Below are 48,516 nucleotides of genomic sequence, written 5' to 3' on the forward strand. Positions count from 1 at the left end.
AACGGCCGAGCCGTGTCAGCCGCACGATCTCCGCACCGGCCATCGCGCCGACCATCGCGTCGCAGTGCGCGCGCCGCGCCGTCAGGTCCTCGAGCACGGGCTCGATGTGGTTTTCCATGAAGAGCATGTTGGCGACGATGATGTCGCCGCGCGCGATGTCCGCCTTGCAGCGTGCCAGTGCGTCCGGATCGCGCGCCCAGTCGGTCGCGACGTGGAAGGAAATCGTCGTGCCCGGCAGGTCGCGGGAGAGCCGGGTCTCGGCTGCACGTGCGGCCTCGGCCATGTGGGCGTCGAGCGTGATCAGCACGACGCGCACGGGCTCACCCTCAGCGGCTGAAATGCGCTTTTGCGTCATACAGCGTCTCCACGGTGATTTCCGAACGGCCCTGTTCGGCGGCATAGGCCTCGGTGTTGCGTCGTGCCTTTCCGCGCACGAAGAACGGGATCTTCTTCAGTTCCGCCTCTGCATCCGGCACCCAGATCGGCCCGTCGGCGGGCGCCACCGTCGCCGCTTCGGCTTCCGCGCGATCCGTGCCGGCCGATTCCGCCGCGAGATGCGAGGGCTGCGCGGTGTCGTTGAACTCGAAATCCTTGCGGAACATGCCGAGCAGGTGCTCCTCGAGCCCCATTGTCAGCGGATGGACGAGCGTGTCGAAGAGGACGTTCGCACCCTCGAATCCCATCAGCGGCGAGTAGCGCGCGGGAAAATCCTGCACATGCACCGGCGCGGAAATGACCGCGCAGCCGATGCCGAGGCGTTTGGCAATGTGGCGTTCCATCTGCGTGCCTAGCACCATTTCCGGTTGCGCTTCGGCGATGGCCCGCTCGACTTCGAGGTAATCGTCGGTGATCAGCGGTTCGACGCCGATTTCCTTCGCCGCCGCACGCACGTCGCGGGCGAACTCGCGCGCATAGGTGCCGAGACCGACGACCTCGAACCCCATTTCCTCGCGCGCCACGCGGGCAGCGGCGAGCGCATGCGTCGCATCGGCGAAGATAAAGACGCGCTTGCCGGTGAGGTAGTTCGAATCGACCGAGCGCGAGTACCACGGAAGTCGCGACCCGGCGCGAGCGAGCACCGGTTCGGAATCGATGCCGGCGAGTTCCGCCACCTCACGAACGAAGTCGCTCGTCGCGCCGTGACCGATCGGCACCACCGTGGTCGAAGGCTGGTCGAAGGTGCGCTTCAGCCATTTGGCGGCCGTGCCCGCGGTCTCGGGATAGAGCACCACGTTGAAGTCCGCGGCACCCAGGCGCACGAGATCGGCCGGCGTTGCCCCCATCGGCGCGGTGACGTTGATGCGGATGCCGAGTTCACCGAGCAGCTTCGTGATCTCGGCGACGTCGTCGCGATGGCGAAAGCCGAGCGCCGTGGGCCCGAGGATGTTGCAGACCGACCCCTCGCCCGCCGGGCGATGGCGCTGTGGCTCTTCCGTGTCGGCGAGCCCGCGAACGAGCTGGTAGAACGTCTCTGCGGCGCCCCAGTTTTCCTTGCGCTGATAGGATGGCAGTTCCAGCGGCACGACGGGGATCGGCAGGTTCGCAGCCCGTGCGAGGCCGGCCGGATCGTCCTGAATCAGTTCGGCCGTGCACGACGAGCCGACGAGCATCGCTTGCGGGCGGTAGCGCTCGTAGGCCTCTTCCAGCGTGCCCTTGAAGAGGGCTGCGGTATCGGTGCCGAGGTCGCGCGCCTTGAAGGTGGTGTAGGTGACCGGCGGGCGCTTGTCGCGCCGCTCGATCATGGTGAAAAGCAGGTCCGCATAGGTGTCGCCCTGCGGCGAATGCAGCACGTAGTGCACGCCCTCCATGCCGGTCGCGACGCGCATCGCGCCGACATGCGGCGGTCCTTCGTAGGTCCACACGGTGAGCTGCATGGCGCTACACCTCCAGCCGCGTGCGCCGGTCGAAGGGACGCACGAAGAGGTCGGCGAGATCACCGGCCTGCTCGTAGCCCTGGATCGGCGTGAAGACGAGTTCGATCGACCATTTGGTCGTCATGCCGTCCGCCTCGAGCGGATTGGCGAGGCCGAGGCCGCAGACGACCATGTCCGGCCGGTCGGCACGGCAGCGTTCGAGCTGGCGGTCGACGTGCTGGCCTTCGCTGAGGCGAACGGTATCCGGCAGCAGCGCGAGATCGGGGTCGAGATGTTCGCGATGGAGATAGGGTGTGCCCACCTCGCCCGGCACCATGCCCATTTCGCGCGACAGGAACCGCGCAAGCGGCACTTCGAGCTGCGAATCGGGAAAGAAGAAGATCGACTTGCCTTCGAGCGCGCCGCGACGCTTCGCCGTCGCGGCCTTCGCGCGGGCTTCCGGCGCGGCCGTCGCAGCACGGAACCGCATGGGTTCGACGCCGAAGGCATCGGCGGCTGCCTTCAGCCAACCGGTCGTGCCCTCCGCTCCGAGCGGGAACGGTGCTGCGAGCCGGTTCGCGCCGCGATCGGAGAGCTTGCGCGCCGTCTCCGTCAGAAAGGGCTGGGCGAGCAGGAAACGGGTGTTCGGGCCGACCGAGGGTAATTCGCCGGATCGCCGAGGCGGCAGGAACGCGACGTTCTCGATCCCCATCTCGTCGAAAAGCCGCTGGAACTGGTCCTCCACGACATCGGCGAGCGTGCCGACGACGAGGAGGTCGGCTTCCGCTTCCGGCTCGGTCGCCGGCATGCAGTCGACGAGGCTCGCGAGGCACTGGTCCTCACCCTCGGTGAAGGTCGTCTCGATGCCGGAGCCCGTATAGTTCAGGATACGCACGTCCGGTGCGTAGTTCGCCGAGAGACGCTGCGCTGCCTTCTTCAGGTCGAGCTTGATGACTTCCGACGGGCAGGAGCCGACGAGGAAGAGCATCTTCACTTCCGGCCGGCGTTCGAGCACCTGGGCGACGACGCGGTCGAGTTCCTCGTTGGCGTCGGCGAGCCCGGCGAGATCGCGCTCTTCCATGACGGCGGTCGCAAATCGCGGTTCGGCGAAGATCATCACGCCTGCCGCGGACTGGATGAGGTGCGCGCAGGTGCGAGACCCGACGACGAGAAAGAAGGCGTCCTGGATCTTGCGATGCAGCCAGACGATTCCCGTCAGCCCGCAGAACACCTCGTGCTGTCCGCGTTCGCGCAGCACGTCGGCGTCACGGCAGCCGGCGACGGGTTCGGCGGGAGTGAGCGTGGTGGAGGCGTTCATCAGGCGAAGGCCTCCGGTCCCGCTGTCGTCGCCCGGCGCGCCGCTTCCTCCTGCTTGCGCGCGGCGCGCAGCTTGAAGACGAACTGACCGGCGTTGACGACGTAGGTCGCATAGGCGGCGAGCGCGACGATCAGCTGCAAGTGCACGCCGTCCGCATGGAAGACGAGAAGCGCCAGATAGGCCGTGTGCAGTGCGATCACGACCATGCTCACCGCGTCTTCCCAGAAGAATGCGGGCGCGAAGAGGTAGCGGCCGAAGACGACCTTCTCCCAGATCGAGCCGGTGACCATGATGGCGTAGAGGACGCACGTCTTCACCACCACCGAGGCGGTGGCGAGCGCATACCCCTCGCCGGTCGAAAGGGCGTGCAGCACCAGCGTCAGGCTGACGAGGAAGACGAGGAACTGCACCGGCGCGAGAACCCCCTGGACCATGGTCCAGCCGGTCGCGTCGCGGCGCTTGCGCTCTTCCGCCGTGTAAAGCCCTTCGCCGCTGAGCCGCCGACCCGATGAAGCGGCGTTCGGGATCATGTCCGTCGAACGGTGCGAAGTCATGGTCGCGAGAGTGATCTTCGCCTTGCCGAGTGTCAAGCTGAATTGACGCTGACGAAATGCGGTCGAGATGTCGCAGCCCGCATCTTTACTTACGGACGCGGACGGGCGTAGACTTTGATCGTGGGGATGTCCGGGGGGACAAGCCGGACGACCAGATCGGGAAAAAGATGAGGGAGCGATGCCCATGCCGCACATCGCGCATGAGTTGCAAGTCGAGCGGGCTGTGCGTGCACAGCCAGTGTATCCACCGTCGGAAGATGACTTTCGCAACGCGCTGAGGGGCGTCGTTCGCGACAAGGTTGCCGGTGAACTCCGCAAGCGGCACTCCGCCGTCGAACGCCAGGCTACGCAAAGCCGTGCGGACGAGGACTTTGGCACCTTCCTGCACCTGTTGCTCGAAGGACGGCGCGACGACCTCGCCAAGTTCGCCGCCGCGAGCGGCAGCGCCAAGCACGTATGTCAAGCATTCCTGACACCCGCCGCGCGGTGCATCGGCGATCTTTGGGTGGCGGATCGCCTGAGCTTCGTCGACGTCACGCACAAGACTGCAATGCTGCAACGGCTGATGCGCGAGCGCTTCATGGCGGAAGCCGACGATGCCTGCCTGCCGCTCGACTCGGCCGACCGGTCGATCCTGCTCGCCGCAGCGGACGACGAGCAGCATACCTTCGGTCTGGCGATGGTCGCCGAGCATTTCTGGGCCGCCGGATGGGAGGTGGAACTCGCGAACCGCGGCGACCTCAAGGAAGCGGGAAAGCTCGCGGCCTCACGTCCCTTCTCGCTGATCGGGCTTTCCGTCGGGCATCGCCGGCACCTCGACGAACTGTCGGACAAGGTCGCGTTCCTGCGCCGTTCCTCCTGCGACGAATCGAGCTGCCTGATGCTCGGAGGCCCCGCCTTCCAGGACGAATCACCGCGCAGGGTCGAGCGGTACGGCGCCGACATCGTGTGCCAGGATGCCGCCCACGCCGTGGCATCCGGCGAAAGCTTTATCTCGACAAAAAGTCTTGGTAGGTCCTCGACGTCATGAAACCCGCCATATCCTGACGGAACGAGACCCTTGCCTATGGAAGCCGAATCCGTGCCCGAGGTCGTGGCCTTCGCAGAACCGGAAGCGGCCTTTTCAGATCTCGAAGCCGAACTGGTCGGCCGCCTCCTCGTCGCAGCCGCGGACATCGCCATGGTCGTGGAGGCCGAAGGGCGTATCCGCGACGTCGCGTTCGGCGACGGCCATTACGACGGCGATGCCGGTCGCGACTGGGTCGGCCGCAAGTTTTCCGAGATCGTAACGTCGGAATGCCTGCCGAAGGTCGAGCGTATGCTCGCCATGGAAGGCCCGTCCGCCGAGCGACTCTGGCACGAGATCAACCATCCGAGCGATTCGGGAACGGACCGTCCGATACGATACAGGGTCGTTCCTCTCAGCCGGAAGGGCCACGCCATCTTTCTCGGCCGCGACCTCGGCTCGGTCTCCCAATTGCAGCAGCGCGCGATCGAAGCCGAACTTTCCATCGAGCGTGAATACGCCCATGCGCGAAACGTCGAGATGCAGGCCCGCGCGCTCCTCGAAACGGCGCCCGATGCCGTCATCATCGCTGATGCGGTGAGCCTGGCGATCGACGAGGCGAACGCTGCGGCGGCAGAGCTTCTCGATGTCGACCGCACGAGCCTGGACGGACAGTCGCTCGGCGAGCATCTGGACGGCCCTGAGGGCAAGACGCTGCGCGCCGCCCTCGACGCGGCGGTGCGCGAGCGAACGGCCCGCATCCGCCTGTTCGTGAAGAACGCCGATCGGGAAAGCGAGGTCAACGTCTCGTTCATGCGGCGCGAGGGACGGCGCCACATTGTCCTGAGGCTGTTGCCGCCCGAACGCGACTATTCCGCGGACCGGGCCAATCCGGCGCTCGACCGGTTCCTGTCGCAGTTTCCCGAGGCGCTCGTCGTCACCGACGCCAAACTCAACATCGTCGCGGCGAACGACGCGTTCCTCGACCTTTCCGGTGTTCCCGACCTTTCGCGCATCGTCGGGGCGCCGCTCGGAAACCTGCTCGGCGAACACGAACTGGACACTGCGCTGCTCGCGTCGAACCTCAAGACCAAACGCATGGTCAAGCAGTTCACGACGATCCTGAAAGGCTGGTGGCGCAGCGGCCGGCAGCCCGTGTCGGTCAGTGCCGGCCACACGAATTTCGGCGGACGCGAGACCTACGGCTTTCTCGTGAGGCCGGAAAACGCGGTTTCGCGGCCGACCGGCGAGCGGAACCACAAGATCCGGCCGGCAAACGAGATGATCGACCTCGTAGGCCGCATGCCGCTTCGCGACATCGTGCGCGAGACGACGGGAATCATCGAACAGATGTGCCTCGAGGCGGCCCTCGAAACGACGGGCCAGAACCGCGCTTCGGCCGCCGAACTCCTCGGTCTTAGCCGCCAGGGCCTCTATTCCAAGCTCAATCGCTACGGGCTTTCGGGTCCCTCGCCGGACGATGCCTGACCGCCGACTATCGCGGGTGACAGGAGTGTCAATTCAACTTGACGCATGTCGGGGCCGTCTCTAGCATTCCGGCATGATGCGTTCACTTTCGGCTTCCGTTTCCGGTCCGCCTTTTTCGCCTGCCACGGTCATCGAGCTCGCCAAGCCGGTTACGTGGTTCGCGCCGATGTGGGCGTTCATGTGCGGCAGCGTTTCGGCCGGCCTGAGCCGTGGCGACGCGCCGATGGCGTTTGCCGGGGTCGTGCTTGCGGGCCCGCTCCTCTGCGCGACGAGCCAGATCGTCAACGAATGGTACGACCGCGACGTCGACGCCATCAACCAGCCCGAACGTCCGATTCCCTCGGGGCGCATCCCGGGCCGGTGGGGGCTTGCACTGGCGGTCGTGGCAAGCGTCGTGTCGCTTGCGTTCGCCGCTCTCCTCGGGCCGGTCGTGCTTTGGGGTGCGCTCGCGGGGCTCGTTCTCGCCTGGGCCTACAGCGCGCCGCCGCTGCGCCTGAAGCGCAATGGCTGGTATGGCAACGCCGCCGTCGCGATCTCCTACGAGGGGCTTGCCTGGTTCACGGGTGCGGCCGTCATCGCCGGCGGCGTGCCGGACGGGCATATCCTGGTCCTCGCCGCCCTCTACAGTCTCGGTGCGCACGGCATCATGACGCTCAACGATTTCAAGTCGGTGGCCGGCGACCGCGCGAGCGGCATCCGCTCCCTGCCCGCCCGCTACGGCGTTCAGGGCGCGGCGCGGATCGCCTGCGCGCTGATGGCAGGGGCACAGGTCGCGGTCTGCATCGCACTCTTCGTCTGGGGCGCACCGATGCATGCGGCGATCGTCGCGGCGATGCTGGTCGTACAGGTCGGCCTGATGCGCCGCCTCATGAAGGACTGCGCCGGACGGGCCGCCTGGTACAACGCGACCGGAACGAGCCTCTACGTGCTTGGCATGCTGGTCAGCGCGCTGGCCGTATCCGCGGGATGATGCGACCGAGGGAAGACGCCAACGAAGCGAGTTCGAAAGGAACGACGATGAACGAGCAGGCGGCGCAGGATTCGCAGACCTATGACGTCGTCGTCGTCGGCGGCGGGCCGGCGGGCGCGACCGTCGCGCACGAACTCGCCGGCGAAGGCCGCATGGTGCTGCTCGTCGACCGGGAGGAGCGCATCAAGCCGTGCGGCGGTGCGATCCCCCCTGCCCTCATCCGTGATTTCGCGATCGACGAAAGCCTGCTCGTCGCCCGCATCCGATCCGCGCAGATGATCGCGCCGAGCGAACGGCGCGTCGACATGCCGATCGAGGACGGCTTCGTCGGCATGGTCGACCGCGAGGATTTCGACGCGTGGCTGCGCGAACGCGCGGTTGCGGCCGGCGCCGAACGACGGCGCGCCGTCTTCCGCACCTTCGAGCGCGACCCGGACGGTACGCCGCGCCTGACCTTCGCCGTCAAGGAAGCGGGCCGACGGGAGCCGGAGACCTTTTCGATCCGCGCGCGATGCGTCGTCGGCGCGGACGGGGCGCGTTCCGCCGTCGGTCGGCAGGCGGTGAAGGGTGCCGACAAGGTGCGGTGCGTCTTCGCCTATCACGAAATCGTGGACTCGCCGCGCGAGACGGCCGCCTTCGACCCGGAGCGTTGCGACGTCTACTATCAGGGCCGAATCTCGCCGGATTTCTACGGCTGGATCTTCCCTCACGGTCCGCGCACCAGCATCGGCACGGGGACGGCCCGCAAGGGATACGGCCTGCGCGACGCGGTGACCCGCCTTCGCGCCACCGTCGGCATGGAAGGATGCACGACGATCCGGCGCGAGGGCGCGCCGATCCCGATGAAGCCTTTGAAGCGCTGGGACAACGGCCGCGACGTCGTGCTGGCGGGGGACGCCGCCGGCGTCGTCGCACCGGCCTCCGGCGAAGGCATCTACTACGCCATGGTCAGCGCGCGGCGCGTCGGCGAAGCCGTCTTGGCCTTCCTCGAAAGCGGCGACGCCAAGGCTCTGGCGACGGCGCGCCGGCGTTTCATGCGCGAGCACGGGCGCGTCTTCCGCGTCCTCTCCATCCTGCAGGCCGTATGGTATCGCTCCGACCGCCAGCGCGAGCGCTTCGTCTCGATCTGCCGCGACCGCGACGTCCAGCGGCTCACCTGGGAGGCGTACATGAACAAGAAGCTGGTGCGCCATCAGCCGTTCGCCCATCTCCGCGTCTTCTTCAAGGACGTCGCGCACCTTCTCGGGCTCGCGGATGGACGAGGAAGAACACGGCAAAGATCGTCCGGCTAGACGCTTCGCGCGTTTGGTGAGCATCGCTCGCTCATGCCGCGAAGTGGCGCTCCGATGCTGATCGATTGGAGCCTGCGCAATCCGGCCATGCGGATGTCATCGAGCGCGTCCGGTTCATCGTAGACGTAAGGTTCGCCTGGAAGCACGATCTCGCCGACATTGGTTCGCTGAATGCACAAACCATTCCAAACCTCTGTGTCAACGCGGAAGTTTGCCTTCGGCACCGTTGGCATTGCGGTGATTTCGCTTTAGGATTAGCGCATGGATATCATGGCTCGCCTGATGCTGCGCATGGCGCGATGGGTCCGCCGCCCGCCTTCCCGCTCGCAGGTAATCGCGGCGGCCGTGGCCGTCGCCTTCGCGCTCATTGTCGGCGGACTGCAGACGCTCGGTTACTGGCCGGATGCCCTGACGACGCAGAGGCTCCCGCACCATATTCATATGCTCCGGTGATACGACCCCGCTCGTTCTGCGACGCCCCGAAGGCGGCAGGCGGCTTGCCCCTCACTCGCTGCCGGCGAGGTCTTCCAGTATGGGGCAGTCCGGCCGATCGTCGCCGTGGCAAGTCGTTGCGAGATGGGCGAGCGTCTCGCGCAGCGCATGCAACTCGGCGACCTTCCGATCGATCTCGGCGATCTTGGTCTCGGCGATCGCCTTGACGTCCGCGCTCGCGCGGGCACGGTCGGAATAAAGGGCCAGCAGCTGGCGGCATTCCTCGATGGTGAAACCGAGGTCGCGCGCGCGATGGAGGAAGCGTAGCCGGTGCACATCCGCCTCCTCGTAGGCGCGATAGCCGTTTTCGCTCCGTCCGGGTGTTACGAGCGCGATCTCCTCGTAGTAGCGGATCGTCTTGGGAGGCAGGCCGGAACGCTCGGCCGCGACGCCGATGTTCACTGGTCCTGTCCGGTGCCGTTCCCGTCGGGCTGGACCGAAGGGCTTTTCGTATAAACGACCACGGTCTTTTCACGGTCCCCGTCGACGCGTGCGCCGACGATCATCGAGGGCGAGATGGATTGCGCGTTCAGCGCCGCGTAGGTCAGCGCGTTCGCCTCGAGCGCGGTCTGAAGCTGGCCGACATCCTCCGCGTTGTTATCCGCCGCCTTGGTGATGCGCGTGCGGTCCGGCTTGTCGGCAACCTTGTCGATATAGACGATATGGACGTCCGCCAGCGAGGAAAGCTCGGTGATGGCGTTGGCGGCCGAACCGCTCGCCTTGACGGCCTTCAGGATCTCGCTCGTATCGACGCCGTCTTCCTTCTGCTTGACGACCATGGTCGAGCCGAACGGGGCGATCGTCTTTTCGTCGGGAGCGTTCTGCTGGGCATGCGCGATGCTCGTCGCGACCACCGCAAGGGCGAGCGCGGCCGCCGCCAGCAGCGACGATGCGCGCGGCGGCCTCGTCCGCCGAAGGTCTACCGCCGGTCCCGACGCCACTATTGGATTGGCCCATGCCGTTCGAATCATGATGCGCCCTTTTCGTCCTCGCCGGTCACCTGCCGGCGCTTCGCTTCGATATTCCTTTGCATGGCGCAGAACGCGCGGGAGGCGCAAGCGTTCGATGGAAACCCATGCCGGAATGCCCGTCCTGCCGGCGGACTTGTTCGTATCCTTCGTGGACCATATACGTTTGCAGCAAGGAGACCGATCCGCATGCCCGAAAGCCATGGCCACGACCACCATCACCACGGGGATCACGACCACGGTCATCACGACCACGGGGATCACGATCACGGGCACCATCACGGTCCGGGCGGACATGTCCATGCGCCGGCCACCTTCGGCAAGGCCTTCGCGATCGGCATCACACTCAACATCGTCTTCGTCGCGCTCGAGGCGATCTACGGCGTTCTCGGCAATTCCATGGCGCTGCTCGCCGATGCCGGGCACAACCTTTCTGACGTGCTGGGGCTCGTCGTCGCCTGGGTCGCGGTCCTCCTCGGGAACAGGCCACCGAGCGGCCGCTTCACCTACGGACTGCGCAGTTCGTCGATCCTGGCAGCGCTCTTCAACGCGATCATCCTGCTCGTGGCGGTCGGCGGCATCGCGACCGAGGCGATCCGGCGGCTGATCGAGCCCGGTCCGGTCGCCGGCGTCACGGTGATGGTCGTCGCAGGCATCGGTATCGTCATCAACGCCGTCACGGCCTGGCTCTTCGCTTCCGGCAGCAAGGGCGACCTCAACATTCGCGGCGCCTATCTGCATATGCTGGCCGATACGGGCGTTTCGATCGGCGTCGTCGTCGCAGGCCTTCTCATCATGTGGACGGGACTTGCATGGATCGATCCGGTCGTCAGCCTCGTCATCGCCGCCGTGATCCTTTGGAGCACCTGGGGCCTGCTTACCGAAAGCGCGTCGATGTCGCTCAACGCCGCGCCGTCGGAAATCGACACGCACGAAGTGCGCGCCGCCCTCGCCGAGTGTAAGGGCGTCACCGAGGTCCACGACCTGCATGTCTGGGCGATGAGCACCAGCGAAACGGCGCTGACCTGCCATCTCGTCATGCCCGAAGGCTACCCGGGCACGCATTTCCTGCAGGAGACGGCAAGCATGCTCGACGAACGCTTCGGCATCGGCCATCCGACGCTGCAGATCGAGACGGACGCCGAGGCGCGATGCCGCCTCGCACCGGCCGAAGTCGTCTAGAACTCCTTGTCCTGCGCATTGCTTGCGACGCCGGACTGGATCAATCTGGCCGGGAAATGCCCAGGTTTCGACCATGGCTAGCCGGCCCGTTAATGGTACGTTCACCATGTTTCTGCCCTTAATGGGGCGATGTGAAGCAATCGTTGCATTCACGCGTTTAACGCGAGTGTATCGAATCCGGACATGACGATGATCAGCCCCGCCGCGACTGCCTTCCTCTCCGCAACGACGCTTGCCCTGCTCTTGAGCACGGGTGCTGCGAGCGCACAGACGATCGTCGATTACGGGCCCGAAGGACCGATGGTGCTCGTGACGCCGGACGGGCGCGTTCTCGACGGCATCCCGGAACAGGGCAGCGTCGACGTCTACTGGGATCCCGACGGCCGGCGTGTGCTCGTCGGGCGGGACGGGCGCAAGGTCGCGACCGAGGTGCCGCTCGACCAGCTGGAAGGCAAGCGCGGATACGACCGTCTTCCAAGGTCCACCCGCCGCGGTGACGTCGAACGCCAGGATCTTCCGTCCAGGCGGGACCAAGGTGGCTATACGGGTCTCGACCGCAGCCGCATTCCGGTCATCGCCGCGCCGGATACGCAGCCGCAGGGCAACGCGAACAACCGGACAGACACCGGCAACGACGCCGAACGGCCCATTTCGCCGACGACGGGCAACGCCGAGCCTTCGGCCGCGGACAAGCTTCAAGTCGCCCGCCTGCAGGTAATGCTCGATCGCGCCGGTGCGTCTCCGGGTGTCATCGACGGACGCATGGGCGGCAACGTGAACAAGGCGCTCGACGCCTATGCGACGATGACCGGACAGCATCCCGGCCCGAAGGACCGCGAGGCCATCCGTAGTAAGCTGATGGAAACGGGCGGGCCGGCGTTCCAGAAATATACGATCACCCCGTCCGACGCCGCCGGCCCCTATGTCGCTTCGGTTCCTTCCGACTACGGCAAGAAGGCCGAGATGAAGCAGCTCGGCTATACCTCGACCGCGGAAATGCTCGCCGAACGCTTCCATATGGACGAGGATTACCTGAAGGCGCTCAACCCCGGTGCCAACCTTTCCGTACCCGGAACCGAAATCAAGGTCGCCCGACCGGGGCGGAACGTGACGGGGTCGGTCAGCCTCATCGTCGCCGACAAGACGAAGGAACAGGTCCGCGCCTACGACGCTAACGGCAATCTGCTCGCGGCCTATCCGACGACGATCGGCTCGACGGATACGCCCTCGCCGTCCGGCACCGTCACCGTGGAAGCGGTCGCCAAGGATCCGACCTATACCTACAATCCGAAGATCAACTTCAAGCAGGGCTCGAACGACAAGGCGCTGACCATTCCGCCAGGGCCGAACGGTCCCGTCGGCAATATGTGGATCGACCTTTCCAAGCCCACCTACGGCATCCACGGCACGCCGGAACCCTCGCTGATCGGCAAGACCAACAGCCATGGCTGTGTGCGTCTGACCAACTGGGACGCCGCCGAACTGGCCGCGATGGTCAAGAAGGGCGTGACGGTGAAGTTCGTCGGCGGCTGAGCTCTGCGCTTTCGCTTCGCTCAGTAATCGACGACGCGTCCATCCTGCAGGGTCACGCGTCGATCCATCCGGTTGGCGATCTCGTGGTTGTGCGTGGCGATGAGTGCGGCCAGGCCCGACTGGCGCACCAGCGCTTCGAGTGCCTCGAAAACGTAGCCCGCCGTCTCCGGATCGAGATTGCCCGTCGGTTCGTCGGCAAGCAGGATCGACGGCGCGTTGGCCACGGCCCGCGCGATCGCGACGCGCTGCTGTTCGCCACCTGAAAGTTCGGCCGGGCGATGGTGTCCGCGATGGCCGATGCGCATGTAGTCAAGCAACTGCTCTGCGCGTTCCTGCGCCTGCGGCTGCTTCAGACCGGCGATCATCTGCGGCATCATGATGTTCTCGGCGGCCGTGAACTCCGGCAGCAGATGATGGAACTGATAGACGAAGCCGATATCCGATCGCCGCATGGCCGTGCGCCTTGCATCCGAAAGGCCGCCGCACGGCTCGCCGCGCAGAAACACGTCCCCCTCCTCCGCCCGCTCGAGCAGACCCGCGACGTGGAGAAGGGTCGACTTGCCGGCCCCGGAAGGCGCGACGAGCGCGACCGTCTCTCCGGCGTTCATGGCGAAGTCGGCTTCCTTCAGGATGACGAGCGGCTGGTCGGCCTGGGCATATTGCCGGGTGACCTTTTCCAGCCGAAGAACGGTGCGCGCTGCGGGTTCCAAGGGATGCGGCCTCATTCGTAACGCAGAGCCTGGACCGGATCGAGCCTCGAGGCGCGCCACGCTGGGAACAGCGTGGCAAGGAAGGACAGGCCGATCGACATGCCGACGACCGCCGCCGTTTCCCCGAGGTTCATCTTGGCTGGGAGCTGGCTCAGGAAATAGAGTTCCGGATTGAACAGCGTCACCCCGAGCGTCCAGGAAAGGAATTCCTGGATCGAATCGATGTTCCAGCACACGAGCACGCCGATGATCAGCCCGGCGAGCGTGCCGGCGATGCCGATTGCCGCTCCGGTCATGAAGAAGATGCGCATGACCGCGCCCGAGGTCGCACCCATCGTGCGCAGGATGGCGATGTCGCTGCCCTTGTCCTTGACCAGCATTATGAGGCCCGAGACGATGTTCAGCGCCGCGACGAGCACGATCAGCATCAGAATCACGAACATGACGTTGCGCTCGACCTGCAGGGCCGAGAAGAAGCTCTGATTGCGCTGGCGCCAGTCCGTGATGAAGATCTGGCGGCCGGCCGCCTTCTCGATCGCCGGTCTGAGCGCGCCGACATTGCCGGGGTCGTCGACATACAGTTCGATCGACTGAACCTTGCCCTCGGAGTTGAAGTAGAGCTGCGCCTGGCTGAGCGGCATGAAGATGATCGAGGAGTCGTATTCCGACATGCCGACGGAGAAAATACCGGAAATCTGGTAGGATTTTACGCGTGGCGTCATGCCGAGCGGCGTCACGTCGCCTTCTGGAGAGATGAGCTTGATCTCGTCGCCGATGCCGAGCCCGAGACTTTCGGCCATGCGCTGGCCGACGAGGACGCCGTTGCCCGAATTGAAGCTTTTCAGATCGCCGGACTTGATGTTGCCGGACACGAGGGTGAGCTTGTCGAGATTGGAAGGCGCGATGCCGCGCACAAGCGCGCCGGTACCCGCCCCGTTCGCACCCGAGGCAAGCGTCTGCCCCTCGACGAGCGGGATCGCCAGACGTACGCCCGCGACGTCGCGCAGGCGCTTGGCGAGCGAATCGTAGTCGGTAAGCGGGCCGTCGATCGGCTGCACGACCATGTGGCCGTTGATGCCGAGAATGCGGGTGATGAGTTCGGTTCGAAAGCCGTTCATCACCGCCATGACGATGATGAGTGTGGCGACGCCGAGCATGATGCCGAGAAAGGAAAAGCCGGCGATGACGGAGATCGTCGCTTCCTTGCGTCGGGCGCGAAGGTAGCGCCAGGCGACCAGCCGCTCGAAGACCGAGAACGGCCCTGCCGGTCTCGGCGTAGCCGCATCCGCCTGCCCTTGCGCGGTCGTAGACTGCGCGACCATCGGCCTCTCCTCGTGCTTGCTGATCAGCGCCCGTCCGTCAGCCGGTTGATCGCGGCTTCGACGCTCAGCGTCTCGCGCTCGCCGGTGCGCCTGTTCTTGACCTCTACCTCGCTCGAGGCGATGGAACGCGGGCCGACGACGACTTGCGTCGGCACCCCGACGAGATCGGCGGTGGCGAACTTCGAGCCGGCGCGTTCGTCGGTATCGTCGTAGAGCACGTCGAGGCCGGCATTCGCGGCCGCTTCGTAGATGCGTTCGCAGGCGGCGTCGCAGGCTTCGTCACCGGCCTTCATGGAAATCAGCATCAGGTCGAAGGGCGCGACCGCGTCCGGCCAGACGATGCCGCCATCGTCATGCGATGCTTCGATGATCGCCGCCACGAGGCGCGTCGGGCCGATGCCGTAAGAGCCCATGTGCACGGCATGCTCCTGTCCGTCGGGCCCGGTGACTTTCGCGTTCAGCGGTTCGGAATACTTCGTCCCGAAATAGAAGATATGGCCGACCTCGATGCCGCGAGCCGATACGCGGGCATCCTGCGGCACCTCGTTCTCGTAACGCTCGACCTCGTGCATGTCCTCGGTCGCGGCGTAGAGCGTGGTCCATTTATCGACGATCGACGCCAGGCCGCCGGCATCGCGAAAATCCGTATCGGATCCCGGAACGTCGAAATCGAGAATGTCGCGGTGGCAGAACACTTCCGACTCGCCCGTCTCGGCGAGGATGATGAACTCGTGGCTGAGATCGCCGCCGATCGGCCCGGTTTCCGCGCGCATCGGGATCGATTTCAGGCCCATGCGCGCGAAGGTGCGCAGATACGCCACGAACATGCGGTGATACGATTCGCGCGCGCGATCGAGGTCGAGGTCGAAGGAATAGGCGTCCTTCATCATGAACTCGCGCGAGCGCATGGTTCCGAAGCGCGGACGGATCTCGTCGCGAAACTTGGTCTGGATGTGGTAGAGGTTGAGCGGCAGGTCCTTGTAGGAGCGCACGTAGGTGCGGAAGATGTCCGTCACCATCTCCTCGTTGGTCGGACCGTAGAGCATTGCCCGGTCCTGCCGGTCGGTGATGCGCAGCATCTCCTTGCCGTAGGCGTCGTAACGCCCGCTTTCCATCCACAGGTCCGCCGACTGCACCGTCGGCATGAGGATTTCCTCCGCGCCGGCGCGGTTCTGTTCCTCGCGGATGATGGTGTTGACCTTGTCGAGCACGCGTTTGCCGAGCGGAAGCCACGAATAGATGCCCGAGGATTGCTGCCGGATCATGCCCGCGCGCAGCATGAGGCGATGGGAGACGATCTCCGCTTCCTTGGGGTTCTCCTTCAGGATCGGCAGGAAATATCGCGAAAGGCGCATGAAGGTCGTTTCTCGCAGTTTCTTCTGCTCGGTGAGGCGAATCCCGGCCGCCGACGCAGCCTTGCGTGGTCTTAGACGCTTCGGCGCACGATGGAAAGACGCCATCTCGACGGCGAATTGCCGCGAACCGCGTCGGGCAGAATGGGTGATACGCAGGATTGGAGACAGTGTGTCATTTTTCTGATGACAACCAAAGGTTCTTTTGCTAATGAACGATTATCAAAGAGGCAGGCGCTCGAACATCTGCCCATTTCGCGAGCAAGTCTTGGGAGGATAAGATCTTAGGCGCGGCTTCATTGCTGCAGCCCCTACGGGAAGAGATCACGCGACGCTTATACAAAAGGCCTTCGGGCCTTTTTTTTTGCTCTGCCATCGGCCGTTCTGCATCTTGCGGGTCAGCCGGCGACCTGCATTATCCGGCGCTCGGAATGATCTGCGGAATGTCGTCGAAGGAATAGCCGAGCCAATCGGTGACGCCGAAATAGGCAGCGTAGACGATCAGCGAAACGAGCGTGGTGACCAGCAGCGTGCGCCCGACGCCGAAGCGGCTTGGCGCACCGCGTTCCGTCCCTTCTGCGACGTGGCCCTCTTCCTGTTGCGAACGCACGCCGAAGGGAAGCACGGCGAAGAGCACGAGCCACCAGACGATGAAATAGACCGCGGCGTAGGAGTACCAGGGCATTCGTGCTCCTCGGGCCGGCCGATCAGGCCTCCTCGAGTTCGATCAGGGTGCCGGCGAAATCCTTCGGATTCACGAAGAGCACCGGCTTGCCGGCCGCACCGATCTTCGGCTCGCCGTCGCCAAGGATCCGCGCGCCCTCGCCGACCAGCCGGTCGCGCGCTGCCGCGAGATCGGCGACTTCGTAGCATATATGATGCATGCCGCCCGCCGGGTTGGCTTCCAGAAAACGGGCGATCGGCGATCCGGTCCCGAGCGGCTCCAGAAGCTCGACACGGGTGTTTTCGAGTTCGACGAAGACGACCCGCACACCGTGGTCCGGCAGGTCTTTCGGCGGCGAGAGGCGCGCTCCCAGGGCCGACCGGTAACGCTCGCAGGCGGCATCCAGATCGGGCACTGCCAGAGCGACGTGGTCGAGGCGCCCGAGCATCGGTTCAAAGCTCGGTGACGAAGACGGTGACGACCGGTTTCTTGCCCCACGCGATCCGGGCGGCCGAGCGCACGCTGCGCCGAACGGCTTCGTGGACGGTCGCCGTATTGCGCCGCCGATTGCGGGGGATGCCTTCGATCGCCTCGACCGCGGCGTCGAGGAGGATCTCCACCATCTCGTCGCCCTCGCCGTCGTAGACCGGCAGGCCGTTCGTCTCGATTTCCGGATCGCGCGCCAGCTCGTGCCCGCCGTCGAGAACGACGTTTACCGCCACGTGGCCGGCATAGGAGAGCTTGCGCCGTTCGACGACGCCGACCTCCTCGGCATCGCCGATGATCTTGCCGTCGCGGAAGATCCGACCACAGGGTGCGGTATCGACGATCTCGGGTTCGCCGGGCGCCAGGCGCAGCATTTCGCCGTTTCGCACGCGCGGCACGGCCATGCCGCCGACTTCGCGCCCGAGTGCGGCATGCGCCTCGAGATGCATCGGCTCGCCATGAACGGGCACGAGGATCTTCGGGCGGACCCATTCGTACATCTGCCGCAGTTCGCTGCGCCGCGGATGACCGGAAACGTGAACAAGCGCGTCGGAATCAGAAACGATATGAATGCCCCGGTTCACGAGCGCGTTCTTGATCTCGCCGATCGCCTTTTCGTTGCCGGGGATGGTGCGCGAGGAGAAGACGACGGTATCGCCGGCGGCAAGCGCGACGTCGCGCATCTCGTCCCGGCTGACGCGCGCCAGCGCCGCGCGCGATTCGCCCTGGCTTCCCGTTAGCACCAGCACGACCTTGTCGCGCGGCAGGTAGCCGTATTCGGCCTCGTCGACGAAGGGTCCGATGTCGTCCATCAGGCCGACGTCGCGGGCCACGCCGACGACGCGCTTGATGGAATTGCCGACGAGGACAACTTCGCGGCCGGCCTTGGTCGCAGCCTGGATGACGGACCGGATCCGTCCGACATTGGAGGAAAAGCTCGTGACCGCGACCCGCGCCTTCGCGTTGGCGATGACGCCTTCGAGACCTTCGGCGACCTCCTGCTCGGAAGGCGAAACTCCCTCGCGCATGGCGTTCGTCGAATCGCACATGAGGGCGAGCACGCCCTCGTCGCCGATTTCGCGGAAGCGATCGGCATTCGTCAGCGGACCGAGCGCCGGCGCGGCGTCGATCTTCCAGTCGCCGGAATGCAGGACGGTGCCGAGTGGCGTGCGAATGGCGAGCGAGGCGGGCTCGGGGATCGAGTGATTGACGGGCACGGCTTCGATCTCGAAGGGTCCGACCGTGAAGCGCTCGCCCGCCCGATAGACCGTGACCGGGATCTGCGTCTCGCTCTTCTCGTAAGCCTGCTTGGCCTCCAGCATGCCGGCTGCGAACGGAGACGCATAGATCGGCACGTTCAGCCCGGGCCACAGATCGGCGAGCGCGCCGTAGTGATCCTCGTGGGCGTGGGTGATGACGATGCCCTTTAGGTTCGCCTTCTCCTCGGCCAGATAACTGATGTCCGGCAGGACGAGATCCACACCCGGAAGGTCGGGGCCGGGAAAGGTGACGCCGCAATCGACCATGATCCATTCGCGCGCGCCCGGCCGACCGTAGCCGTAGAGCGCGAGGTTCATGCCGATCTCGCCGACGCCGCCGAGCGGCAGGAAGACGAGTTCTTCCGTTTCCCGATCGTTCACTGAGTCTCCTTTTCATCGTCGCGTTTCGTCGCGACGGCACCGAAATGAACATCGCCTGCGGTTATACGGGTCCGCGTGCCGTCCGCCTGCCGCACGACGAAGCGACAATCCTCGTCGATCGTCTCGAACACGCCGCGAACGACCTCGCCGGGAAGCTGCACCGCCACTTCTCCGCCGATCCCCGTCGCACGCGCCAGCCAGCGTTCGCGGATACGCGCGAGCCCGCCCGGCGCATCCCAATCGCCGACCGTATCCAGCCAGGCATCCGACAGCGCCAGAAACACGTCTTCCGCATCATGCGCAAGCCCGAGCGAGGAAAGGTCCGTCGCCGGGTACGGCAGATCCTGCGGATGACTGACGACGTTGACGCCGATGCCGACGGCAGCGGCGTATCCGCCTTGCGCGAGGCCCGCCGTCTCGATGAGGATCCCGGCGAGCTTCGCACCGCCGAGGAGCACGTCGTTCGGCCATTTCAGCGATATCCGAGCAGGCTTGCCGGTGGGGCTCGCACCGTCGGCGCCGTCCATCGCCACGCGTACCGGACGCTCTTGCGGCAGCACCGCGTCGAGCGCTGCGGCGAGCGAAAGGCCGGCCACGAAACCGAGCATGGCGGTATGGGCGAGGTCGCGCTCGCCGGTGACAAGCAGGGTGGCGGCAAGATTGCCGCTTTCCGTCGCCCACGGGCGACCCCGTCGTCCCCTGCCCGTTTCCTGGCGTCGCGAGACGACCCACAGGCGCCCCGGATCTCCCGCCTTGCCGCGCTCCAGCGCCTCGACGTTCGTCGATCCGAGCGTCTCGAAGGCTGCGAGGCGGTAGCCGGCGCGCTCCGCGCCGGGCGAAAGGCGAAAGGCCATCGCCCTAGAAGAAGGTCTTGGCAGCCGTCGCCGCCGCCGTGCCGATCGGTCCGCCGATCAGCACGTAGCCGAGCGTGAAGAGCCCGGAAAGGCCGAAGACGAAGCGAAGCTCGCCGGCGGTCGGTACGAACTCGCCGGCCGGCTCGTCGAACCACATGATCTTGACGATGCGCAGATAGTAGTACGCGCCGACCACGGAAGCGAGCACGCCGATGACGGCAAGCACGTAGAGGTTCGCCTGGATCGCCGCCATGAAGACGAAGTACTTCCCGAAGAAGCCGGCAAGCGGCGGCACGCCGGCAAGCGAGAACATGAGTATCGTCAGGACGACTGCCATCAGCGGACGCGTGCTCGCGAGACCGGCGAGATCCTCGATGCGCTCGACATTGCCCTCCTCCCGGCGCCGCATGGCGAGGATGCAAGCGAAGGTGCCGAGGGTCATGACCATGTAGATCAGCATGTAGAGCACGACGCCGCGGACGCCGGCTTCCGTGCCGGCCGAAAGGCCGACGAGCGCATAGCCCATGTGGCTGATCGAGGAATAGGCCATCAGACGCTTGATGTTCGTCTGGCCGATCGCGGCGAAGGCGCCGAGCACCATGGAGGCGATCGAGATGAAGACGACGATCTGCTGCCAGTCGCTGGCGATCGGCTGGAACGCCTCGGAGACAATGCGCACCAGCATCGCCATGGCCGCGACCTTGGGTGCGGCGGCGAAGAAGGCCGTGACCGGCGTCGGCGCACCCTCGTAGACGTCCGGCGTCCACATGTGGAACGGAACGGCGGAGATCTTGAAGGCGATGCCGGCGAGCACGAAGACCAGCCCGAAGACGAGGCCGAGCGAGCGCTGTTCACCACCGATGGCATGCGCGATCTGCGGGAACTCGACATGGCCGCTGAACCCGTAGACGAGCGAGGCGCCGTAAAGCAGCATGCCGGAGGAAAGCGCGCCGAGGACGAAATACTTCAGCCCCGCCTCCGTCGAGCGCACGCTTTCGCGGTTGATCGCCGCGACGACGTAGAGCGCCAGCGACTGCAGCTCGAGCCCGAGATAAAGCGAGATGAGGCTGTTCGCCGAGATCATGAGCATCATGCCGAGCGTGGCGATGACCAGCAGCACAGGGAACTCGAACTTGTCGATCTGTTCGTTCTTGGCGTGGCCCACCGTCATGATCATGGCCATGATCGAGCCGAGAAGGACGAGCACCTTCATGTAGCGCGCGAAGGGATCGGCGAGAAACGCGCCGCCATAAGCTGGCCCCAGGCCGCCGATGACGACGAGCCAAAGGCCCGACATGATCAGCACGGCGACGGCGAGCCCCGTGACCAGCGTGTTCGATTCGCTGGAAGTGAAAACGCCTACCATCAGGAGCGCCAACGCCCCCACGGCCAGAATGATTTCCGGCATAGAGAGCTGCAGGCTAGTCGAGAGGATGTCAGCGGTCATTGTGCGAACCGTCCCGTAATCACTTGATGCTCGTGGCGACGTCGTGCGCCGACTGGAGCGCGGCCTGATAATGGTTCACCAGCTGGTCGACCGAAGCAGCCGTCACGTTGAAGACCGGTGTCGGGTAGACGCCGAAGAAGATGACCAGCGCGATCAGCGGATAGAGGATGACCCGCTCGCGCGTCGTCAGGTCCAGCATCGACTTCAGCGTCTCCTTTTCGAGCGCGCCGAAGATGACCCGGCGATAGAGCCAGAGCGCGTAGCAGGCCGAAAGGATGACGCCGGTGGTGGCGAAGAAGGCGACCCAAGTGTTGACCTGGAACACGCCGATCAGCGTCAGGAACTCCCCGACGAAGCCCGACGTGCCCGGAAGGCCGACATTCGCCATGGTGAAGACCATCAGGGCCATGGCGTATTTCGGCATGTTGTTCACGAGCCCGCCATAGGCGGCGATCTCGCGGGTGTGCAGCCGGTCGTAGATGACGCCGACGCACAGGAAGAGCGCGCCGGAGACGAGCCCGTGCGAAAGCATCTGGAAGATGCCGCCCTGCACGCCCTGCACGTTCGCTGCGAAGATGCCCATCGTCACGTAGCCCATGTGGGCGACCGAGGAATAGGCGATCAGCTTCTTGATGTCCTGCTGCATCAGCGCGACGAGCGACGTGTACATGATCGCCATCACCGACAGGGTGAAGACGAACGGCGCGAGCTCGTTCGAGGCGATCGGGAACATCGGCAGCGAGAAGCGCAGGAAGCCGTAGCCGCCGAGCTTCAGCAGGATGCCGGCGAGAATGACGGAACCCGCCGTCGGGGCCTCGACGTGCGCGTCCGGCAGCCAGGTGTGGACGGGCCACATCGGCATCTTCACCGCGAAGGAGGCGAAGAAGGCGAGCCACAACCATGTCTGCATCGAGGCCGGGAACTGATGGTTCAGGAGCTCGGGGATCGAGGTGGTGCCGGCATCCCAGTACATCGCCATGATGGCGAGCAGCATCAGCACCGAACCGAGGAAGGTGAAGAGGAAGAACTTGAACGAGGCGTAGACGCGCCGCGGCCCGCCCCACACGCCGATGATGATGAACATCGGAATGAGGCCCGCCTCGAAGAAGATGTAGAAGAGCACGATGTCGAGCGCGCAGAAGACGCCGATCATCATCGATTCGAGAAGCAGGAAGGCGACCATGTAGGCCTTCACGCGCTTCTGCACCGACTCCCAGCTCGCCAGGACGCACAGCGGCATCAGGAACGTCGTCAGGATGACGAACAGCATCGAAATGCCGTCGACGCCCATGTGGTAGGAAATGCCGGTGTCCAGCCAGGCGCTGTTCTCCACCATCTGGAAGCCGGCTTCGTTCGTGTTGAAGCCGACCCAGACGAGCAGCGACAGCACGAAGGTGAACCCGGTCGTCAGCAGCGCCACGTTGCGGATGTTGCGCCGGCCGATCTCGTTGTCGTCACGGATCGCGAGGATCAGCGCGGCACCGACGAGCGGCAGGAACGTGACCGTTGAGAGGATCGGCCAATCGGTCATTGGATGGCACTCCCGAACATCATCCAGGTTACGAGCGCGGCGACGCCGATCAGCATGGCGAAGGCGTAATGATAGAGGTAGCCCGACTGCAGCTTGACGACGCGGCCGGTGATATCCTGGACGCGGGCGGCGACGCCGTCCGGCCCATAGTGGTCGATCGTCGCTCCGTCACCCTGCTTCCACAGAAACGTTCCAAGGCGCTTGACCGGACGAACGAACAGGAAGTCGTAGAGCTCGTCGATATACCACTTGTTGAGCAGGAAGCGGTGAAGCCCCCAGAACTGCTCGGCCGTACGCCGCGGCGTCTCGGGCGAGCGGATGTAGAAGTACCAGGCGACGACGAAGCCGATGGCCATGGCGAGGAAGGGCATCAGGCTCGCCCATTCAGGAATGTTCTCGTAGGTCTCGACGAGATGGTTCGCCGGTAGCGTGAACAGCGAGCCCTTCCAGAATTCCTCGTAGTGATGGCCGAAGAAGAACCCCTTGAAGATCATGCCCGCGAAGAGCGCGCCGATCGACAGCACGTAGAGCGGAACGAGCATGACGTTCGGCGATTCATGGACGTGATGCATCACGTCCGCCGAGGCGCGCGGCTTGCCGTGGAACGTCATGAAGATCAGGCGCCACGAATAGAAGCTCGTCAGGATCGCAGCGATGACGAGCATCCAGAAGGCGAAGCCGGCGAGCGGCGTATCGGCCATCAGCGACGCTTCGATGATCGCGTCCTTGGAAATGAACCCGGCCGTGCCGATGAGCGTGAAGGGAATGCCGAAACCCGTCAACGCCAGCGTGCCGATGACCATCGTCCAGTAGGTCTTCGGGATGTGCTTGCGAAGCCCGCCCATGCGCCGCATGTCCTGCTCGTCGTGAACGGCGTGGATCACCGAGCCGGCGCACAGAAAGAGCAGCGCCTTGAAGAAGGCATGCGTGAAGAGGTGGAAGATGCCCGCCCCGTATGCGCCGACGCCCATGGCCGCGAACATGTAGCCGAGCTGAGAGCAGGTCGAATAGGCGATGACGCGCTTGATGTCGGTCTGCACGAGCCCGATCGTCGCGGCGAAGAAGGCCGTGAACGAGCCGACGATCGTGATGAATTCGAGGGCGACCGGCGCCTGCTCGAAGAGCGGAGACATGCGCGCTACGAGGAAGACGCCCGCCGTCACCATCGTCGCCGCATGGATCAGCGCGGAGACCGGCGTCGGCCCTTCCATGGCGTCCGGCAGCCAAGTGTGCAGAAGGAACTGTGCCGACTTGCCCATGGCGCCCATGAAGAGGAGCAGACAGGTACCCGTCAGCGCACCCTGGCGGGAGAGCTCGAGCCCGAAAAGATTGATGACCGGCTCGCCATTGCCCCCGTTCAGGAAGTCGGGCGCGTTGGCGAAGATCGTGTCGAAGCTGATCGACCCGAAGAGCACGAAGACGGCGAAGATGCCGAGCGCGAAGCCGAAATCGCCGACGCGGTTGACGATGAAGGCCTTCATGGCCGCCGCGCACGCGGAGGGGCGCTTGTACCAGAAGCCGATCAGCAGATAGGAGGCCAGCCCGACGCCTTCCCAGCCGAAGAACATCTGCAGGAGATTGTTCGACGTCACCAGCATCAGCATGGCGAAGGAAAACAGCGACAGGTAGGAAAAGAAGCGCTGCTTGTGCGGATCGTCGTGCATGTAGCCGATCGAATAGACGTGGACCAGCGTCGAGACGGTGGTGACGACGACGAGCATCACGGTCGTGAGCGTATCGATCCTCAGCTGCCAGTTCACCTGAAGGTCGCCGGACGTCATCCAGCGCATGACCTCCACATGGAACCCTTCGCCGCCGCCGAAGCCCATGGAGATGAAGGCGATCCACGAGAGGACCGCGCTGACGCCCATGAAGCCGCAGGTGATGTATTCGGCGTTCTTCGCGCCGACCGAGCGGCCGAAGAGCCCGGCCACGATGGCGCCGATCAGCGGGAGGAAAACGATAGCGATATACATGCCGGATCAGCCCTTCATCGTGTTGACGTCTTCGACGGCAATCGATCCGCGGTTTCGGTAGAATACGACGAGAATGGCGAGCCCGATCGCAGCTTCGGCGGCCGCCACCGTGAGGATGAACAGCGCGAAGATCTGGCCGACCATGTCGTTGAGGTAGGCCGAGAAGGCCACCATGTTGATGTTGACGGCAAGCAGGATGAGCTCGATCGACATCAGGATGACGATGATGTTCTTCCGGTTGAGGAAGATCCCGAAGATGCCGAGCGTGAACAGGATGGCGCCGACGGTCAGATAGTGCGCGAGTCCGATTTCCATGGGTCTCTCCGAACGCGTGAGCCTTAGATGCCCTGCCCGGGCTTGACGGTCCGGGTTTCGACGGCGGTTTGCGGGTTACGGGCCACCTGCGTGGCGATGTCCTGGCGTTTGACGCTGCGATTGTGCTGCAGCGTCAGCACGATGGCGCCGATCATCGCGACGAGCAGCACCATGCCGGCGATCTGGAAGAAGTAGACGTAGTCCGTATAGAGCAGATCGCCGAGCGCGGCGGTGTTGGAGCGCACCGCGAAGTCGGGAATGGGGACGCCGACGTTCTGCGCGACCTGCGGCGAGACGAAGCTGCCGCCGAGCACGACGATGAGTTCCGCCAAGAGGATGACGCCGACGAGTGCGCCGATCGGCGCGTATTCGAGCACGCCGGAGCGTATCCGGCCGAGGTCGATGTCGAGCATCATGACGACGAACAGGAAGAGCACGGCAACGGCGCCGACATAGACGACGAGCAGGATCATCGCCAGGAACTCGGCACCGGCGAGCAGGAACAGCCCGGCCGCGTTGAAGAAGGTCAGGATGAGAAACAACACCGAATGAACGGGATTGCGCGAGGCGACGACCATGAAGGCCGAGGCGATCGCCACGAAGGCGAAGATATAGAAGAACAGAGCCTGAAGACCCATGAAGGCTGCCTTTTTGTCTCTAACCCCGAGAAGCGGCGGCGTTGCACCGTCGCAAGACGACACGCGCAATCCGGTCCCCCGACCGCTTTAGTCGTTATTCATTGGCAGGGTCGGCGTTCCGGCCCCTCGCGCCCCTCCGATTAGCGGTAGGGCGCGTCGATGGCAATGTTCTGCGCGATCTCGCGCTCCCACCGGTCCCCGTTGGCGATGAGCTTGTCCTTGTCGTAGTACAGCTCTTCGCGGGTCTCGGTGGCGTATTCGAAGTTCGGCCCCTCGACGATCGCGTCGACCGGGCAGGCTTCCTGGCAGAAGCCGCAATAGATGCACTTCACCATGTCGATATCGTAGCGCACCGTGCGGCGCGTGCCGTCGTTACGCCGCGGCCCGGCCTCGATGGTGATCGCCTGCGCGGGACAGATCGCCTCGCACAGCTTGCAGGCGATGCAGCGCTCCTGCCCGTTCGGATACCGGCGAAGCGCATGCTCGCCTCGGAAGCGAGCACTGACGGCCCCCTTCTCGAAGGGGTAGTTCAGCGTCGCCTTCGGCTTGAAGAAATACCGCATCGAAAGCTTCACCGCCCCGAGGAACTCCCTCAGGAACAGCGCATTGGCGGCCTGGGACAATCCGGCCATCACGAACCTCCAATCGCATCGGCCACGAACCAGCCGACGATGGGAAAAAGAATCAGTTGCACGGCGCCGACGACGGTCAGCGCCTTCTTTGTTTCAGGCAGATCGACCCGCCGCGACAGCACGCGCAGGAAGATCGCCTCGCCCAGCGCCACGACGAGCCCGAGGACCGCGCCGAGGACGGGCAAGGACATCAGGCCCACCCCGTCAGCTTCAGTACGAACGCGACGACGACGACGGAAGCAAGCGAGATCGGCAGGAAGACCTTCCAGCCGAGCCGCATGAGCTGGTCGTAGCGGTAGCGCGGCACGAAAGCCTTCACGAGCGCGAACATGAAGAAGACGAAGCAGACCTTGAGCACGAACCAGATGACGCCCGGCACCCAGTTCAAGACGGCGACGTCGAGCGGCGGCAGCCAGCCGCCGAGGAAGAGGATCGTCGTCAGCGAGCACAGAAGCATGATCGCCGCGTACTCGCCGAGCATGAACATCATGAACGGCATCGACGAATATTCGACCATGTAGCCCGCGACGAGCTCCGACTCCGCTTCCGGCAGATCGAAGGGCGGACGGTTCGTCTCCGCAAGCGAGGAGATGAAGAAGACGATGAACATCGGGAACAGCGCCAGCCAGTTCCAGTCGAGCAGCGAGTTCGGCAAGCCGAGCATTGTGCCGAGCCCGTCGCGCTGGGAAAGGACGATGTCGGAAAGGTTCAGCGATCCGACGGTCAGAAGCACCGTGACGATGACGAAGCCGATCGAGACTTCGTAAGAGACCATCTGCGCCGCTGAACGCAGCGCGCCCAGGAAGGGATATTTGGAGTTCGACGCCCAGCCGGCCATGATGACGCCGTACACTTCGAGCGTGGAGATCGCGAAGATGTAGAGGATGCCCACATTGATGTTGGCGATCGCCCAGCCCTGGTTCAGCGGAATGACCGCCCAGGTCGCGAGCGCCAGCGTGACGGCGACGAGCGGCGCCAGCAGGAAGATGCCCTTGTTGGCGCCGGCCGGGATGATCGGCTCCTTGAGCGCGAGCTTTAACAGGTCGGCGAAGGACTGGAAGAGGCCGAATGGGCCGACGACGTTCGGTCCGCGGCGAAGCTGGACGGCTGCCCAGATCTTGCGGTCGGCCAGCAGCGCATAGGCGATGAAGAGCAGCAGGCAGACGAGCAGAAGCAGCGTCTCGCCGATCATCAGAAGCGTCGGCAGCACATATGTCGAGAAGAAACCGTCCATGGTGCGCTGTCAGTCCCTATTCCGCTGCAAGCTTCGTTTCGCCGCGCGCCAGCGCCGAGCATTCCGCCATCACCGCCGAAGCGCGGGCGATCGGGTTCGTCAAATAGAAGTCTTTGATCGGCGACGCAAATCCGCTCGCCTCCATTTTGCCCGCTTTTTTCACGAGTTCGTCGAACCCGGTCGAAATGTCGCTGGTCTCCGGCACGGCAATCTCGTCGATCAGGGCGAAGTGCTTGTACTCCTGGTAGAGCTTCGCACGCAGCTCGTTCAGCGAGTTGAACGGCAGGCGATGACCGACGACGTCCGAAAGCGCGCGCAGGATGGCCCAGTCCTCGCGTGCGTCGCCCGGCGCGAAACCGGCGCGATTGGCAAGTTGCACCCGGCCTTCCGTGTTGACGTAGGTCGCGGACTTTTCCGTATAGGCCGCGGCTGGCAGAATCACGTCGGCATGGTGCGCCCCGACGTCGCCATGCGTGCCGATATAGACGGTGAAGCCGGCAGTCCTTAGCGTCATGTCCATTTCGTCGGCACCGAGGAGGAAGAGGACGTCCGTGCCCGAAAGCATCTCGCGGGCGTTCATGCCGCCCTCGCCCGGCACGAAGCCGAGATCGAGCCCGCCGACGCGCGAGGCCGCCGTATGCAGCACGCCAAAGCCGTTCCACTCGCCGCCGATCGCGCCGATCGTGCGGGCGAGCTTGGCCGTCGATGCGAGCACCGAAAGCCCGTCCTCACGGGAAAGAGCGCCCTGCCCGAGAATGATCATCGGCCGTTCGGCATTCTTCAGCGTCTCGAGAAAATCGTGCTTTCCGTCGATCAGCGTCGTCAGCGTGTCGGTGCCGGCACCGAGATAGTCGTAGTCGTAGCGCAGATCCGCATTCTCGCCGATCACGGCGATCGGGAACGGCTCGACGAAGCCCCAGCGCTTGCGGATGCGCGCGTTCAGCACCGACGCCTCGAAGCGCGGATTGGCACCGACGATCAGCAGCGCGTCGGCTTCCTCGATCGCTTCGATCGACGGACCGAAGAGATAGGATGCACGCCCGAAGGCCGGATCGAGCTTGGAGCCGTCCTGCCGGCAGTCGATGTTCTTCGAACCGAGCGAATGCATCAGTTCCTTGAGCGCATACATTTCCTCGACACCGGCGAGATCGCCGGCAATGGCGCCGATCTTCTCCGGCTTCGCCGCGGAAACCGCCTTGCCGATCGCCTGGAACGCCTCGCCCCAGCTCGCCTCGCGCAGCCGGCCCTCGCCATCGCGCATATAGGGCCGATCGAGGCGCTGCGTGCGCAGGCCGTCCCAGATGAAGCGGGTCTTGTCGGAGATCCACTCCTCGTTCACCGCCTCGTTGACGCGCGGCATGACGCGCATGACCTCACGGCCGCGCGTATCGACGCGGATCGCCGAGCCGACGGCGTCCATGACGTCGATCGATTCGGTCTTGCCGAGCTCCCACGGCCGCGCCTGGAAGGCGTACGGCTTCGAGGTGAGCGCGCCGACCGGGCAGAGATCGATGACGTTGCCCTGCAGCTCGGACGTCATGGCGTGCTCGAGATAGGTCGTGATTTCGGCATCCTCGCCGCGACCGATCAGGCCGAGCTCGGCGATGCCGGCGACCTCGGTCGTGAAGCGAACGCACCGCGTGCAGTGGATGCAGCGGTTCATGATGGTCTTGACGAGCGGACCGACATACTTGTCTTCGACCGCGCGCTTGTTCTCCTTGTAGCGCGAGGCGTCGACGCCGAAGGCCATTGCCTGGTCCTGCAAGTCGCACTCGCCGCCCTGGTCGCAGATCGGGCAATCGAGCGGATGGTTGATGAGCAGGAACTCCATCACCCCTTCGCGCGCCTTCTTGACCATCGGCGTGTTGGTAAAGACCTCGGGAAGTTGGCCTTCCGGCCCGGGACGCAGATCCTTCACGCCCATCGCGCAGGAGGCGGCGGGCTTGGGCGGTCCGCCCTTCACCTCGACGAGGCACATGCGGCAGTTGCCGGCGATCGAAAGGCGTTCGTGCCAGCAAAACCGCGGAATTTCCGCGCCGCCGTCCTCGCACGCCTGAAGCAGCGTGTAGTGGTCCGGCACCTCGATCTCGTTTCCGTCGACCTTGAGCTTCGTCATTCTTTCGCTTTCCCTCGCCCGCGCACGAGGCGCTGCGCCTGAACGTACCGGAGCGTTGCGTGCCGCGAGCGCGACCGGAGCTGGTCGCGTTCGCCGCGGTTGTAGTCGTCCCGGCGGGGCTTGCCCACCGAGCTTCGGCGACGGTCCTTCACCACCGCCGTGATGACGGAATGCGCCGCGCGCGTCGCGCGAACCGGTTTCGATGCCGGCTCGAAGCATCAGGCGGCCGCGCCCCGACGAAACGGGGGCGGCCGTCTATTTCCTATCGCGCCTCGGCCGCGAGCGTCTTCGCCTGACCCTGCCAGTCGTCCCGCGCGATCCGACCCGGGAACTGGAGGTAGTCGTCGACCCAGGCGACCTCGTTCTTCGACCATCCCTCGATCTGATCGAAGCGCCAGACGCCGATGCCGTTCAGCACCTGTTCCAGCTTCGGCCCGATGCCGGTGATCCGCTTGAGATCGTCCGGCGTATCCGGCTTCTTGCGTGACGCCGGCTTCTTCATCCCTTCGCCGTCGGCCGCCGCCTCGGACGTATTGCCGGTCTCCACCGTCTTCGGTGCCGGCTTATCGACGACGGCCTGCGATGCCTTCGCCGCCTCGTCCTGCATCGTCTTCGCCTCGCGAACCATGGTCCGCGTCGTTTCCTCCGCCGCCTCGACGGCCGTATCGGTGGCCGCCTTCAGCGCGTCAACGGGGTCGAGCGGTGGCAAAGGCGCACCGTTTTCCGCCGAAGGCGCTGCATCCCGCCCGTTCGAACGGGTGCGCCGCTTGCGCGTACCGGCCGTGCTCGCCGGCGCGCCCGTTTCGGTCGGGGCGAAGGTCTCCATGCCGGGAAGCGGCATCGCGCCGAACCACCTGGCCTGTCCGCCGCCGTTCATCGCCCGTACGGTTCCGAGCGCGAGACCGGCCATGTGGCCGGCGACGCCGATCCCGACGGCCGTCATCATCGCCGATGCGGCGAGCGGCTGTATCATCATCGCCGCCATTGGCTGGACGGAGCGCGTCCATTCGTCCATGCCGGCGAGCATTTCGTTCGTCGTTTCCGGCCGGTTTGCGCCGGGAAAAGCAGATGTCGACATATCGATCTCCCTTGCCATTCCTTTCACTGCCCGCGAACGTTTCCCCGGATCCCGAATTCTTTTCGACTACTCCGCCGCCTCGAGCACGGGACGCGCGCCCGGCTCGGCGTTGCGCGTGAACTCATCGATGCGCCGCTCCATCTCCGGCCGGAAATGCCGGATGAGGCCCTGGATTGGCCAGGCGGCTGCGTCGCCGAGTGCGCAGATGGTATGGCCCTCGATCTGCTTCGTCACGTCGAACAGCATGTCGATCTCGCGCTTTTGCGCGCGTCCTTCGACCATGCGCTGCATCAGCCGCCACATCCAGCCCGTACCTTCACGGCAGGGCGTGCACTGACCGCAGCTTTCGTGCCGGTAGAAATAGGCGATCCGGGCGATGGCTTTGACGATGTCGGTCGACTTGTCCATGACGATGACCGCCGCGGTGCCGAGACCGGACTTCAATTCGCGCAGCGAATCGAAGTCGAGCGGCGCGTCGATGATCTGATCGCCGGGCACCAGCGGCACCGACGAGCCGCCAGGAATGACGGCCAGGAGGTTGTCCGCCCCGCCGCGCACGCCGCCGCAATGGCGATCGACGAGCTCGCGGAAGGTGATCGACATCTCCTCTTCCACCGTGCAGGGCCGCTCGACATGTCCGGACACGCAGAAGAGCTTGGTCCCGGTGTTCTTCTCGCGGCCGATCCCTGCGAACCAGCTCGCCCCACGCCGAAGAATGGTCGGCGCCACGGCGATCGATTCGACGTTGTTCACCGTCGTCGGGCACCCCCATAGGCCGACATTGGCCGGAAACGGCGGCTTGAGGCGCGGTAGGCCCTTCTTGCCCTCCAGGCTTTCCAGCATCGCGGTCTCTTCGCCGCAGATGTAGGCGCCGGCGCCATGATGGACATAGACGTCGAAGTCCCATCCGCATTTGTTGTCACGGCCAAGAAGGCCTGCGTCGTAGCACTCGTCGATCGCGGCCTGCAGTGCCTCGCGCTCGCGGATGTATTCGCCGCGGATGTAGATGTACGCCGTGTTGGCCCCCATGGCGAAGCCGGCGATCACGCAGCCTTCGATCAGCGTGTGCGGATCGTGGCGCATGATGTCCCGGTCCTTGCAGGTGCCGGGTTCGGATTCGTCGGCGTTGACGACGAGATAATGCGGCCGACCGTCGCTTTCCTTCGGCATGAAGGACCATTTGAGTCCGGTCGGGAAACCGGCGCCGCCGCGCCCGCGCAGGCCCGATTCCTTCATCACGTTGATCACGCCTTCGCGGCCCATCTCGATGAGCGCCTTGGTGTTGTCCCAATGGCCGCGTTTCATCGCGCCTTTCAGGGACTTGTCGTGAATGCCGTAGATGTTGGTGAAAATGCGGTCCTTGTCAGCAAGCATGACCTGGCTCGTTCCTTCCTGCGTTCCGTCGGCACTCTTCGTGTCGTCGAAGTCTACTCCGCACCACCGGCGTTCGTCAGCACTTTTGCCTGATGAACCCACTCTTCGCGTTCGATCCGACCGCGAAAGCTCAGTTTCGCATCGACCCACGCGACCTCGGCATCGCTCCAGTTCGAAATCTGCCGGATCGTCCACACGCCGATTTCCTGAAGTCTCTCCTCAATCCTCGGACCGATACCATTGATTTTCTTCAGATCGTCGGGCTGTTTCGGCTTGTCGATCATCGGAGGCTGTTCGCCGTCTTCGCGTTTGGCGGATCCTTGCTCGCCGCCATCGACGCTCTGCACCGTTTTCGCGCCGTCCTTCTCGTCCGCGTCCTTGCCGCGATCGCCATCGGCGTTCGATTTCGCCGTGCCCGAGACGCTCTTGATCGGCTTTCCACGATCACGCCCGACATCGCTGCCGCTCGTCGCGCTGCTCGCAGCATTTCCAGAGGAGGAATCCCCCTCGCGACCGGCCTCTTCGGCTTCCTTCGCCGCCCTGCCGTCGGTGTTCACCTCCTCGTCTTCGGGGGTGCTCTTCGTGGGCGAAGGCGAATCGACCGTTGCGTCGGTTTCGGGTGCCGAGGTCGACGGGCGACCGGCCTTCGATGGCGGCACCGACTGTTCGGCCGTCTTGCCGTCCTCGCTCTTGGTATCCGTTCGCCCGGCCTCGGCCTCGGACGTCAAGCTCGTCAACCCGCCGAGCGGGGCAGAAGAGGTCCGGTCGACCTGTGGCCCGACGGGCACCTCGCCGCCGCGTCCGGCCTCGAACGCGTCGATGATTTCCTCGAGCCGTTCGGGCGTCAGGTCTTCGTAGGCGTCCTTGGCGATCATCACCATCGGCGCGTTCACGCATGCGCCTTGGCACTCGACCTCTTCCCAGGAAAGCGCACCTTCCTCACTAAGCTCGAACGGTTCGCCGTGGATCCGCCTGCGGCAGACTTCGATCAGCCCCTCGGAACCCCTCAGCATGCACGGTGTCGTGCCACAGACCTGGATGTGTGCCTTCTTGCCGACGGGCTTGAGCTGGAACTGCGTATAGAACGTCGCGACCTCGAGCACGCGGATATAGGGCATCGCCAGCATGTCGGCGACGCTCTCGATCGCCGGTTGCGTTACCCAGCCTTCCTGCTCCTGCGCACGCATGAGAAGCGGGATGACGGCCGATTGCTGCCGCCCTTCCGGATACTTCGCGATCGTCGCGTCCGCCCATTTCGCGTTCTCGTCGGAAAACGCGAAGCGTTCGGGCTGGTCGTGATCTTCGGCAAGCCTGCGCACTGACATTCCGTACGGATCCTTTACTGCATTACCCTGACGCGGAGCCGTGCCCCCTGCGCCGTACCGGCCGGCCTTTCCCCATTGGGAACATCGCCAAGCCGCCTCTCGTTCTTCTCGCCACGCGAAACTGCGAAAGCGACGCGATCGCAGCTCCCGCGCGGCGCGCTAGCCATCAGCGGTCGACCTCGCCGAAGACGACGTCGAGCGAGCCGAGTACCGCCGAAACGTCGGCCAGGAGATGACCGCTGCACACATGGTCCATCGCCTGCAGATGGGCGAAGCCCGGCGCCTTGATCTTGCAGCGATACGGCTTGTTCGTCCCGTCCGAGATGAGATAGACGCCGAATTCGCCCTTCGGTGCCTCGACGCAGGCGTAGATCTCGCCCTCGGGCACCCGGAAACCTTCCGTATAAAGCTTGAAGTGATGAATAAGCGCTTCCATCGAACGCTTCATCGTCTCGCGCTTGGGCGGCACCATCTTGCCGTCCGTCGCATGGATCGGTCCGTGACGGTCCTTACCGAGCAGACGTTCGACGCACTGCTTCATGATCCGCGTCGATTCGCGCATCTCGATCATGCGGATCAGGTAGCGATCGTAGCAGTCGCCGTTCTTGCCGATCGGAATGTCGAAATCGAGCTCCGAGTAACATTCGTAGGGCTGCGAGCGGCGCAGGTCCCAGGCTGCCCCCGAACCACGCACCATGACGCCGGAAAAGCCCCATGCCCAGCACTCTTCGAGCGTAACGACGCCGATATCGACGTTGCGCTGCTTGAAGATCCGGTTGCCGGTCAGAAGCTGGTCCAGATCGTCGACGACGCCGATGAACTGATCGCACCACTTCCCGATATCCTCGACCAGGTCTTCGGGAAGATCCTGATGAACGCCGCCGGCGCGGAAATAGGCCGCGTGCATGCGCGAGCCCGAAGCGCGCTCGTAGAACGTCATCAGTTTTTCGCGTTCCTCGAAACCCCAGAGCGGCGGCGTCAGGGCGCCGACGTCCATCGCCTGCGTCGTGACGTTGAGAAGATGCGAAAGAATACGGCCGATTTCACAGTAGAGCACGCGGATGAGCTGCGCACGGATCGGCACTTCGGTGCCCGAAAGTCGCTCGATCGCCAGCGCGAAGGCGTGTTCCTGGTTCATCGGGGCGACGTAGTCCAGCCGATCGAAATACGGGATCGCCTGAAGATACGTCTTGTTCTCGATCAGCTTCTCGGTACCGCGATGCAGGAGCCCGATATGCGGATCGACGCGCTCGACGATCTCGCCGTCGAGTTCAAGCACAAGCCGCAGCACGCCATGCGCCGCAGGGTGCTGAGGCCCGAAATTGATGTTGAAGTTTCGAACGTTGTGCTCGGTCATCGCATCGTGTCCACAAGGGGTATCGGCCGGCGGCTGGCCGGCGCTGTTCGTTCCTATTCGGCCTTCTCGTCGCCCGGCAGCACGTAGTCCGTGCCTTCCCAGGGACTGAGGAAGTCGAAGGAGCGGAATTCCTGCTTCAGTTCCACCGGCTCGTAGACGACCCGCTTGGCGACGTCGTCGTAGCGCACCTCGACGAAGCCCGTCAGCGGGAAATCCTTGCGCATCGGATACCCTTCGAAGCCGTAGTCGGTCAGGATACGACGAAGGTCCGGATGGCCGGTGAAGAGAATGCCGTAGAGATCGTACGCCTCCCGCTCGAACCAGTCCGCGCCGGGGAAGATGCCCGTCACGGAGGCGATCGGCTCGTCCTCGCCGACGGGAACCTTCACGCGAATGCGCTGGTTCTGGTACGGCGAAAGCAGGTGATAGACGACATCGAAGCGCCGCGCCCTGCCCGGCCAGTCGACGCCGCATATGTCGGTCAGATTGACGAACCGGCACTGCACGTCGTCCCGCAGGAAGGTGATCAGCGGGACGATGTTTTCGATCGACGTCGTCACCGTCAGTTCGCCGTAGGTGACCATCGCGGTCTCGAAGAGGTTCTCGCGGTTCTCCTTCAGATAGGAGGCGAGATCTTCCATCGCTGCGCTCATCGTTGCCTCGCCCTCAATCCTACCGCTCGATCGTGCCGGTGCGCCGGATCTTCTTCTGCAGAAGAAGGATCCCGTAAAGCAGCGCTTCGGCCGTCGGCGGACAGCCGGGCACGTAGACGTCGACGGGAATCACCCGGTCGCAGCCGCGCACCACGGCATAGGAATAATGGTAGTAGCCGCCGCCATTGGCGCACGAACCCATGGAGATGACGTAGCGCGGCTCCGGCATCTGGTCGTAGACCTTGCGGATGGCGGGCGCCATCTTGTTCGTCAGCGTTCCGGCGACGATCATCAGATCGGACTGGCGCGGAGACGCGCGCGGCGCAAGACCGAAGCGCTCGGCGTCGTAGCGCGGCATGGAAACCTGCATCATCTCCACCGCGCAGCACGCGAGGCCGAACGTCATCCACATGAGCGAGCCGGTGCGCGCCCAGGTGATGACGTCCTCGGCCGAGGTGACCAGGAAACCTTTGTCCTGCAGTTCCTGATTGATGTCGGCGAAATACGCGTCGGTCTCCCCGGCCGGACGGCCGGTCTTCGGATCGATCACGCCGGTCGGACGCGGCGCGACGGTCGTGGAGCCTTGCTGGTTCAATCCCATTCGAGAGCACCCTTTCTCCACTCGTAGATAAAGCCGATCGTCAGCACGGCAAGGAACACCATCATCGACCAGAAGCCGAACCAGCCGATGGAGCCGAACGATACCGCCCACGGAAACAGGAACGCCACCTCCAGATCGAAGATGATGAAGAGGATCGACACCAGATAGAAGCGGATGTCGAACTTCATGCGTGCGTCGTCGAAAGCGTTGAAGCCGCATTCGTAGGCGGAAAGCTTTTCCGAATCAGGCGACTTGTAGGCCAGCAGGAACGGCGCCGTCAGAAGCGCGAGCGCGATGACGAGCGCGATCGCGATGAAGATCGCGATCGGCAGATAGGAACCGAGAAGCGCGGTCATGGCGTCCTTTCCCTTGCGGCAAACCGGTTTCGGCATCGGCGACGACGGCAGGCCATCGCGACCGGGCCACATCGTGGTGCATTGCGGCGTGGTTATCGCAGCCTCATAGAACGCGCAAGGCTGGCTTGGGCGAAACGCCGTTGCGAACGGGCACCCGCGCGCACACGTCGCGGGCGGTTGCCCAAACGAACGCGCCGATCGGCCTATCTAGGTGCCGAGCATGGCGAAGGAAACGGCTTTCGGGCGGTATGCGACATTACCGCCCGCAGCTTCGAAGCTGTGCGGCGTATTGGTTGGCCATCTTCTGCGTCGCCGCGGCGTAATTGCGGATCGCCGCGTTCGACCGCCAGTCGCCGCGGGCATAGCCGGCATGGCCGAAATAGTACGCCAGGTAGAGATCGTAGGCGTCGTTCAGCGGGATGCCGTTCCGCTCGTAGCTCTTGCGGTGATACCAGCCGACGAAATCGATCGCGTCGCCGAAATTGTTGCGCTTGGCGGCCCAATGTCCCGTTTCGCGCTTGTAGCGATCCCACGTACCGTCGAGCGCCTGCGAAAAGCCGTAGGCCGAGGAAGGCCGTTTCCAAGGAATGATGCCGAGGATCCACTTGCGTGCCGGCCGGGCCCGCGCCTTGAAGCCCGATTCCTTGCGAACCGTCGCCATCAGCACCGGCACGGGCACGCCATAGGCCTGCTGGGCCTGTTTGGCGTCGGAGTACCAGTCGGTGATCCAGCCATCGCGCTGGTCGAAGACGGAACACACGTTGTTGATCGAATGGGGCGCGGTCGCGCAGCCTCCGAGCGCGAGCAGAAGCACAAGAACCGTGATACGCATCGACAAACCTCACGTTTGCCGACAGCCATACTTTCGAAACCCTAACATTCCCCTTATGGCACACATCACCGACGGCGCGGCACATGGCAACGCCGTGCATGTCGCAGCCGCTGAAAACACGATCGTGATGTCGAAAGGGAATGCGCCTTCGAAGCGCTGATCATCGGAAATGGCGCGAGTGACGGGACTCGAACCCGCGACCTCCGGCGTGACAGGCCGGCACTCTAACCAACTGAGCTACACCCGCAATTTCCGAACGCGGCCATCTGTCCGCCGCGTCTGGAGCGTGGGATTAAGCGGTTCGCCAGGACGTGTCAAGCGGCCCCCGGCAGCCTTTTCCAATGAAATCCGCTCACAGAAAGAAACGCCGTCCACAGGTCCGAGCCGCCCTACCCGATCAACACCTTCACCCTTGCACCAGCGCCGGCAAACGCCTAAACGAGCCAACGGACGGGCGGTTAGCTCAGCCGGTAGAGCACCTCGTTTACACCGAGGTTGTCGGGAGTTCGATCCTCTCACCGCCCACCACTGCCCCACAGGGGTTTGCGCCTTCCCCGCCTCCCCTTATTTCCGACTGTGTGACAGTTTGTGTGACAGAAACGATTGCCGAGGCGGATATCGCCGACCGGCTTTCCGGCCCATGCGAAGGACAACGGGTAATCCCGGTGCGGATCGGTCGCTACGTTCCAGTCCGAAACCGAACGACACACTCAGGAAATACGGAATGGATCTCACGCATTATCGCAGCCTCGGCCGGTCGGGCCTTCTCGTCAGCCCGCTGGCACTCGGCACGATGACCTTCGGCGCCGGCCGTTGGGGCTCGGACGAGGAAGCATCGCGCGCCGTGTTCGACGCCTATGTCGAGGCGGGCGGCAATTTCGTCGACACGGCGGACGTCTATTCGGGCGGACACAGCGAAGAGATGCTTGGCCGGTTCGTCGCCGATGCGGGGTTGCGCGACCATCTCGTCGTCGCGACGAAGGCGGGCTTTCCGCGCGCGCAAGGCAATCCGAATGCGGGCGGCAACGGCGCGAAGGCCATCCGGGCTGGGCTCGATGGTTCGTTGCGCCGGCTCCAGACCGATTACATCGACCTCTACTGGATCCATGTCTGGGACCGCGTCACGCCGGCCGAGGAAGTGCTTCAAACGCTGACCGACGCCGTCAGGGCCGGCAAGATCCTCCACTACGGCTTCTCCAACGCGCCGGCCTGGTACGTCGCGAAGATTGCCACGCTCGCACAAGCCCATGGGTTGCCCGTGCCGATTGGGCTCCAGTACCAGTATTCGTTGCTCGACCGGGGCGTCGAGCTCGAAATCGTGCCGGCGGGCGCCGAATTCGGCCTCGGCATGGTGCCCTGGAGTCCGCTCGGCGGCGGCATGCTCACCGGCAAGTACGGACGCGAAATGCTCGATCAGGCAGACCGTTCCTCGGGCCTGCCGAACAAGGGCTCGATGGAGAAAACGGACGAAAGCGAAGGTCGGGAACGTCTGAAGGGCGACAATCCGTTCGGTGGCATGCTGTTTACCGAGCGCAATTTCGACGTCGTCGACACGCTTCACGAGGTTGCCGAAGAGGCTCAACGCTCGATGGCGGAGGTCGCGCTGTCCTGGACCGTCAATCGACGCGGCGTATCGTCCGTTCTGATCGGTGCGAGCCGGCCGGAGCAGATCGTGCAGAACGTCGCCTCGCTCGATATCGACCTATCAGCCGACCAGATTGCGAAGCTCGACCGGATCAGCGCGCCGCCGATGCTCAACCCCTACTTCATCTTCGACCTGCCGCCGGCGATGCGCTTCGGGGTCGGCTCCGTTACAGAATGGAACCGTAGACGCTGAGCGAAAGTCGGCACGTTTGTAACCGTACCGGACACGTCCGTCCTCGCAGTCCGACGCCCGACTGCTTGCTCGACCATCTCGGAAATCATCCCTACCCGCCGGTCGGCCGCGCGAACCGGGCCGGTCGCCCGACTTTCAACGCAAAGGCCGGGTGCACTGTCTTCGACTGCCAACCGCTACCGGCGTCGTCTCGATGGAGGTTTCGGAATGAAGAGCAAGATCTGGCCCGAACTCGATTACCTGAACTGGCGCGAGACCTGTGCCGCGCTCCATCTCTATCTGCAGATCGCCGGCAAGTATCGGCTCGCGCACACGCCATGGGTCAACCATTCCTGGCACGCGACCTTCTACGTCACATCGCGCGGGTGGAGTTCTTCCCTCGTTCCGGACGGCCCGGGGATCGAGATCCTTTTCGACCTCATCGATCATCGTGTCGTCGGCCAGACGGCGGATGGGCGCTCGGCCGATTTCGCGCTGGAGCCGATGACGGTCGCCGACTTTCACGCACAGTTCGTGGAAATGGTGAAGAACCTCGGCGGGACACTGGACTTCGACGGCAGCCCGAACGAAATTCGTGATCCGGTTCCGTTCACCGAAGACGATCGTGATCGCCCCTACGACGCCGAGGCCGTGACCCGCTTCTTCCGTGCGACGGTCGCCGTCGATCGCGTCTTCAAAGCGTTCCGGACATCCTATGTCGGCAAGGCGAGCCCGGTGCACCTGTTCTGGGGCTCGTTCGACCTGGCCGTCACGCGCTTTTCCGGCCGCGCCGCTCCACTCCATCCGGGCGGCGTCCCGGCGCTGCCGGACGACGTGGCGCAGGAAGCCTACGACCGCGAAGTCTCGTCGGCCGGCTTCTGGCCGGGCGGCGGCGGTCTCGACTACCCCGCGTTCTATTCCTACGCCTACCCGACGCCGAGCGCCTTCCGGTCGGCAAGCGTCGAACCCGACGACGCCTTCTGGAGCACCGAGCTTTCGGAATTCGTCCTGCCCTACGAAGTGGTACGCGCCGCACCCGATCCCGACGCAGCCCTCATGGCCTTTCTTTCGAGCACCTACGAGGCGGCGGCCGATCTTGGCGGTTGGGACCGGGAGAACCTCGAATGCGGGATCGGCCGTCCACGGGTCGTGCGGCCCGTTCGCGGGATCGAGAACGGGAACGCCGGCACCGCGAAGCCGATGCCGACGGAACCGGTCCGGCGCGAGGACGGACCGTCGAAAGGGCGATACCTGCTCGAAATCGACGGGCATCTCGCCGAGATGACCTACAGCCATGCCGGCGTCACGCTTCTCATCATCGACCATACGGAAGTACCCGGCGCCCTGCGTGGCCGGCGGATCGGCGAGCGGCTGGTGTCCCAGGCGGTCGTCGACGCACGCGAAAACGGCATGGCGATCCTGCCGCTCTGTCCCTTCGCGAAAGCCCAGTTCGAACGCCATCCCGAATGGCACGACGTCCTGCACGAGGATCTCCGGATGAGTGCCTCGAACGAGAAAGACAGCGTTTGGTTGGAAAAATGGCTCGATGCCGTTCGTGACGGCGACGCGACCATGAGCCAACGTGCACGTTCGGCGATCGAAAGGCACGGTGGCCTCGAATGTGCAACGGCGGCGGCGCGCTGCCGAGGTTTGCACCTCGTGGAACTGACCGACGACAAGGGAAACGTGCTCGTTGCGGCGAGCCGCCACGCATTCAGATCGCTGTGCTGATGTTTGGGCGATGCTTCGACGTGTTTTCCGTCGGCCTCGAACAGGCTCACAACACGAACGATGTGCAACCGGGACGGTAGAAAGCCCACCGCTCGTGTCCGCTTCCTCGAATTCCTCCACAATGTGGATCGGAAGTTTCGACACCGCAGCCGCCGATTGATTTCATTCAGGCGTCCGCGAGCCCGCACCCTACACATCGAACGTGCCGGCGCGTATGCACTCGTCGCGCTCGGCGAGTTCGGTCTCGTCGGCGGGGAACATCATGGCCATGCCCTGGGTGATCGCCTTCTCCTGAACGTCGCGGACGAAGGCGCGGAGGCCTTCGTGGTAGTCCCGGAAAGCCGCGACATGATCGTTTCTATGGCGGCCCAAGGCATCGGCCAATCGTGCCGCGCCGATCAGCGCCATTGAGCCGCCCATGCCGGCGAGCGGCGAAAGGCAGTAGCCGGCATCGCCGACCAGCGCGATGCGCCCTTTCGACCAGTCGGGCATGCGGATCTGGTTCAGTTCGTCGAAATAGAAGTCGTCGTCGGCATCCAGATGCGCGAGGATGGCCGGCACCTTCCAGCCGATCCCGGCGAAATGGTCGTGGATCATGGCGCGTTGGGCAGCACGGTCGCGATGGTCGTAGTCGATCGCCCGGTCGCTTCGAAAGGCGAGCGCGATGTCGGTCCGGTCTTCATAGCCGTTCAGGAGCGCCGTGCGGCCCGGTAGGCTGAAGATTTCGGTGACGTTCGCCGGCAGCAGCCCGGTTTCGGCGACGACCTTGATGAAGAAATAGCCGCCCATGAAGCGCGAGGACATTTCCGCCTCGGCGAAAGCCAGACGACGGGTCTTCGAGCGGTTGCCGTCGCATCCGATGACGAGCGTGTAGTCCGCCTTCGAGCCGTCGTCGAACGTCACGCTCACCCCGTCGGCGCCATCGTCCAGCCCGACGATCGAACGTCCGAAGATGATTTCGATTTCGTCGGCGACGGCGGCGAACAGGATCGCCGACAGGTCGTCGCGATGGATCTCGTATTGCTCGCCCTGCGCCGGCGGCTGTGCGGGGAGCTCGCCGGCCGTCGTGTCGTCGGCGTTCTTGAACGCGACGCTACGCGGTGGCAGCGCCCTGGCACGGACCGCGTCGAGCATGCCCATTCGGGCAAGCACGTCGATCGTCTCGCCTTCGATGTCGACCGGCGTGCCGCCCCGTCGAAGCGCGTTCGCGATCTCGACGACCGTCACCCGGTATCCGAGCCGGTTCATCCACCAGGCCGTCGCGAGACCAGCGAAACCGGCGCCGCTGATCAGGACCGAGGGGCCGTGCGGAGGCGCGGCGTGCGTGGCAAGGGAGGATCGTGCGGCCATGAGAACTATCGAACCGAAAGTCTGATCGGATGGTGAGGGCTGCTTGATGACGAAACGTGTCATCATGACGTCGGCCAAGCGAATTGGCCGAACGAGAAGTCTCGATTGCCCGGAGAGAAAGAATGAGGTTCAGGCTCCCGGGAGGGACTCTGGCGTTCTCTCCGCAGCGTGTGTGGCTCTCGCCGACGTTACCGTTCCGGACTCGCCGCTTCGATCGAAGACGACTTTGGTGCCTTTCGCGGGGGACCCGCTGGTCGCGCGGGCAGCGGCACTGAAACTGCCCTCCGGATCCACGATCGCCGAAAGGCCGATCGACCGGGGTCCCGCGACACCCTACTCCGGCATGACCCCGTTGCAGGACGCTCCACAGATGACGGGCACGTCACCGAACCGATCTTCGACGATCCGAAGCACGTCGTCCGCCGACCGGTCGCGGTCATGGGACAGAGAGATGAAGCAGGGGTGACATTCGTCCCGGTCGGTTGCTCACGGAACGAAGCCGTTGCGTCGCTGCCCGAGGCGGTGACCGCAGAAATAGAGATCGTACTACAAAGCCCTACTCATAAATTATCGACCGCCGCCGCTTAATCAGAACCCCTTTATCGTGCTGATCTTACCGTTCAGTTCTCGGTTTTATCTTCTTCAAAACCGACGGCTGCAAGCCGATCAAAACAGCGTGATAATCGAACGGGTCGGCGATCGACCCTGCGAAGAAATTTTATGCCGAATAAAATACTGCGTGAGCAAAACGTGTTCTTGTCATGTTCGTAAACGTTCCAGGCGGTCGAAGAAATATAAAAGACAAAACCGAGGAACGGAAAATGTTCGCTGGGTCTTCCTGCAGCATACCCGAAAAAGGAAAACCCCAAATGTTCCACCATTCCGCGAATCTCCAATACGCAGTCCGCGTCGATACGCCGGATCCGCAGTTCGCCAAACTTCTTCAGCAGGCCATCGGCGGCGTCGAAGGCGAAATCCGCGTCGCCATGCAATATTTCTTCCAGGCAATGGGTGCGCGCGGGGACGACAAGTACCGCGACCTCCTCATGGCCACGGCGACGGAAGAACTCTCGCACATCGAGTTTCTCGGCCACGCCGTCGCGCTCAACCTCGAGGGCGCGCCCGTGACCGTCCAGGAAGACGCCGCGAAGGATCCGCTCGTCAATGCGATCCTTGGCGGCATGAACCCTCGGCACCTGCTCTCTTCGGGGCTTGCCGCCATGCCGGTCAACGCCAACGGCGTGCCGTTCGACATGAGCCACGTCTACGCCACCGGCAACATTGCCGCGGACATGATGGCCAACGCCATGGCGGAGGGAAGCGGCCGTGTGCTTGCAGCACGTCTTTACAACGCCACGGACGACAAGGGCATGAAGGACATGCTTTCCTTCCTGATCGCGCGTGACACCATGCATCAGCAGCAATGGATGGCGGTGATCGAGGAACTCGGCGGCCTGGAAGCGATGATGCCGATCCCGAACTCGGTTCCCGAAAGCCATGAGGCCACGGAACATTCCTATTATTTCCTGAATACGCTTTTGGATCAGGACGCTCCCGAAGGCCGGTGGACATCAGGCCCCTCGATGGACGGGAAAGCGGAATTTTCGGTCAAGCAGAAGCCGGAGCCGGAAGGACAGAAGCCCTCGCTCGGCCGCGCGAAGCCGAATTCCGGAGCGCAGAAGGAACAGATGTAGCGCTCTGTATACGGCAGATTAGAAAAGTGGAGGCTTGCCCGGTTCTTCCGGACGAGCCTTTTTTGCGGTGGACTACCTAGCGACGTGATCGAGACCGGTCTTCGTAAACATACGAACGCTGCCGTTCACCCTTTTGGTCCTAAGCTTCGCTGAAACCATGCGACTTCCGATCGCATTGTTCGATCATCGGCATGCGGGTATCGCGTGCGTGCAAGCGTCGCGGTTCGTCCGTAACTGCGGCTTTCGGTCGGGAGGAATTTCATGGCTCGCTTCGGCCGTATCATTGTTGGCCTGGTAGCGATCGTCATCGTTGTCGGCATCGGTTTCTGGGCGTGGGCGAGCGAGCCGGCGATCGATCCCGTGTCGCGGCCGGCGGCCGGCCAGTTTTCCAAGGCCAGCATTGCGAAGGGGGCCGAACTCGCGGCGCTCGGCAATTGCCAGGCGTGCCATACCAGACCGAACGGCAAGGCCTATGCCGGCGGCTACCCGGTGGAAACGCCGTTCGGCACGATCTACGGCTCGAACATCACGCCCGATCCGGACACCGGCATCGGCAAGTGGTCGGAGGCGGCCTTCCGCCGTTCGATGCACGAGGGTCTGCGCCGCGATGGCGGCCACCTCTATCCGGCGTTCCCCTATACGCACTTCACGAAGGTCAGCGACGCGGACATCAAGGACATCTACGCGTTCCTGATGACGCGGCCGGCGGTCCACAACACGGTGCCCTCCCCGGACCTGCCCTTCCCGCTCGACATCCGAATGGTCATGGCCGGCTGGAACCTGCTGTTCTTCCACGAGGGCCGCTACCAGCCGGACGGCAGCCAGAACGCGGCATGGAACCATGGCGCCTACATCGCGGAAGGGCTCGGCCACTGCGCCGCCTGCCACGTGCCGATGAACATGTTCGGTGCGGAGAAGACGGACAAGGGCTATGCCGGCGGCAACGCGGCTGGATGGCACGCACCGGCGCTCGACAAGTCCTCGCCCTCGCCTGTCGGCTGGACGAAGGACGAACTTGCGGGCTATCTTCGCGGTGACATGACGCCCCATCACGGCGTCGCGGCCGGCCCCATGGCCGACGTGACGAAGGTGCTCGCCGAAGTGCCGCACGCCGATGTCGAGGCGCTATCGACCTATATTCTCTCCAAGGGCGCGACGAAGCCGGCCGACGCCCGCAAGGCGGCGATCGCCGATGCCGGCAAGAAGAGCTTTCAGGTGACCACGGCGCAGAAGGCGAACTTCAAGGGTAGCGCCAAGGATGGCGAGGCGATCTTCGCCGGCGCTTGCGCCTCGTGCCATTTCGACGGCGGGTCGCAGCCCTTCTACCGCCCCGTCGACCTTTCGCTGAGCAGCGCCGTCAACGCGCCGAACGCCACGAACCTCGTGCAAATTATCACGCACGGCGTAAAGCCGGCCGCGGGCGGAAGCGGCCCGATCATGCCGGGCTTCGGCGACGTGCTGACCGACGACCAGACGGCGAGCCTCGTCGGCTACGTCCGCAAGCACTTTACCGGCAAGCCGGCATGGGACCATGTCGACAAGGCCATATCGACGAGCAAGGAAACCGCCGGACAATGATCACCCTCACGGTCAACGGCAAGACGCACCAGGCCGAAAGCGATCCCACGACGCCGCTGCTCTACGTCCTGCGCGACGAGATGAAGCTGAACGGCGCCAAATACGGCTGCGGCCTCGGACAATGCGGCTCCTGCACGGTGCTGCTCGAGGACAAGCCCGTGTTCTCCTGCCAGATCCCGATTTCGGTGCTGGAAGGCCGCAAGGTCACCACCCTCGAAGGGCTCGGCACGATCGACGAGCCGGGTCGCGTCCAGAAGGCGTTCATCGACGAACAGGCCGCGCAGTGCGGCTACTGCATCGCCGGGATGATCATGCGTTCGGAGGGGCTCCTTCGCCGGAACGCATTTCCGAGCGATGCCGAGATCCGGGACTGGATGCAACCGAACCTGTGCCGCTGCGGAACGCACAGCCGAATCCTGAAGGCCGTTCGCCGCGCGGCCAATGCGGAGTCGGGCGCATGACCATCCGGGGCGATCGAGGGTTCAGCCGTCGCAGTTTCCTGAAGGGCAGCGGGCTCGTCGTCAGCTTCGCGCTGCTTCCAGGCGTCGCCTTCGCGCAGGACAAGACCGACGGGCCGAAGGGTCCGCCCTTCGGCGACATGAAGTCGACGCCCTATCTCGATTCGTGGATCGGCATCGACGAGAGCGGCAAGGTCACGATCTTCAGCGGCAAGGCCGAGCTCGGCCAGGGCATTATGACCGCGCTCATGCAGTGCGCGGCCGAACAGCTCGCGGTGACGCCGGATCAGGTCCGCATGGAGATGGCTTCGACGGCATCGACGCCGGACGAGGGCTATACCGCTGGCAGCAATTCCATGGCCGGCAGCGGAACGGCCATCCTCAACGCCGCGGCACAGATGCGCACGATCCTGATCGGCTGGGCGGCCGACGATCTCGGCGTCGACAAGACAACGCTCCATGCCGAGAACGGCGTGGTCAAGGGCGACGGCGGGAAGAGCCGGGCCTATGGCGACATCGTCAAGGGCCGGTCGCTGCATGTCGAAGCCGATGGGACCAGCGACCTGATTCCGCCGGATCGATACAAGGTCATGGGCAAGAACCATCCCCGGCTCGATATACCGGCCAAGCTCACGGGCGCGCCGATCTACGTCCAGGACATGCGGCCCGACGGCATGCTGCATGCCCGCGTGGTGCGCCCGCCGAGCTACACATCGACGCTACAAAGCGTCGACACGGCCGCGGTCTCCAAGATGCCGGGCGTCGTGAAGGTCGTGCACGAAGGCGATTATCTGGCGGTGGTCGCCAAGGGCGAATACCAGGCGATCGTCGCGCTGCGCGCGCTTCAGGAAGCGGCGAAGTGGCAGACGCCGAAGGCCCTGCCCAAGGAAAGCACCATCTACGACATGCTGAAGTCGATGAAGACGGACGATTCCGTCATCGACAAGCGTGGCGACGGCACGCTTCCGGAAGGCCGCCCGGTCGTCAGCGCGACCTATCGCCGGCCCTACATGATGCACGGCGCGATCGGCCCGTCCTGCGCGGTGGCCGAGTTCACGAACGGCAAGCTTACCGTCTGGACGCATTCGCAGGGTGTCTTCCCGCTCAGAAAGACGCTCGCCGACATGCTGTCGATGCCCCTCGACGCGATCGACTGCATCCAGGTCGAAGGTTCCGGCTGCTACGGCCACAACGGCGCCGACGACGTCGCCGCCGATGCCGCGATCATCGCCAGGGCCATGCCGGACAAGCCGATCCGCGTCCAGTGGATGCGCGAGGACGAGCATGGCTGGGAGCCCTACGGTTCGCCGATGATCGCCGAGGCGAAGGGCACCCTCGACGACGACGGCCGTATCAGCGGCTGGAACTACGAGCTGTGGAGCATGACCTTCAGCACGCGACCCGGCGGGTCGGCGAACAACCTGATGCCGGCCTGGTACCTGCCGAAGAAGTTCGGTCCGCCGAAGGGTGGACAGATCCCGCTGCCCGGCGGCGGCGGAGACCGCAACGCGATCCCGACCTACGATCTCGCCAACACCCACGTCCTCTATCACTATATCGACGGCCCGATGCCCATTCGCATCTCGGCGCTGCGCTCGCTCGGTGGCTATCTCAACACCTTCGCGGTCGAGAGCTTCATGGACGAGATGGCGCTCGCGGCGAAGACCGATCCCGTCGCCTTCCGCCTCAAGCACGTGAAGGACCCCCGTGCGCGCGACGTCATCGAGATGGCGGCCGGGAAGTTCGGCTGGAAGAAGGCCGAGAAGCTGCCGCCCTATCGCGGGCGCGGTTTCGCCTATGTGCGCTACGAAACGGTGAAGGCTTACTGCGCGCTCGCCGTCGAGATCGAGGTCGATCCCGTCAGCGGCCAGATCCGGGTCCGACGCGCCGTCGCCGCGATCGACAGCGGCAACGCGGTCAATCCGAACGGCATCCAGAACCAGATCGAAGGCTGCATCATCCAGGCGACGAGCTGGTCGCTGCACGAACGCGTCGCGTTCACCGAGACCGAGATCATGAGCCGCGACTGGAGCAGCTATCCGATCCTGCGCTTCGACGGCGTGCCGGACAGCGTCGAGGTGCACGTGATCGATCGTCCCGGCGCACCGTTCCTCGGCACCGGCGAAGCCGGTATGGGGCCGACGCCGGCGGCGATCGCCAACGCGCTCTACGACGCGACCGGCCTGCGCATGCGGGACCTTCCGTTTCACGCGGAAGCGGTTCGAACGGCAATGCTGGGCCCAGACGCGAAGACGAAGGCCTGACGCGTTGATCGCGAACCTTTCTGTCGGGTTATCGTTTCCGCCTCCGTACGCGTTCTACAAACGATCTCTTACTCGATGGAATGAGACAGCCCTGTCGAGATCGCCTCGGGACAGAATGGCCGATATGTCACCTGTCGTGGTGAGAAACGACGTTTCGGTCTCGCATTGATCGACCGGCATTGTCTGATCGTCTTCATTTGACGCAATTATGCGCTGAAGTCTCCGGATCGAAGACATCGAGGGGGCGGCGCCGGAACGCCGCCCCCTCCCATTTCGGTTTTGCGGAACGGGGAACCCGAATAGATCAGGCTCCCCGCACCTTGCTTTTGTTCGAGCACCGTTGACGACGCCGGACTGTTCCAGTCCTGCCGGACGATGCGCTAGTTGTGGAGCCTCAACAGGTTGTCCCGATCGAGACCGAGGCGGCTGATGGGCACGGTGTCGTTTATCCCGCCATGGGGACGGTGCCAATTGTA

Annotated in this window: 45 protein-coding genes and 2 tRNA genes (1 of these 47 cut by a window edge); 14 read left to right on the forward strand and 33 right to left on the reverse strand. The window is 64.4% G+C overall.

Features of this window, described 5'->3' with window-relative positions; translation table 11 throughout:
• The 4 genes in view from FJU11_RS05280 to bchF are tightly spaced (at most 4 nt apart) and all read right to left on the reverse strand, a layout consistent with a single transcriptional unit that may run on beyond the window.
• Positions 1–355 carry the 5' end (the start) of a magnesium chelatase subunit H gene (locus FJU11_RS05280; protein ID WP_141165984.1) on the reverse strand. It extends 3,380 nt beyond the left edge of the window, so only the first 355 of its 3,735 coding nucleotides appear in the window; it begins with the start codon at positions 353–355; its stop codon lies beyond the left edge, outside the window.
• Entirely contained in the window at positions 327–1,874 is a 1,548-nt protein-coding gene (gene bchB, locus FJU11_RS05285; protein WP_141165985.1) for a ferredoxin:protochlorophyllide reductase (ATP-dependent) subunit B, read from the reverse strand. Before bchB ends, FJU11_RS05280 begins: the two co-directional genes overlap by 29 nt.
• Positions 1,875–1,878: 4 nt before the next feature.
• Positions 1,879–3,171 (reverse strand): ferredoxin:protochlorophyllide reductase (ATP-dependent) subunit N, encoded by a 1,293-nt coding sequence (locus tag FJU11_RS05290; RefSeq protein ID WP_141165986.1) that lies wholly within the window; start codon positions 3,169–3,171, stop codon positions 1,879–1,881.
• Positions 3,171–3,701, reverse strand: a complete 531-nt coding sequence (gene bchF / locus FJU11_RS05295) for a 2-vinyl bacteriochlorophyllide hydratase (protein WP_235890834.1) — start codon at positions 3,699–3,701, stop codon at positions 3,171–3,173. The genes FJU11_RS05290 and bchF overlap by 1 nt, the downstream gene beginning before the upstream one ends.
• A 202-nt stretch (positions 3,702–3,903) precedes the next feature.
• Between bchF and FJU11_RS05300 the strand changes: the two genes are divergently transcribed.
• From FJU11_RS05300 to FJU11_RS05320, 5 genes are all read left to right on the forward strand, one after another.
• A complete protein-coding gene (locus FJU11_RS05300) occupies positions 3,904–4,755 on the forward strand; it encodes a cobalamin B12-binding domain-containing protein (RefSeq protein WP_181408055.1) in 852 nt (283 codons plus the stop codon).
• A gap of 36 nt (positions 4,756–4,791) precedes the next feature.
• Positions 4,792–6,219, forward strand: coding sequence for a transcriptional regulator PpsR (gene ppsR, locus FJU11_RS05305; RefSeq protein ID WP_141165989.1), 1,428 nt, complete (start codon positions 4,792–4,794; stop codon positions 6,217–6,219).
• Positions 6,220–6,295: 76 nt separating this feature from the next.
• Positions 6,296–7,189 carry a chlorophyll synthase ChlG gene (gene chlG / locus FJU11_RS05310; protein WP_141166033.1) on the forward strand — a complete coding sequence of 298 codons (894 nt, stop codon included), beginning with the start codon at positions 6,296–6,298 and terminating at the stop codon, positions 7,187–7,189.
• A gap of 47 nt (positions 7,190–7,236) precedes the next feature.
• Positions 7,237–8,481 (forward strand): geranylgeranyl diphosphate reductase, encoded by a 1,245-nt coding sequence (locus FJU11_RS05315; protein WP_141165990.1) that lies wholly within the window; start codon positions 7,237–7,239, stop codon positions 8,479–8,481.
• A gap of 261 nt (positions 8,482–8,742) precedes the next feature.
• Entirely contained in the window at positions 8,743–8,934 is a 192-nt protein-coding gene (locus tag FJU11_RS05320; RefSeq protein WP_141165991.1) for a hypothetical protein, read from the forward strand.
• 51 nt (positions 8,935–8,985) lie between these two features.
• On the opposite strand, the gene cueR is transcribed toward FJU11_RS05320, so the two are convergent.
• Positions 8,986–9,375, reverse strand: coding sequence for a Cu(I)-responsive transcriptional regulator (gene cueR / locus FJU11_RS05325; protein WP_141165992.1), 390 nt, complete (start codon positions 9,373–9,375; stop codon positions 8,986–8,988).
• Positions 9,372–9,944 carry a hypothetical protein gene (locus FJU11_RS05330; protein ID WP_141165993.1) on the reverse strand — a complete coding sequence of 191 codons (573 nt, stop codon included), beginning with the start codon at positions 9,942–9,944 and terminating at the stop codon, positions 9,372–9,374. Before FJU11_RS05330 ends, cueR begins: the two co-directional genes overlap by 4 nt.
• Before the next feature lie 186 nt (positions 9,945–10,130).
• Between FJU11_RS05330 and FJU11_RS05335 the strand changes: the two genes are divergently transcribed.
• Together FJU11_RS05335 and FJU11_RS05340 are read left to right on the forward strand one after the other, a co-directional pair.
• Positions 10,131–11,123: a cation diffusion facilitator family transporter gene (locus FJU11_RS05335; protein WP_141165994.1), complete on the forward strand. Its 993-nt coding sequence runs from the start codon at positions 10,131–10,133 to the stop codon at positions 11,121–11,123.
• 183 nt (positions 11,124–11,306) lie between these two features.
• On the forward strand, positions 11,307–12,656 hold the full coding sequence (locus FJU11_RS05340; RefSeq protein ID WP_235890825.1) for a L,D-transpeptidase: 1,350 nt from the start codon (positions 11,307–11,309) through the stop codon (positions 12,654–12,656).
• Between the two features lie 20 nt (positions 12,657–12,676).
• Here the strand turns inward: FJU11_RS05340 and FJU11_RS05345 are convergent, their stop codons facing one another.
• From FJU11_RS05345 to FJU11_RS05465, 25 genes are all read right to left on the reverse strand, one after another.
• Positions 12,677–13,366 (reverse strand): ABC transporter ATP-binding protein, encoded by a 690-nt coding sequence (locus FJU11_RS05345; RefSeq protein WP_235890827.1) that lies wholly within the window; start codon positions 13,364–13,366, stop codon positions 12,677–12,679.
• Positions 13,367–13,377: 11 nt separating this feature from the next.
• Positions 13,378–14,688, reverse strand: coding sequence for a lipoprotein-releasing ABC transporter permease subunit (locus FJU11_RS05350; RefSeq protein ID WP_141165996.1), 1,311 nt, complete (start codon positions 14,686–14,688; stop codon positions 13,378–13,380).
• Positions 14,689–14,711: 23 nt separating this feature from the next.
• Positions 14,712–16,043: a proline--tRNA ligase gene (proS, locus tag FJU11_RS05355; RefSeq protein WP_141165997.1), complete on the reverse strand. Its 1,332-nt coding sequence runs from the start codon at positions 16,041–16,043 to the stop codon at positions 14,712–14,714.
• A 412-nt stretch (positions 16,044–16,455) separates the two neighbouring features.
• The gene (locus FJU11_RS05360; protein WP_141165998.1) at positions 16,456–16,725 is read right to left on the reverse strand and encodes a DUF1467 family protein; all 270 of its coding nucleotides are present in this window, start codon (positions 16,723–16,725) and stop codon (positions 16,456–16,458) included.
• 22 nt (positions 16,726–16,747) lie between these two features.
• Entirely contained in the window at positions 16,748–17,152 is a 405-nt protein-coding gene (gene mce / locus FJU11_RS05365) for a methylmalonyl-CoA epimerase (protein ID WP_141165999.1), read from the reverse strand.
• A gap of 4 nt (positions 17,153–17,156) precedes the next feature.
• Entirely contained in the window at positions 17,157–18,767 is a 1,611-nt protein-coding gene (locus tag FJU11_RS05370) for a ribonuclease J (RefSeq protein ID WP_141166035.1), read from the reverse strand.
• A gap of 59 nt (positions 18,768–18,826) precedes the next feature.
• The gene (locus FJU11_RS05375; RefSeq protein WP_141166000.1) at positions 18,827–19,684 is read right to left on the reverse strand and encodes a biotin--[acetyl-CoA-carboxylase] ligase; all 858 of its coding nucleotides are present in this window, start codon (positions 19,682–19,684) and stop codon (positions 18,827–18,829) included.
• A 4-nt stretch (positions 19,685–19,688) separates the two neighbouring features.
• On the reverse strand, positions 19,689–21,131 hold the full coding sequence (nuoN, locus tag FJU11_RS05380; RefSeq protein WP_141166001.1) for an NADH-quinone oxidoreductase subunit NuoN: 1,443 nt from the start codon (positions 21,129–21,131) through the stop codon (positions 19,689–19,691).
• A gap of 19 nt (positions 21,132–21,150) precedes the next feature.
• Positions 21,151–22,662 carry an NADH-quinone oxidoreductase subunit M gene (locus FJU11_RS05385; protein WP_141166002.1) on the reverse strand — a complete coding sequence of 504 codons (1,512 nt, stop codon included), beginning with the start codon at positions 22,660–22,662 and terminating at the stop codon, positions 21,151–21,153.
• Positions 22,659–24,638: an NADH-quinone oxidoreductase subunit L gene (nuoL, locus tag FJU11_RS05390; protein ID WP_141166003.1), complete on the reverse strand. Its 1,980-nt coding sequence runs from the start codon at positions 24,636–24,638 to the stop codon at positions 22,659–22,661. Before nuoL ends, FJU11_RS05385 begins: the two co-directional genes overlap by 4 nt.
• A gap of 6 nt (positions 24,639–24,644) precedes the next feature.
• Positions 24,645–24,953: an NADH-quinone oxidoreductase subunit NuoK gene (gene nuoK / locus FJU11_RS05395; protein WP_141166004.1), complete on the reverse strand. Its 309-nt coding sequence runs from the start codon at positions 24,951–24,953 to the stop codon at positions 24,645–24,647.
• Positions 24,954–24,976: 23 nt separating this feature from the next.
• Positions 24,977–25,591: an NADH-quinone oxidoreductase subunit J gene (locus tag FJU11_RS05400; protein WP_141166005.1), complete on the reverse strand. Its 615-nt coding sequence runs from the start codon at positions 25,589–25,591 to the stop codon at positions 24,977–24,979.
• Positions 25,592–25,731: 140 nt separating this feature from the next.
• A complete protein-coding gene (gene nuoI / locus FJU11_RS05405) occupies positions 25,732–26,223 on the reverse strand; it encodes an NADH-quinone oxidoreductase subunit NuoI (protein ID WP_141166006.1) in 492 nt (163 codons plus the stop codon).
• Positions 26,223–26,414, reverse strand: a complete 192-nt coding sequence (locus FJU11_RS05410) for a hypothetical protein (RefSeq protein WP_141166007.1) — start codon at positions 26,412–26,414, stop codon at positions 26,223–26,225. The genes nuoI and FJU11_RS05410 overlap by 1 nt, the downstream gene beginning before the upstream one ends.
• Positions 26,414–27,457: an NADH-quinone oxidoreductase subunit NuoH gene (gene nuoH, locus FJU11_RS05415; RefSeq protein ID WP_141166008.1), complete on the reverse strand. Its 1,044-nt coding sequence runs from the start codon at positions 27,455–27,457 to the stop codon at positions 26,414–26,416. The genes FJU11_RS05410 and nuoH overlap by 1 nt, the downstream gene beginning before the upstream one ends.
• A gap of 16 nt (positions 27,458–27,473) precedes the next feature.
• The gene (gene nuoG / locus FJU11_RS05420; protein ID WP_141166009.1) at positions 27,474–29,573 is read right to left on the reverse strand and encodes an NADH-quinone oxidoreductase subunit NuoG; all 2,100 of its coding nucleotides are present in this window, start codon (positions 29,571–29,573) and stop codon (positions 27,474–27,476) included.
• A gap of 262 nt (positions 29,574–29,835) precedes the next feature.
• Positions 29,836–30,651: a hypothetical protein gene (locus FJU11_RS05425; RefSeq protein WP_141166010.1), complete on the reverse strand. Its 816-nt coding sequence runs from the start codon at positions 30,649–30,651 to the stop codon at positions 29,836–29,838.
• A 66-nt stretch (positions 30,652–30,717) separates the two neighbouring features.
• Positions 30,718–32,025 carry an NADH-quinone oxidoreductase subunit NuoF gene (nuoF, locus tag FJU11_RS05430; protein WP_141166011.1) on the reverse strand — a complete coding sequence of 436 codons (1,308 nt, stop codon included), beginning with the start codon at positions 32,023–32,025 and terminating at the stop codon, positions 30,718–30,720.
• Between the two features lie 53 nt (positions 32,026–32,078).
• Positions 32,079–33,350, reverse strand: coding sequence for an NADH-quinone oxidoreductase subunit NuoE (gene nuoE / locus FJU11_RS05435; protein WP_141166012.1), 1,272 nt, complete (start codon positions 33,348–33,350; stop codon positions 32,079–32,081).
• Between the two features lie 166 nt (positions 33,351–33,516).
• Complete coding sequence (locus tag FJU11_RS05440; RefSeq protein WP_141166013.1) at positions 33,517–34,707, reverse strand: NADH-quinone oxidoreductase subunit D; 1,191 nt, start codon at positions 34,705–34,707, stop codon at positions 33,517–33,519.
• 53 nt (positions 34,708–34,760) lie between these two features.
• The gene (locus tag FJU11_RS05445) at positions 34,761–35,360 is read right to left on the reverse strand and encodes an NADH-quinone oxidoreductase subunit C (protein WP_141166014.1); all 600 of its coding nucleotides are present in this window, start codon (positions 35,358–35,360) and stop codon (positions 34,761–34,763) included.
• A gap of 19 nt (positions 35,361–35,379) precedes the next feature.
• Positions 35,380–35,961, reverse strand: a complete 582-nt coding sequence (locus tag FJU11_RS05450; RefSeq protein ID WP_141166015.1) for a NuoB/complex I 20 kDa subunit family protein — start codon at positions 35,959–35,961, stop codon at positions 35,380–35,382.
• A complete protein-coding gene (locus FJU11_RS05455) occupies positions 35,952–36,317 on the reverse strand; it encodes an NADH-quinone oxidoreductase subunit A (RefSeq protein WP_141166016.1) in 366 nt (121 codons plus the stop codon). Before FJU11_RS05455 ends, FJU11_RS05450 begins: the two co-directional genes overlap by 10 nt.
• Before the next feature lie 256 nt (positions 36,318–36,573).
• Positions 36,574–37,149, reverse strand: a complete 576-nt coding sequence (locus FJU11_RS05460; protein WP_141166017.1) for a transglycosylase SLT domain-containing protein — start codon at positions 37,147–37,149, stop codon at positions 36,574–36,576.
• Positions 37,150–37,319: 170 nt separating this feature from the next.
• Positions 37,320–37,396, reverse strand: a tRNA-Asp gene (locus tag FJU11_RS05465).
• Between the two features lie 205 nt (positions 37,397–37,601).
• Between FJU11_RS05465 and FJU11_RS05470 the strand changes: the two genes are divergently transcribed.
• The 3 genes from FJU11_RS05470 to FJU11_RS05480 all read left to right on the forward strand — a co-directional run bounded on the left by FJU11_RS05470 (position 37,602) and on the right by FJU11_RS05480 (position 40,696).
• A tRNA-Val gene (locus tag FJU11_RS05470) sits at positions 37,602–37,677 on the forward strand.
• 196 nt (positions 37,678–37,873) lie between these two features.
• Positions 37,874–38,986, forward strand: a complete 1,113-nt coding sequence (locus FJU11_RS05475; RefSeq protein WP_181408056.1) for an aldo/keto reductase — start codon at positions 37,874–37,876, stop codon at positions 38,984–38,986.
• 207 nt (positions 38,987–39,193) lie between these two features.
• Positions 39,194–40,696: a DUF5996 family protein gene (locus FJU11_RS05480; protein ID WP_141166019.1), complete on the forward strand. Its 1,503-nt coding sequence runs from the start codon at positions 39,194–39,196 to the stop codon at positions 40,694–40,696.
• A 189-nt stretch (positions 40,697–40,885) separates the two neighbouring features.
• Here the strand turns inward: FJU11_RS05480 and FJU11_RS05485 are convergent, their stop codons facing one another.
• Positions 40,886–42,046, reverse strand: a complete 1,161-nt coding sequence (locus FJU11_RS05485) for an FAD-dependent monooxygenase (protein ID WP_141166020.1) — start codon at positions 42,044–42,046, stop codon at positions 40,886–40,888.
• 620 nt (positions 42,047–42,666) lie between these two features.
• Entirely contained in the window at positions 42,667–42,927 is a 261-nt protein-coding gene (locus tag FJU11_RS05490) for a hypothetical protein (protein ID WP_141166021.1), read from the reverse strand.
• Here FJU11_RS05490 and FJU11_RS05495 point away from each other — a divergent pair.
• From FJU11_RS05495 to FJU11_RS05510, 4 genes are all read left to right on the forward strand, one after another.
• Positions 42,916–43,740 (forward strand): manganese catalase family protein, encoded by an 825-nt coding sequence (locus tag FJU11_RS05495; protein WP_141166022.1) that lies wholly within the window; start codon positions 42,916–42,918, stop codon positions 43,738–43,740. The genes FJU11_RS05490 and FJU11_RS05495 overlap by 12 nt on opposite strands.
• Positions 43,741–44,001: 261 nt before the next feature.
• Entirely contained in the window at positions 44,002–45,318 is a 1,317-nt protein-coding gene (locus FJU11_RS05500; RefSeq protein WP_141166023.1) for a cytochrome c, read from the forward strand.
• A complete protein-coding gene (locus tag FJU11_RS05505; RefSeq protein WP_141166024.1) occupies positions 45,315–45,779 on the forward strand; it encodes a (2Fe-2S)-binding protein in 465 nt (154 codons plus the stop codon). The genes FJU11_RS05500 and FJU11_RS05505 overlap by 4 nt, the downstream gene beginning before the upstream one ends.
• Entirely contained in the window at positions 45,776–48,040 is a 2,265-nt protein-coding gene (locus FJU11_RS05510; RefSeq protein ID WP_141166025.1) for a xanthine dehydrogenase family protein molybdopterin-binding subunit, read from the forward strand. Before FJU11_RS05505 ends, FJU11_RS05510 begins: the two co-directional genes overlap by 4 nt.
• Positions 48,041–48,516: the final 476 nt, after the last annotated feature.

This window comes from Pararhizobium mangrovi, assembly GCF_006516965.1.
GTDB classification, from domain to species: Bacteria; Pseudomonadota; Alphaproteobacteria; order Rhizobiales; family Rhizobiaceae; genus Pararhizobium_B; species Pararhizobium_B mangrovi.

Coding starts and splice junctions, on each gene's coding strand:
- FJU11_RS05330 (WP_141165993.1), bottom strand. CDS start 9,944: ATGATTCGAACGGCATGGGCCAATCCAATAGTGGCGTCGGGACCGGCG.
- FJU11_RS05335 (WP_141165994.1), top strand. CDS start 10,131: ATGCCCGAAAGCCATGGCCACGACCACCATCACCACGGGGATCACGAC.
- chlG (WP_141166033.1), top strand. CDS start 6,296: ATGCGTTCACTTTCGGCTTCCGTTTCCGGTCCGCCTTTTTCGCCTGCC.
- FJU11_RS05350 (WP_141165996.1), bottom strand. CDS start 14,688: ATGGTCGCGCAGTCTACGACCGCGCAAGGGCAGGCGGATGCGGCTACG.
- FJU11_RS05455 (WP_141166016.1), bottom strand. CDS start 36,317: ATGACCGCGCTTCTCGGTTCCTATCTGCCGATCGCGATCTTCATCGCG.
- proS (WP_141165997.1), bottom strand. CDS start 16,043: ATGCGCCTTTCGCGATATTTCCTGCCGATCCTGAAGGAGAACCCCAAG.
- bchF (WP_235890834.1), bottom strand. CDS start 3,701: ATGATCCCGAACGCCGCTTCATCGGGTCGGCGGCTCAGCGGCGAAGGG.
- FJU11_RS05500 (WP_141166023.1), top strand. CDS start 44,002: ATGGCTCGCTTCGGCCGTATCATTGTTGGCCTGGTAGCGATCGTCATC.
- nuoK (WP_141166004.1), bottom strand. CDS start 24,953: ATGGAAATCGGACTCGCGCACTATCTGACCGTCGGCGCCATCCTGTTC.
- FJU11_RS05340 (WP_235890825.1), top strand. CDS start 11,307: ATGACGATGATCAGCCCCGCCGCGACTGCCTTCCTCTCCGCAACGACG.
- FJU11_RS05490 (WP_141166021.1), bottom strand. CDS start 42,927: ATGGTGGAACATTTGGGGTTTTCCTTTTTCGGGTATGCTGCAGGAAGA.
- nuoG (WP_141166009.1), bottom strand. CDS start 29,573: ATGACGAAGCTCAAGGTCGACGGAAACGAGATCGAGGTGCCGGACCAC.
- FJU11_RS05315 (WP_141165990.1), top strand. CDS start 7,237: ATGAACGAGCAGGCGGCGCAGGATTCGCAGACCTATGACGTCGTCGTC.
- bchB (WP_141165985.1), bottom strand. CDS start 1,874: ATGCAGCTCACCGTGTGGACCTACGAAGGACCGCCGCATGTCGGCGCG.
- FJU11_RS05510 (WP_141166025.1), top strand. CDS start 45,776: ATGACCATCCGGGGCGATCGAGGGTTCAGCCGTCGCAGTTTCCTGAAG.
- FJU11_RS05410 (WP_141166007.1), bottom strand. CDS start 26,414: ATGTCCTTGCCCGTCCTCGGCGCGGTCCTCGGGCTCGTCGTGGCGCTG.
- FJU11_RS05495 (WP_141166022.1), top strand. CDS start 42,916: ATGTTCCACCATTCCGCGAATCTCCAATACGCAGTCCGCGTCGATACG.
- FJU11_RS05425 (WP_141166010.1), bottom strand. CDS start 30,651: ATGTCGACATCTGCTTTTCCCGGCGCAAACCGGCCGGAAACGACGAAC.
- nuoN (WP_141166001.1), bottom strand. CDS start 21,131: ATGACCGCTGACATCCTCTCGACTAGCCTGCAGCTCTCTATGCCGGAA.
- FJU11_RS05375 (WP_141166000.1), bottom strand. CDS start 19,684: ATGGCCTTTCGCCTTTCGCCCGGCGCGGAGCGCGCCGGCTACCGCCTC.
- FJU11_RS05400 (WP_141166005.1), bottom strand. CDS start 25,591: ATGGGTCTTCAGGCTCTGTTCTTCTATATCTTCGCCTTCGTGGCGATC.
- nuoL (WP_141166003.1), bottom strand. CDS start 24,638: ATGTATATCGCTATCGTTTTCCTCCCGCTGATCGGCGCCATCGTGGCC.
- FJU11_RS05445 (WP_141166014.1), bottom strand. CDS start 35,360: ATGAGCGCAGCGATGGAAGATCTCGCCTCCTATCTGAAGGAGAACCGC.
- FJU11_RS05300 (WP_181408055.1), top strand. CDS start 3,904: ATGCCCATGCCGCACATCGCGCATGAGTTGCAAGTCGAGCGGGCTGTG.
- FJU11_RS05360 (WP_141165998.1), bottom strand. CDS start 16,725: ATGCCCTGGTACTCCTACGCCGCGGTCTATTTCATCGTCTGGTGGCTC.
- nuoE (WP_141166012.1), bottom strand. CDS start 33,350: ATGTCAGTGCGCAGGCTTGCCGAAGATCACGACCAGCCCGAACGCTTC.
- FJU11_RS05290 (WP_141165986.1), bottom strand. CDS start 3,171: ATGAACGCCTCCACCACGCTCACTCCCGCCGAACCCGTCGCCGGCTGC.
- FJU11_RS05485 (WP_141166020.1), bottom strand. CDS start 42,046: ATGGCCGCACGATCCTCCCTTGCCACGCACGCCGCGCCTCCGCACGGC.
- FJU11_RS05440 (WP_141166013.1), bottom strand. CDS start 34,707: ATGACCGAGCACAACGTTCGAAACTTCAACATCAATTTCGGGCCTCAG.
- nuoF (WP_141166011.1), bottom strand. CDS start 32,025: ATGCTTGCTGACAAGGACCGCATTTTCACCAACATCTACGGCATTCAC.
- mce (WP_141165999.1), bottom strand. CDS start 17,152: ATGCTCGGGCGCCTCGACCACGTCGCTCTGGCAGTGCCCGATCTGGAT.
- FJU11_RS05505 (WP_141166024.1), top strand. CDS start 45,315: ATGATCACCCTCACGGTCAACGGCAAGACGCACCAGGCCGAAAGCGAT.
- FJU11_RS05385 (WP_141166002.1), bottom strand. CDS start 22,662: ATGACCGATTGGCCGATCCTCTCAACGGTCACGTTCCTGCCGCTCGTC.
- FJU11_RS05460 (WP_141166017.1), bottom strand. CDS start 37,149: ATGCGTATCACGGTTCTTGTGCTTCTGCTCGCGCTCGGAGGCTGCGCG.
- FJU11_RS05320 (WP_141165991.1), top strand. CDS start 8,743: ATGGATATCATGGCTCGCCTGATGCTGCGCATGGCGCGATGGGTCCGC.
- FJU11_RS05480 (WP_141166019.1), top strand. CDS start 39,194: ATGAAGAGCAAGATCTGGCCCGAACTCGATTACCTGAACTGGCGCGAG.
- ppsR (WP_141165989.1), top strand. CDS start 4,792: ATGGAAGCCGAATCCGTGCCCGAGGTCGTGGCCTTCGCAGAACCGGAA.
- FJU11_RS05475 (WP_181408056.1), top strand. CDS start 37,874: ATGGATCTCACGCATTATCGCAGCCTCGGCCGGTCGGGCCTTCTCGTC.
- nuoH (WP_141166008.1), bottom strand. CDS start 27,457: ATGGACGGTTTCTTCTCGACATATGTGCTGCCGACGCTTCTGATGATC.
- nuoI (WP_141166006.1), bottom strand. CDS start 26,223: ATGGCCGGATTGTCCCAGGCCGCCAATGCGCTGTTCCTGAGGGAGTTC.
- FJU11_RS05370 (WP_141166035.1), bottom strand. CDS start 18,767: ATGAACCTCGCGCTCTACGGCTACGGTCGGCCGGGCGCGCGCGAATGG.
- FJU11_RS05450 (WP_141166015.1), bottom strand. CDS start 35,961: ATGGGATTGAACCAGCAAGGCTCCACGACCGTCGCGCCGCGTCCGACC.